Consider the following 57671-nt stretch of genomic DNA (forward strand, 5'->3'; position numbering starts at 1 on the left):
CAAGACCAATCCCCTGTGGGAGCGAGCCTGCTCGCGAAGAGGCCAGCACATCCAACACCTATACCGACTGACCCACCGCCTTCGCGAGCAGGCTCGCTCCCACAATGGACGGTGGTGGGGCCCGGATTGCATAAGCAAGACCAATCCCCTGTGGGAGCGAGCCTGCTCGCGAAGAGGCCAGCACATCCAACACCTATGCCGACTGAGCCACTGCCTTCGCGAGCAGGCTCGCTCCCACAATGGACCGTGGTGGGACCCGGATTGCATGGGCAACGCAAACCCTCTGTGGGAGCGAGCCTGCTCGCGAAGAGGCCAGCCCAACCAACACCTATACCGACTGAGCCACCGCCTTCGCGAGCAGGCTCGCTCCCACAATGGACCGTGGTGGGGCCCGGATTGCATAAGCAAGACCAATCCCCTGTGGGAGCGAGCCTGCTCGCGAAGAGGCCAGCACATCCAACACCTATACCGACTGACCCACCGCCTTCGCGAGCAGGCTCGCTCCTACAATGGACCGTGGTGGGGCCCGGATTGCATAAGCAAGACCAATCCCCTGTGGGAGCGAGCCTGCTCGCGAAGAGGCCAGCACATCCAACACCTATACCGGCTGACCCACTGCCTTCGCGAGCAGGCTCGCTCCCACAATGGACCGTGGTGGGGCCCGGACTGCATAAGCAAGACCAATCCCCTGTGGGAGCGAGCCTGCTCGCGAAGAGGCCAGCACATCCAACACCTATGCCGACTGACCCACCGCCTTCGCGAGCAGGCTTGCTCCCACAATGGACAGTGGTGGGGCCCGGACTGCATAAGCAAGACCAATCCCCTGTGGGAGCGAGCCTGCTCGCGAAGAGGCCAGCACATCCAACACCTATACCGACTGACCCACCGCCTTCGTGAGCAGGCTTGCTCCCACAAAAAAACGGTTTTGTGGAAATGAACAATAATCCTCAATGCCCCTTGTGCAGCGGACCGGCGCCATCGTGTTTGGCGACTGGCAGGATGAGGGTATTGGAACTGGAGAATTCCCATGAAGATCGTGATTGCCCCTGACTCGTTCAAAGACAGCATCAGTGCTCAAGGCGCGGCCGACGCCATCGGGTTGGGTTTGCGGGAAGTCTGGCCGGAGGCGCAACTGATCAAATGCCCGATGGCCGATGGTGGGGAGGGCACTGTCGCGGCGGTGCTGGCGGCGTGTGGCGGGGAGCTTCACAATGCCGAAGTGCGCGGCCCCCTCGGCGATACAGCCTATGCGAAGATGGCCTGGTTGCCGGACAGCCGCACCGCGATCATCGAAATGGCCGAAGCCAGCGGTTTGCAATTGGTGCCGGTCGATCAACGCGATGCCTGCAACAGCAGCACTTTTGGCACTGGGCAATTGATTCGTTTCGCCCTCGACGAAGGTGCACAGCGCATCATTCTGGCCATCGGCGGCAGCGCCACCAACGACGGTGGCGCCGGCGCGATGCAGGCCTTGGGCATGCAGCTGTTCGATGCACAGGGACAGCCGCTCGCACCGGGCGGCCTGGCCCTGGCGCAACTGTTTCGCATCGACCTGAGCGAACTCGATCCGCGCCTGGCGGAAGTGCGCTTTGACATCGCCGCCGATGTCGACAACCCGCTGTGCGGTCCCCACGGTGCATCGGCGGTGTTCGGCCCGCAAAAAGGCGCCACGCCGGAACAGGTTCAACTGCTCGATCATGCCCTTGGGCACTTTGCCGATCACTGTGCGAAAGTCCTGAACAAGGATGTGCGCGATGAACCGGGCAGTGGCGCGGCGGGCGGGTTGGGCTTTGCCGCCAAGGCGTTTCTCGGTGCGCAGTTCTTGCCGGGGGTCGAGGTGGTCGCCGAACTGGTGGGCCTGGTCGAAGCCATCGAAGGTGCCGATCTGGTGATCACGGGCGAAGGGCGTTTTGATGCCCAGACCCTGCGCGGGAAAACGCCGTTTGGTGTGGCGCGAGTTGCCAAACAACATGGCGTACCGGTGATCGTAATCGCCGGGACCTTGGGTGAGGACTATCAGGCACTGTATGAACACGGCATCAATGCCGCGTTCTCCCTGGCGAGTGGGCCGATGACATTGGAGCAAGCCTGCGACGAAGCACCGCGTCTGTTGCGTGAGCGGGCGACAGACATCGCTCGCGTCTGGAGAATAGCTGCACTCATCAGCTGACCGCCATCACTGTGGCGAGGGAGCTTGCCCCCGTCGGGCTGCGAAGCGGCCCCAAAAAATGGGCCTGCTGCGCAGTTCAGCGGGAGCAAGCTCCCTCGCCACAGAGGTTCCTGTAGCCACAAAGGTTTTGCGTAAGGGCGACTACTGCGGTGGATCAATCTGATCCAGCACCCGGTTCGCCGTGATCTCCGCCAGCATCACGCTGTTGGAAATCCCCAGCAGCGCATGGCGGTCGCCACCTTCCAGGTGATCCACCAACTGATGGACCATCACATCCACCGACGCCAGCGTCTCCACCAGATACACCATCAGGGTTTCGGTGGTGAGCTCCGGGTCGACGGTAAACAGCGTGCTGGGTGTGCGCGGCGTGGCCTTGATGTCGGCCGTGGAGGGGAAGTGAAAATCGAGGGCGCGCTCGGCAGCCTCGTTGAGTTTGTTGGAATCGGGTTCGTAGGGGGAGGTCGGATCAGTGTCCGGGGGATTCGGTGTGACCTTGAACATAATTGCTTCCCTTTGAAGTAGGGCTGCAACCATTTCGCGACTAAACGAAAGGGTGGCAGCTGTGCGCAAGTTAGTCGACCGGTAAGGAAAGCGAAAAACCGGCGCGCCCGAAGACGCCATGCGCACAGCTCCCATCAAGCGCAGGCGAATACCTGACTGATGATGCTCGTGCGACCGCTTTACCTTAGCCGGGCGACTAAACCCGATCACTGATGAGCAGTGACGCGAATCAAGTTACCGAGCGGCCCCAAGGCGCACAAGCCGGCGGATTCTGGCGCAAGCGTAGGCAGCGACGCAAGGTCTTGTGGTTTTCAAGAAGTTGTCTTAAACGCGATTAAACAAGTGCTCTGAGGTGACGTCGAGCCACGACTTTGCGCCGTTCATATGTGATGGTTCTTTTGTTCCGCACCACGCCTGTATAGGTAGCCACCTGTCAACTCTGACAGTATCGCGATCTTTAAAACTTCTGCTTAATTCGCTCAAGGCCCAAGCAGCCTCGCAGAGCGAAGGGAAGAGTATTGCCGTGCCCGACTGTATCGATCTGCCAGACAGATATGACGGCCATTGCCTTTGCAATGGTTTGAACGATACGAATGGGAGAGCGACATCATGGCAAGTGACGGCAGAACACAACTACTACCTGCCTGGAGCCAGAGAGCGCCAGGGCGAGCCGATGCGGATCCGTTTCCACCCCCCGATGTGAGCAACGTCACATTGCCGGGCGAACCGAAAGGATTGTTCGCCAGAGCAACACTTGACGCCGATGTGACGTTGAAGATTCAGGCCTGGAGCACGATTCCGACTGATCCAATGGATAGAGAGCAAATCCGCGTACAGCTCGCGCGGCCAGGTACCTCGAACTACGAAACAGTTTACGAAAAGGAATATATCCCTGGTACGACCGAGATTCCGGTGGAGGTAACGATTCCTTCGCCATGGTTGCTGAAGGACGAAAATGAAGGCCCGTTCAAACTACGGTATCAACATGAGAATTATCTCGGCACACCCAGCAATTCCACAGACGTGGACGTGTTCGTCGATAAAATCCCTCCAAACGGTACTGCCGCGCCAGACAAGCTGACCCACAAGTTCGCGCTACCCATTGTCGATGCCACGCTTGCAGGGCCCGACCTGGAGTTCGACGTTCCCGAGTGGACCGGTCCTGCCCAAGGTGACAGAGTCGCCTTCACCGTAGTAGAAGAAAAACTGCCTGACGACCCCAATGACATCGTGCCCATCGCTGTGGTCGAGTTGGGGGATGACCGCAAGATTAAATTTCCGACTTCATTGTTAAAAGGGTTGCCAGACGGCAACTACTGCTTTGGCTATGTCGCTTTGGACAAGGCCGGCAACCGTAGCCGCATCTCCAATTACGACCTGATTCCCTTGGCAAAAGGTGCGTTTCCGCCGAATCCATACCCCCCCCTCAACGTACCTGAAGGAAACGATGGGGTGGTAGATCGGGCAGACGCTTTGCAGGGTGTCCATGTCGAGTTCGAAAAAATCCTGAACGCAAAAGCGACGGACCTGATCGCAATTATTTGGGGCACGAAGGAGCTTCCTTACCGCACACCCGTGGGTGCCTCCCCTCAGAACCCGATGAGTGTGCGGGTTATTTGGGAACATATGAGGGACGAGTACGGCTCGGCTGACGATCCTGTTGATACGCCTGTGGAGTACAAGCTGTACCGTGGTTCGGTGGCGCTTGGCGGTGCGACGGGCAAAGTCATGGTCGATTTTTCCCACACCGGTCCGGAGAACCCTAAACCTGAACCCGGCAACCCGAACCTTCACCCATTAGATGTTTACGGCGAGAGCGGTGAAGCCAGCGACACGCCTAACAAGTTGATCGCCAGCGATGAGAACAAGCCTGTTGTGGCCAGAGTCAAACTGTATGACCCTCTTACCAAGGGCGACGTACTTCAGGTGCGCTGGAACGACAAGCCTATCGGCAGCCCTCACCCAATCGACCCTGACCAAGACAACCCAGGCGACGAAATTGATATCGATATAACGGATTGGGACGTTATCAGGAAGGAAGGCAACAACACGAAAATGCCGGTGACCTATACCCTTACCAATCCTGACTTCACCAACCCTCAGGAACCCGAGACGCCTACTGACGTTGAAATCACCTTCCTTACCGTGACGTTGCCAGAGGCAGAACCACAAGGTCTCTTCAATGGCAGGCTCACTTGCCGTTCATTGCACTTCGAAGACGGAAAGATTGGTTTCCGATACCTGATTCCGCCAAGCGACTACTTGAAAGCAGGGATGACGGTTGCGCTTGAGTGGAAAGCTTCACATACCTACGCCACACCGGTGCCGATTCCCACCGCCGGTCTCAAGGAAACCTACGGGCCGATTTCCGACGACGAGGCGGAAAAGGGATTCTTCTGGTTTATCGAGCCTTATGCGACACGCATTCTGCCGACATGGAACAGCCCCACCAATCAGATCGGCAAGGGTGAAGTCAGCTACACCCTGGACGTCGGTGGCGTCCCGGTGTCCTCTGTTTTCTCGGACACACAGGTTGGGCTGACTCAGGGGGCCGGCACTTGTGACCTGATTCCACCCATACCCTGAAATTTAACAGGACTGCAGCAGGTGCTTTAGGGCACCTGCTGCTGTTGTGTGGTCTGCGACTGACTCTCGCGCTGCTCGCAGGATTAGTCCTACAAGATGTTCAGGAAACTCCTGCATCTGGGTCGGAAGCATCTGGATATTCTGCGCCGCCTTTGTAGTCCGGTTCTTTTCTATTGATCAGGAAAGCGCCGAACTTTTGTAGTTCAGAATCAATGGAGTCGCTCATGTCTGCCAGCCAGTTTTTTTTGTTGAGTCCTTTGTCGCGTACATTGCGACTGTTGCCCGTCGTGCCTTTTTTAATCATTGGCGAACAGGCCCATGCCACCCGTTTTATCGATGGCAGCCTGGAACCCGTTGCGTCAATCGATGGGACAGCGGCACTGGATAACTATGACGTATTCAACGGTGCCACCTTGAATGCCAACGGTGCGCAAACGCGGGATATCAGGATGACAGGATCGACCTTGAACCTCACCGGTACTCAGGTACAAGGCACTTCCGCCAACGGCGTGCATCTGGATAGCAGTCATGCAACGATCATCGGCAGCAGTATCAACAGCGACAGAGTCGGACTGGTGCTCAGTCACAATGCCGCAAACACCATTGGATCAACCGCGCAGGTAAGCGGCAGCACCATCACCGGCGCGCGAAATGGTGCGACCGTCAACGGCTTGAGTACATTGACGCTGGCGAACAGCGCGGTCACCGGCAACAGCCTGGCCGGCATCCGCATGTTCAACGGTACAGTCAATGCCGAGGGCAGCAACATCACAGGGGCCACCAACGGTATTCAGATCAATACCGACCCCGGTGTGGCTTCTCCTAATACTGTCGAACTGAGTGGCAGTCGGGTCGAGGGCTTGAATGGTGCGGCGATTCTGGTCGATACACAAAATGCAGGCGCGACGCAGGCGAATATCGCCGCCCTCAAGAACTCAACGCTGGTCGGCAGCAACGGCGTGCTGATGGAAGTACGCAATGGCGCCGAAGGTAACTTGCGCGTTGGTGGCAGCACGCTGGTCGGCGATATCGTTGCGGACGGCACCAGCACGGCCAATGTGCTACTGGATGACTCCGCCACCCTGACCGGCCGCCTGCAAAACGTGCAGAACCTGGGGGTCAACAGCAATGCCCGCTGGATCATGGTCGATAACGGCACGGTACAAAATCTGGACATGAACGGCGGCGCCATCCAGTTCGGCAACCCTGGCGAATTCTTCAAGTTGAACGTAGGTACGTTGTCGGGTACCGGCGGTACGTTTTTCATGCACACCGACTTTCGGACCGGTCAGGTCGATACCCTGACTGTGACTGGCACGGCGACCGGTAATCACACTGTAGCCATTGATGCCAGCGGCACGGAGCCGGTGGGGGCCGGCGCTATTCCGGTGGTTCACATCGGTGGCGGTGATGCGACGTTCAGCCTGGCTGGCGGTGCCGTGGACCTGGGGGCTTTTTCCTACGACCTGATTCAGCAGGGCAGCAACGACTGGTACCTCAATACCGCGTCTCGCGTAATCAGCCCGGGGACCCAATCGGTTATCGCGCTGTTCAACGCCGCACCGACTGCCTGGTATGGCGAACTCAGCACCCTGCGTACGCGCATGGGCGAAGTGCGCATGGACCACGGCAAGGCCGGCGGCTGGATTCGCGCCTACGGCAACAAGTTCGACGTCGAGGCCAGTTCGGGGGTTGCTTATCAGCAAGTTCAGCAAGGCCTTTCGTTTGGTGCCGATGCGCCGTTGCCGATGGGGGATGGGCAATGGCTGGTGGGGTTGTTGGGGGGTTACAGCAAGTCCGACCTGGATTTGAGCAGTGGCACCAGCGGCACCATCGACAGCTACTACCTGGCTGCCTACACCACGTGGCTGCATGAGCAGAGCGGCTACTACTTCGATGGCGTGCTCAAGTTCAACCGCTTCCAGAACGAATCCGATGTGCACCTGAGCGACGGCAAGAAAACCAAGGGTAATTACGACAGCCATGGTGTTGGCACATCGCTGGAGTTCGGCCGCCATATCAAATTGGCTGACGACTACTTCGTTGAACCCTTTACCCAACTGTCGGGCGTGATCATCCAGGGTAAAAACTACGACCTTGACAACGGCCTGTCCGCAGAAGGCAGTCGTACCCGTTCACTGCTGGCCAAGGCCGGCGCAACCGCAGGGCGCAACTTCCAGTGGGATGACAAGGTCGTGCAGCCTTATGTCCGCGCCGCTTATGTACACGAGTTCGCCAACAACAATGAAGTGAAGGTCAACGACAACACCTTCAACAACGACCTTTCGGGTTCCCGTGGAGAATTGGGTCTTGGTGTGGCGGCATCACTGAGCGACAAGGTCTCGATTCATGCCGACTTCGATTACAGCAATGGCGACAAGATCGAACAGCCGTGGGGCGCCAATTTTGGAGTGCGTTATAGCTGGTAACGCGTTGATTGCGACAGCACGAAGGCTGGTTACTGTCTTGATCGACAGCCACCAGCCTTTGAATGGAAGTTGAGTTTTCATCAAACGGTCGGACATCTGCGGCTGACTTTGTCTCCTGCGTCTGGCACTTAGTGAAGGAGAACATCAATGTCATCAAAAAGCAGCCGTACGATGCCTGCCCCCTGGACAGATCCTGCACCACTACCCGATATAGTGGGGGGAGAGACCAATCTGATGCCTAGATTGGCGTGGATTGATCCGGCTAATCCACTCAAGGTGAAGTTCGCACCTTGGTCACCCTCAAACCCCAGCGTAGGCGATCCCGAGTCAATCCGTATTTATCTGGACGATAGTGAAATCGGCTTCAAGGAGTGGACTGCGACCATAAGGCCCGACGATCACTTTGTTTCCATCAGTGCGGACAAGCTAACCCAAGGTGAGCACCAGCTAACCTATGTCATGACCAACTGGCTTGGAACGCCCGATAAATCACTACCATTCACCATCACTATCGATAAACTGGAGCCACAACTCAGCAACCCGAACAAACTGGTTTTTCCTGCCGAAGTCGCCCCCCCTCCGAAGAAAATCACTGCCGCTTACCTCACTGCGAATCAGGACAAGGTCTTGGCGACCCTGCCTCGATACACCGATCCCAAGCCGGGTGATGTCATCCGCTGGTACTGGGGCACCAGTCAAGGTGACTTGAATGAGGCCGATTTCATAGTGCTCGATCACACCAACTTTCTTCAACCCGTCATCGTTGTAGTCACCGGAAAGCTGATTCGCGACCGTAAAGATGGCAATCGTTATGCCAGTTATCGGGTGTGGGACCGGGCGGGAAACCCGAGTGTGCATTCCGAGGTGGTTGAGCTGGATGTTGAGGCAACCCCGAAACCCCGGATATTGCCACCTTCGAAAGTCAAGGAGGCCAACGGCGGTGCTACGAGCGGTGTGTTGACCCCCAGTACGGCAGTCAATGGTGTCACGGTGCAGATTCCCGCCACGGCGGTGATCAATGATGGGGAGCGGACGGTTGTCATGTGGGCTGAAGGCACTGCAGGCGAGTTCATTACTGAAACGCCAGTGGCCGTGGGCTCGCGGGATTACAAGATTCCCAAGGACAAGATTGCCCAGCATCTGGGCAAGACCATCGTCGTGAAATACAAAGTGTTTGAGCCTGGCGTCGTGGATCCGCATAAGTCTGACAACTACAGTTTGCGCGTCGAGGAGCTGACCGGCCTGCCGACCATTCAGTGCGACAAGGTTTCAGGCGGCAAACTGAGCCTGGCAAGCATCACGGACGGCTTCGCCAATTTTACCCTCGCAAGCTGGACCTTCATGGCTACCGATCAGTACCTCACTGTGACCGTGGAAGGCGTAGACAGTAATACTCAACCGTTGGTGATTCCGGTACTGACGGAGTCACCGGTCCCGGCAGTGGCTCAAAGCATTCCAGCGGGCCGAATTTCAAAGGCGGATTTGCAACGTTTCAAGCTCAATCTTGCGATTCAAGTGGTGGTTAAAGTGAGCTTCGATAACAAGCAAAGCTGGAAAAGTTTTCCCAAGTTGCAACCTCAACTCATTGCTTGAGGAGCGGGGGGACGGGTTTGCCTGCAAAGGCAAACCCTTTTTTATGAAGAAGGTGAACTCAGGGTTACTTGTAGGTCAGGGTGAAACCCAGCGCACCTTTGGCCAGGCCGGGCCGCACGGCGCTACTGTCTTGGGTCTGATAGAAGCGGGCATTGAAGTTCAGGACGGTGGTACCGGGTGAAATCGCGATCAAAGGCACCTCGGTTTCGAGTTCCATCGGGGTGATGCCGTCGGCTTTCAATACCTGAATACCCAGCCCTTTAGCATCCGAATCGGACGTCAGGCTGAAAATACCACTGGTCGTCGGGCCAATGGGGGCTGAACCCTTGACACCTTCGAGCCGGATATTGGCTGTGGCAATGGTGCCGCCCGGATCAGTCTCGCAGGCACTCAACGTGATGCTGAACGGTACGGCCGGAGTGGAGAAGCCCGGACCGGTAAAATCGGCGGTATCCCAGTCGCCGAGTTGGACCGGGTCGGCACTGACCGGATTGGCGCCGACGGTGCACTGGGCCTGAATGATAGTGCCGATCATGCCATAGCCAAACGCTTTGCCCATATCGGTGAAATGGCCGCTGAACAATTCGCTGCCATCCAGGGTGTGGGGGCCTGGGGGCAGAGGTCCGGTTTTGATCAGCGTGACCCGATTGGACAGGCTGTTGAGCGCAATGGGTGTCAGCAGATTTCTTTCGTTGAAGCCGTCGTAGGGTACGGTGGGATCGCCGATGGGGACAAAGGAATTATCAGCCAGGCCATTGAGTGGAAAGCCCAGTTTGACCCGCACGCCAACGCCGGGGATGTTGGTTTGCAAGACCTTGCCGGTGACATCTTCGCCGTTGATCGGCTCCAGCGGTCCCGGAAAAATGGGTGCCGTGGCCCGGGCGTTGAAATCCAGGCGCCGGGTACCGTCGTTATGGCATTCGACGCGCAGACCTGCGTTGTTCGGCGTGGAATGATTGAGGTCCACGGTGCCGATGACGGCACCGACGCGGGCATCTCGCGGGACGTATAGCGTCCCCATGTTGCGCTGGTAATTCATCATGGCCGGTCCGCCGATGTTCCAGCTGCAGGTGTTGGCCATTGCCAGGGGCGCCATGCAACTGGCAGCCAGTGTGGCAGTGCGCAACAGGTGGTGTATCGCAGACTTCATCCTGTGTTTCCCGGAAATAAGCTCGTTGGCGCCTGACGCCTTTCGTGTGATCAGACGCATGTCAGTTCCTGTAATCGATAGCCCTGAGCCTGTTCCATGGCGGCGGGTTCGACGCTGAGTCGACACTGAAGATCATTCTGTTCTCCCCAACGAACGTCGAACGTCTGTGGCTCGGCATCGGTGGATACCATGACCTGGCCGGCTTGACCCACGATCCCCATGACCTCTCCCTGGGCATTACTCAGTTGAGCGCCGAACGGCAAGGGCAGGCCCGAGGCGGTGCGCCCCGTGATGATCAGGCGATTGACCGAGCGCGCGGGAAAGGTGGCCTTGACCACCGCCCCGCGTCTTGGCACGACCTGGGTGGTGCCGTTGTCGATTTCCACTTCGGGCCCCAGTTCATCGGTCTGCAGGACAACCTGATTGATTCGATAGGGGCGCAGATGGGGCATCAGGGCGTAGCCGCGCTCGTTGGTCTTTACGCCCGTAGCGTTCATGACGCCGATCCCGGCGATATCCGGTACCTCGACCAGCGCAGTGGTTTCGCCCAGATAAGGTCCCAACTCGATGCCGTCTGCGTGCATCAATACGGCACCACTGGCATTGATCGAAGCGCTTCGGTAATTCCCACCCTGGGTCAACCCCGCACCGAGACTGCCAAAGGGCGCCTGGTAGCCGGCCGAGAGCGCGGCCGCTTGCTGCTGGTGTTCATCGTTGCTCAGGCTCACACGGTAGTTGAGCCGGTTTTCGTCGAGGCTGCCACCGAGGCTGGCACGCTGGCTGTAGCGGTCGCGGTTACTCTGAACATCGAACGTCGCGGTGCTTGAATGACCCAAATCCAGTGGCAGGGACACGCTCAGGCCGAGTTGCCGATCACTGCCATGGGTTTCACTCAGTGATTGCGAGGCATGCAGGTTGTAGCTCGCGCCGGCGTGCTGGGTATTGAAGTTGAACTGAAACTGCCGCTGTTCGTAACTGGTGTGCCAGTAGTCCTGATGCGACAGCGTGAGGCTCACTGCACTGCGCGAACCGATGTTCTGATAGATCGAGGTTTCCAGGCGACTGCGACGGCTGCCGTGGAAGGTTGTGCTGTGGCTGCGTTGGCGTACCGCTTCATCGAAATCCCGATAGCCCTCGGTGGAATAGCGGTAACCGGCGAAGCGCAGGTTGGTCCGGGTAGCGAAGGATTTACCGTACTTCACAGCGTAACTCATGCCCTGGACGTTCTGTGTGTCATGGCGGTCGACGTCGGCGCTGGAGCGGGTGACGTCCAGCGCCAGGGCGCCGATGGAGCCCAGGTCTTTGGCAATGCCCAGGGTACCCGCTTGATAAAACTCGCTGGCCATCAGGCCGCCATACAGCGTCGAATCCCAAGTCGTCCCCATGGCCAGGGTACCTTGCCAAAGCAGCGGCTCGTCCAGATTGCTGGCAGCGTTGTAACGACCCAGGGCGCCGCTGTAACGCCATACGCCTTCGCGCAGCAGGTTGCCGATCGTAGCGTAAGGCTGGGTAAAACGTCGGACCTGGCCATCGGCTTCGGTCAGGACCACCTCCAGTTCGCCGCTGCCGCCAATGGTGCTCAGATCGTCGATTTCGTAGGGGCCGGGGCTGACGTAGGTGGAGTAAATCGGGTAACCGTTCTGCAGAACCTCGAGTTTGGCGCGGGTCTGGGCGACACCGCGAATGATCGGCGCATAGCCTTGCAAGGCGTCAGGCAACATGCCCATATCCGAGCTGATCAGCGCACCCTTGATCGGGATGCTTCTGAACACATCGCCGCCGGTAAAGGTTTCGCCCAGCGTCAGGTTGGCATGGGTGCCGGGCAAGTCCCGTTGCGCATAGGTATAGGCCCGGGTCCAGACGCGTTTGCCGTCTTCGTCCTGGCGCATGGACTGGTTGCTGCGCAAGCGCCAGGGGCCGAGATTGAGGCCAGTGTTCAGATAAAGGTCATCGCTGTTGTTCTTGCCGCCGTAGCGGCTGGAGCCCTGTTGCGCCGAGGCCTGGTAATTGATGAAGGCGGCGTTGATGCCGTAGTCCCAGTGTTCGGGGTCGATGTGACCACTGACATCACGGCGCATGGCAATCTGCGGAATGGAAATGGCCAGCAGCAACTTGCTGGCGTCGAAGTCGATCTCGGCGCCGGGGATCAGCGTAAACAAGTCCACGCAACGGGCGTGCAGCAGTGTGGGGTCGGCGAGGCTGTCGAGCCGAACACCCAGCTGTTCGAGCAATTCGGGCGCCAGGCAAGGTAGAAGGCGATCATTTTCCGGGCTCAATTCAAAGGCCATTTCGCGCTGGCCGAAGTAACGCAGGTTGATCTGGATGTCGACCCAGTAACGGCCTGGTCCAAGGTCGTGACTGCTTGCCAGGGCGCGCAGGGCTGCAGCACCGGCATCGCCGGCATGGGCCGGGCTTTGACGCATGAAGCCGGATTGGAATTCGATGGGCTGGATCGCCTGCGCCGGTTTGATTTCCAGCAGGATGGCGCCACTGCTGCCGATAAAGAACAGCTGAACGAGGCGCAGGCGCACAGGCACGGCCGCGCACCCGCGGTCGGGTAATGAAATCATGGGTGTGGGTTCCTGGCAGTTAGTGCGGAGGGAACTGCCTCAAGGGGCCAGTTGAATCGGCTGGGTCAATGGCGTGCTATAGCCGCCGTAGTCATTGATCGCCGAGAACACGACTTGCAGGTTGTTGTTGGGTTTGAAACCGTTCAGAGGGTAGCTCTGGTTGCCGAGGGGCTCGACCATCGTGGCATTCTGAACGGCATGGCTCTGGCCATTGCCGGTCACGTCCAGGCGGATGAAGGACACGTGAAAGGGCGTCGGACTATTCACCACAAGATGAGGCTGGCCGCCGACGTTCTTGATCGACCATTGCAGGTCCTTGAGACGGGCGATGGGGTTGTCCTTGAGTTGGCTGGGGCGATAGAAAAGCTTGATGCGTGTGCGCAACGCGATGTTCAGGACATTGCCATCGTTGGCTTCGGCCTGTGGTATTTCCTGCACGTTGAAGTAGAACAGCGACTCGCGATCGGTGGGCAGCTTATTGGGCAGGCCGTTGATCTGGACTTGTTGTTCCTTGCCCGGATTGAGTCGAAACAGGGGCGGGGAAGGGATGAACGGCACCGCGGTGGTGTCATCGTCACTGGCCGTGTTGACCCAGGTTTGCACGGCAAAAGGCCGGTTGCTGGGGTTGGCGACAATCACCGAGGTGCTGCGTTTGTCACTGTCGAATACCACACGCGTGGCGCCGATCGTCAGCGCCGCCTGGGTGACAGGAATATGGGCGGCCAGCATGAGCAGCGTCAGGCAGACGCCTATCACATGTCGGGAAGCGTTGGGCTGTTGAGTCAAACCAAACATGGGGGGATTACCTCAATACGCCCGGGCAGACAAGGCGTACCCGGGCGTATGGAAATGCCACTTGAACACGACGCGATCACGTCGTGTTCAAAGCGGGCGGGGTGGTGATCAGTTGATGGCGACGATGAACTGCACATCCGCCGAAGCGGCACCGGCGGTCACGGTGGCGGCCGTGGAGCGGTAGTAGGCGTTGAAGATCATGTCGGTTTCGCCGGTGTCGTTCAGATCGTAATCGGCGGACGCTGCGCCCGGTGCGATCGGTGTGCCGGTCTTGTCCTTGAGCACGATCACAACGCCCTTGGCGCCGTCGTTGGTGGGCGTGACTGCAAAGTAGTTGCCCGAAGTGTCGGCAGTGCCGTTGAAGGTCACGGCGGCGGTGTTGTCCGCTGGGTTCAGGTTGCAACCGGCACCGCCCTTGACGCGCAGGCCGAAGCTTTTGCCGGAATACTCCTGGCCGATGGCCGTGAAGCGGCTGGCTTCGATGGATCCCATCTTCACCAGGTTACCCACCGAACCGTCGCCAGGGTTGATGACCTCAATGGGGCAGGTGCTGGAGGTGATCTTGCCCTCGAAGTTGATGGTGCCGGTGTTGGCGAAGGCGGAAGTTCCGGACAGTGCTGCGGTTAGTGCGAGGGAAAGTGTGAGTAGATGTTTTTTCATGGTGGATCCTTAGTTAAATAACGTCCGAGGGGAGGGAGGGTGTTGCGTGTGTTTTGTTTAAAAGTGTTAATTGTTGGGGTGTCATGACGGGGCGGGATTCTAGAAGGGTTTGTTTGGATAAAATAGCCAGATACGTTGTTGTTTTGTCGACGTGATCTGTAGGAAAATTCTTTGATATGGAGGCGTAAACAGGAAGTTGCTTGGAGTGGGGGTGGTGTTTCTGGAAGAGGTGCGGTAGTTGATCGCGGTAAGCGAGGGCGACTTTCTATGCAGGCTGGCAACAAAGTATGTTTCTTGTTGCCAGCACTTCTTTAGCCTGTTTACCGACGAGGGCCCATTCCAAGATGGCTGTTTACTATGTCAGATCTATTGGATTTCTGATTTGCATGCGCTGCCGCCTCTTTGATTGTCTTTCCATGGTTTTTCTGTTCGATAATCAGTTTCATTTGATCAGTTTCAGCTCTAATAGGTGGGGCGGTAGGTTTTGGAACTTTGAGTTTACTAATCTGAGTTGATAATTCTTCTTTGTTTATGGGGGGGTGCCCACTTGTCCCATTCACAGCTGTTGTCCCGGGAAGTTTGACGTTAGCGTTTACAGGATTTCTACCGGGTAGGGATGGGTGGAATTTTGGTGTATTAGACGAAGCGGCAAGCCGTGGTCCGGCAGAACTAATAGGTCTCAATCCCAACTTGTGGACTTCGTCTGAGCTGAAGCCCCACATTTTTGTTCCAGATGTGTCAGTATTCTTGGCCAAGTTTATTAATATGTCATCCAATCCATTACCGACAACTCTAGCAATCGAACCAAAGGCTGCCCCGGCAACCCCTGGCACAATCGACGCCAGCCCCAAATACATCCCCCACTGTCCCGCTTCTTCATCGCCATTGGCAGCAGCAACCGCACTGGCCGCTGTTGAGCCCGCGCTAAGCGCCGTCGCTGTCGCCAGTGATGCGGTTTTAGCAACTGCAAAACCAAACGCAGCACCCGTCAGCGGCGCGGCAGCGCCAAAACTGGCGACGGTCGCGGCGCCCGCAGCAACCGTACCCACCGCGCCCAGCACCACGAACACCCATGACAACCAGTCGCCTCCACTGCCCCCGGAAAGCTGCGGCACCTCGTCCTCATACGGGAATCGCAGCCGGCCGCTCCAGCCAATGGCTTCGTGTCCGGAAGGGTCACGCAGGGCGATCGGGTTGCCCAGGCAATAGCAGTAGCCGACCTGGACCATCGGCTGCCCGGAGCCGGGAAAAATACGGTGGTCGGTGACCCGTGGCAAAGGAGTGCGACCGCTGCCCGTAGGGAACTGATGGCCGAGGTCTTGATAGCGGATTTCCTCCCGCGCACCGCTGGGCGTTTCCACCGAGGTAATGCACAAGTGGTCGTTCTTGAGGGTGTAACCGAAGCGCCATGACGCCTGGTTGTCGGTGGGCAAGGTGATCTTGCTCACGTATCGGTCGGAACCTTGCAGCGTCATGACAAAGTTTGCCAGCGGGCCACCGCTCGGGCCGGAAAACGGGTACAGCAGCACCTCGACCGATGCGCTGTCGCGTTTCACCGTCAACAGGGTTTGGCCTGAGTCATCCTTGATCCAGGACAGGATTTGGTCCGAGCCACTGAAGGGGACATAGCCCAGCGTGATCTTGTGCCCCGTAAAAGAACGAATCTCGACAGGCAGGGCGACCCGGTTCTGGGCGCTGCCGAGCACTTCGAGGATCTCGACCAGCCCGGATTTGTGCACCACGCGGTAGCGATTGCTACCCTCCGGGTAGAAATGAAAGCTGTCGATTTTCTGTTCCTTCATTACCAACTGACCGGTCTGACTGTCGGTGCCGGTGACTTTGAAGGTTTCACCGGTACTCAGCGACAGGATCTGAGTGCTGGGGATGTATTGCGACAGCTTCATGTTCCAGCCATGACCCCAACCACTGTCACGAGGGTTGAGGGCGCTGTAGTACAGCCTCAGGTCAAACCCTGGCCCGCGTAAGTCATTGGTCTTGATCTCCGGCAAGTTGATAGAGATTTTGTACAGACCCGTGCGTGAGTCGACGCCGTTTTCCACGGCGCTCACGAAGTTATTTGCGTTGGAACTCACCGAGGAAGTATCAGTCATGGTTATTAATCTCGTATTGGGCCAGGTAAAGAAAAACAGAATGAGGCGTTCGGGCGCGTATCGAAAATAAAAGCGCTCACCAATGTGCCCACAATAAAACGCCAATAAGAAATTGGTCTGAAATCCAGATTTTCACCTGTAGTCCGTGGATGGGTTCAGGTTCCTGGTTAAAACAATAACAGCGAAAGAACGCGGAAGAACCTATCAGTTCTGATAGTGGGCAGATCTTGAATTCCGGCGTAAAACATAGTCATCCATGACTGCCGTGTTGGATGCGGCCTTGACCCAGTACGGGGCCTGGGCCGTATGCGCGCAATAGGAGTTTTAAAGATGACGGCTACACTGCCAGCGCCGAAAGTTCCCGATGTTGGGCCTGATAATGTTATCGATCTTGATAAGTTGGGCAATGCAGATCTGAAAACCTGGGTCGACTATCCGCGTATAGCCGAGGGCGATGGGTTTTGGCCTACCTTGTGGGGCCGCAGTGCGAGTGGTGAGGCTGTCGATGATTTCAACGAGTTGGTCGTCATAGGTCCGGGTGAACTTAAACCGGAAGGTATGCCGGTACTCATCTCCAATGGCAAACTCAAAGCGCTGAAAGGGGGGCAAGTATTCTATTCGTACAAGATGCACGATCCCGATGCGCCGGATGGACGAGGGGAAGAGTCGCTGCGCCGGTTTTTCTATGTTGGCAAACCGTCGTCGGCTTCACTGCAACTGCCTGTCCTGCACTTCAAGGAATCTCACAGCCTTTGCGTGGACCTGGACCAAATTGGAGACGGCGGGGCTACTCTTGTAGCCACGCCTTATCAGGCCATGTCGGTTGGCGATGTTTTTACCTTTGTATTTGATATGTATTTTGAAGAGGACGAACCCTGGCAGAAATTGACTTACGCTAAAGAATTGCTCGAGGCCGATATCGGTAAACCGTTGCAATGGTCGATACCAAAGAACGAGTTACAGATTATCCAGGGCGGCTTTGCGAACATGGGTTATCGCATCGATTATGCCGAACCTACCGTAACGAGCGAGTCAGCCATACAAACGGTGCACGTGATCGCCCCCCCGGATACTTTGCTGCCTGCCCCTAAAGTCAAAGGCCTTGACGGCAATGAACTGGACCCCGATGTACATCCTGACGGCATCATGCTGGCAATCAAACTGTACCCGGGTATCCAGGTCGGTGACTACGTGGTGGTGTACGCCGAGAGCGATACTTCAATCTACGAAGAGCGCGATGACGTTGACGATCCGGCAGGCGGCACTGCGCCCCGTCAAATCTATGCAGCCACCTATGACGAGTGGAATCGTCTGAAGACAGAGACAGAGTTTGACTGGCTGGACAGGCAGGCGCTGGCCCTGACCAGTTCCTTTGAGTATGACGACTGGGGCGCGCAACGCTGCGTGACCGGCCCGGTCGGTGTGAAAACATTCGAAGTAACCGACCCCATCGGTACGTCTGCGTGGAGTGGGCCGATCCAGCGCAGCTGGCGCGAAGGCACCGGTGCCACAGCGCCAGTGGGCAAAGCGTAGGTATCACCCTGCAATACGATGAGTTCGATCGGGAAACCCTGCGCAGGTTCGACCTCAACGGGCTTAGGCAGGAATTGAGTCAGGTTTACAACGATGTCGATGGCTTGAAGCAGCGGACCCTGATGGAGGGCGCCACCCTGTTGCGCGATGAAACCTATGAATACGACCTGCGCGGGCGACTGACCAACTACGGATGCACGGGCACGCAACCGCCAGTAGATCCCTATGGCAAGCCGATCTCCCAGCAGATTTTCAGTTTCGATGCCCTGGATAACATTACGTTGCTGATGACCTATTTCGGCAGCGCCTTCAACCGGGCGAGATATTTCTATGACAACCCGGACAAGACACAACTGAGCAAGGTCACGAACAATCATGCGGACTACCCGCCGCAGATTGATTTGAAATACAACCCCGGTGGCCACCTGATCCTCGATGAGGAACAGCGCACCCTCGACTACGACGCCCTCGGCCGGTTGATCAGCGTCAGCGGCTCGTCAAGTGGGGCGTCGAGAAGCTACGGCTACGATCCGCTGGACAAAGCGGTTGCCATGAACGATGGCACTGGCGCTGAGCAACGCTTTTATCAGGGTGATCTACTGGCTAATCAGATCAAGGGCGCCACCAGCAGCACCTTCATGCGTGGTCATGAGGTTGTGCTCGCCGAGCACCAGGCTGGTGCGAACCCAAAGTCCCTGTTGCTGGCCAGTGATCTCAAGAACAGTGTGATGAGCGAGGTCAGTAAGTCGGGTCGTAAGGATAATGCGTACTCGGTGTATGGCTACCGTGGGGATGACCCGGTGGGGAGTGGGGCTTTGGGGTACAACGGAGAGCTTCGTGAAGTAGTCACGGGATCCTATTTGTTGGGGGATGGGCATCGTTCCTTTAATCCGACGCTGATGAGATTCCATAGCCCGGACCGCGAAAGTCCGTTTGAGGAGGGCGGTGTAAACCCGTATGCGTATTGTGGAAATGATCCGGCTAATTTTGAGGATCCCACGGGGAAATTTCGCTTTTTTGCATGGGTTGCGAAGTTCTTTGGTTCCAAGGCGAGCACTGGAGCAAAAGTAGCCAGCACTGGGGCAAAGACAACCAAGGCAGCAAGTGCTGGGAAGAAGGTGTCCAAGGTAGTTAATTCAGGTACCAATAACGGGCAAAGCACAAGCGTTGGTGGCAAAACAGGGCGATCAGCCCAACCAATTCTCACGAATCCAAAGCGTTCGGGGGCAATAAACGCAATAAAAGGGAAAGGCAAAAGTGGCTTTTGGAACGATCTGAAAGACGGGAAAATCCAGACGGACTACACGAAACCGACCCAGAGTCAGCAATCTCGTGCGCCTGTACAAGGAACTAAGTTTGGAGAATCGCTGGAAAATCCAAAAAGCGGAGCAGAGCGATTGTCGTCCCGTCTCGGTAAATCACTGATGAATGATAATGCCCCAAATATGAAGAATGATTGGAGTCAAGCATCGGAGGTAAGGGACGGCATTCGATCACACTTTAAAAATTAAAGACTTGTCCATGCTCGCCGCAGGTAAGGCGAGCATGGATTTTTTCTTACCGGGCAGACTAAGTTGCTGCTGTTCTTCAATTCTGGGCGAAACCGACGCACACTCAAAGTCAGCCTCAAGGCAACTCAATCAACCCCAGCTCCAACGCCTTGACCACTGCACACCCACGAGAGCTCACGCCGAATTTGCGACGAATATTGGCAAAGTGATAATTCACACCGGCTTCGGTGCAGTTGAAAATCCGCCCGATTTCCCAGGATGATTTGCCAATGGCGCTCCAGCGCAGTACTTCTTTTTCACGCGCGGTCAGGGTAACGGCGGCGGGACGCTCCGTTTCGGGATGCTTGAGGTGGGCCGGGGATGAAGAAGATGTGACTGTGGCTGAGTCGGCACGGAACATGTCGGGAATCTCCCTTAAATCATCAATGATTGCGGGGGCCGCAGGATCGTCCTGCTCCACGATGGCGAGGTACGCGCGGCCATCCTTCGGATGCCATGACAGGCAACGCAAGGTTCGATTTCCTTATATCCCGAATAGAAAATCATGGAACCTGTCACAAATTACAGGCAGCAGTCTTCGATAATCGTAACTTGCTGAATAAATGTGCTTTTGTAGTTTAAAAATTCTTCCCTTCCCGACCAGTAGCTCTTCATCGGCAGGGTTACGCTGGAAAGCTGTTCGCCATGCTGGCGAGTTGCGTGATTTGAGATAGGGTAGAGGCTGGATCCCGCGCGATATGGAGAACGACATGCGCTATTCAGCCTTGACTCAACGAATTGCCGGTGACGGCGCAGCAGCCTGGCAGATTCATGATCGAGCGCTGCAATTGCGCGAGCAGGGCATCGATGTGCTGCTGTTGTCCATCGGCGATCCGGATTTCGATACGCCGCCACCGATTGTGGAAGCAGCCGTTGCCAGCTTGCTGGCCGGAGACACTCACTATCCAGCGATACGCGGCAGCCAGGGCTTGCGCGACAGCATTGCCCGGCGGCACCAGCAACGCAGTGGGCAGGTGGTGGACGCCGACCACGTGATCGTGATGCCCGGCGCGCAATGCGCGGTGTATTCGGTTGCGCAATGCCTGCTCGATCCGGGCGACGAAGTGATCGTCGCCGAACCGATGTACGTCACCTATGAAGGCGTCATTGGCGGCTGTGGGGCTAAAGTGGTGGCCGTGCCTGTGCGGCCGGATAACGGCTTTCGGGTCGACCCCGCAGACGTCGCCGTACGTATCACTGAGAAAACAAGGGCGATTCTGCTCAACAGTCCGAATAATCCATCGGGCGCGAATTTATCGCTGGCAATCTGGCGTGAACTGGCAGCGTTGTGCGTGCGCCACGACCTGTGGCTGATCAGCGACGAGGTCTACAGCGAACTGCTGTACGAAGGTGAACACATCAGCCCGGCCAGCCTGCCGGGCATGGCCGAGCGCACTGCGACCATCAACAGCCTGTCCAAATCCCACGCCATGAGCGGCTGGCGAGTGGGGTGGGTGATCGGGCCCAAATCCATGGCCGAGCATCTGGTGAATTTGTCGATGTGCATGTTGTTCGGCATTCCCGAATTCATTCAGAACGCGGCACAGCTTGCGCTGGATGAGGATTTGCCTGAAGTGGCAATGATGCGCGAGGAGTACCGCCAGCGTCGCGATCTGGTGTGTGCAAGCCTGAACCAATGTCCGGGCCTGCGGGCGATTCGGCCGGATGGCGGGATGTTCGTGATGGTCGATGTGCGCCAGACCGGATTGTCTGCCCAACACTTTGCAGAACGATTGCTGGAGGGGTATGGCGTGTCGGTACTGGCCGGGGAGGCATTCGGGCCGAGCGCGGCAGGGCACATTCGCCTGGGGTTGGTCGTGGATCAATTGAAACTGGCGGATGCCTGCCGGCGAATTGCGTTGTGTGCGATGGACCTTTTGGAAGCGCGCCGGGCCTGATGGTTTTGTCTTGTCTGTACCGGCCCCTTCGCGAGCAGGCTCGCTCCCACGGTGAACCTGTGTTGAACACAGATTTTGTGTCCACTGAAGATCCTTTGTGGGAGCGAGCCTGCTCGCGAAGACTGACTGACAAACGCCGAATGTCTTAATCCTTCCACGCCCGCACATTCACCAGATTCTTCGGCAGCTCGCCCGCCAGCGCCGCCAGCAGGTTGTTCACCGCACACCCGGCCATGGCCTCCCGCGTCTCATGGGTCGCCGAGCCGATATGCGGAGTCGCCACCACGTTATCCAACTGCAACAACGGCGAATCCGGATCGAGCGGCTCGCGCTCAAACACATCCAGCCCCGCGGCGCGAATCTGCTCCGCCCGCAACGCCTCGATCAGCGCCTTTTCGTCGACCACCTTACCCCGTGAAATATTGATGAAGATCGTCTCGGGGCGCATTTGTGCGAACTGCTGCGCACCGATCAACCCTTCAGTTTCAGCCGTCAACGGCAAGGTCAGACAAACAAAATCCGCCTGTTGCAACAGCTCCGGCAAGCTGCGGTACTGCGCATTGAATCGCTGCTCCACCGCCGGTTTCGGCGAGTGGCTGTGATAGATCACCGGCATGCCGAAACCGAAATGCCCGCGTTGGGCCAATGCCTCGCCAATGCGCCCCATGCCGATGATTCCGAGGGTCTTGCCGTGCACATCGCTGCCGAATTGCGCCGGGCCGATGTTGCGTTGCCATTGACCGGCGCGAACCATGTTCGCCAGCTCCACCACGCGCCGGGCGGTGGCAAGGATCAGGGCGAAGCCGGTGTCGGCGGTGGTTTCGGTGAGCACGTCCGGGGTATTGGTGAGCAGGATGCGGCGTTCGGTGAGGTAGTCGATGTCGTAGTTGTCGACGCCCACCGAGACGCTGGCGATGGCCTCCAGATTCGGTGCCAGATCAAGCAACTGAGCATCCAGTTTCAGACTGGCACCGAGTAAACCGTGGGCATGGGGCAGGGCGGCGCGCAATCGGGCCAGGCCTTCGGCATCGAGGCTGTCGATCAGGGTGACTTCAGCGTGTTCCTGAAGCCTGGCCATCAGCGCCGGCGAGAGTTTCTTGTACAGCACAACCTGCTTTTTCATCGCGTGTCTCTCAACTTCTTCTATTCAGGAATGGGCGGGACGGGTCACGGCAACCGGGGGCCACGCCCGGTCACTGGCGCCGGGCTTGAGGAAAATCGTCAGCACCACCGAGAACATCAAGGCACCGCTCATCAACAGGTACGAGGCGCCGGGCGAACCGGTTGAGCTGTTCAGGTAACCGACCAGATAGGAGCCGCCAAACGAACCAAGGGCACCCATGCTGTTGATCAGGGCCATGGCACCTCCGGCGACGTTGGCCGGGAGGATTTCCGGGATGATGGCGAAGAATGGTCCGTAAGGTGCGTACATGCAGGCACCGGCAATCACCAGCAGGGTGTAGGACCACCAGAAATGTTCAGCGCCGAGGGCGTAGGAGCCGTAGAAGGCAATCGAGGCGATCAGCAGCGGCGGCCAGACGAAGCGTTTGCGTTTCTGCAATTTGTCCGAGCCCCAGGACACCAGCAGCATGCCGATGACCGCCGCCAGGTACGGTAGCGCCGAGAGCCAGCCGGCCTGGACCATGTCCATCTGCGCGCCGGCCTTGAGGATCGACGGCAGCCATAGCACGAAGCCATAGACCCCGATGCTCCAGCAGAAAAACTGCAAGGCCAGCAGGATCACTTTTGGCGAGCGGAAGGCTTCAGCATAGTTTTTCACCGCCTTGATGCCGACCTGTTCGGCGGCGAGGGCGCTTTCCAGATCCTGTTTCTCCTGACCACTGAGCCACTTGGCCTGTGCGGGACGATCATCGGCCAGCTTCCACCAGATAAATGCCCAGAGCACCGCCGGCAAGCCTTCGATGATGAACATCCAGCGCCAGCTGTAGTGCTGCACCAGATAGCCCGAGACCACCGACATCCAGAGCATGGTCACCGGGTTGCCGAGGATCAGGAAGGTGTTGGCCCGGGAACGTTCGGCACGGGTGAACCAGTGGCACAGGTAGATCAGCATCGCCGGCATCACGGCGGCTTCGACCACGCCGAGCATGAAGCGGATGACGATCAGCCAGTAGGCGTTGGAGACGATCCCGGTCAGGGTCGCCAGGCTGCCCCACAGGATCAGGCTGACGAAAATCAGCTTCTTCACGCTGTGCTTTTGCGCGTAGATCGCGCCGGGTACCTGGAAGAAAAAGTAGCCGAGGAAGAACAGCGCGCCGAGCATCGACGACAGGCCCGGGGTGATCATCAGGTCGGCGGCCATGCCCGAGGCGGCGGCGAAACCGTAGTTGGCACGGTCCAGGTACGCCAGGCTGTAGGTGATGAACACGATGGGCATGATGTACCACCAGCGGCGGGCGGCGAGGGTTGCGGTTTTCATCAGTGGTGCTCCTGAGCTTGTTGTTTTTGTCGCAGCAGGTAACGGTTTTTGGATCTTTAGTGACAGTTCCGGCCTCATCGCGGGCAAGCCCGCTCCCACAGGGATTTGTTGTGGATATCAAATTGTTGTTCACCACAAAAACCTGTGGGAGCGGGCTTGCCCGCGATGGCGGCCTCAAATTCGCCATACATCTCAAGTCGGGTCGGCAACCCCTCCATATCCCCCCGACTCTGCACGGCACGGCTGCCAATCCAGTTGGCCCGCTTCACGGCGTCGACAATGCTGTGGTTTTCCAGCAGCGCGCTGATCAAGCCGACTGCAAACCCGTCGCCGGCGCCCACGGTGTCGACCACCGTTTCCACCGGCACACCGGCAACGAATCCCTCATCCAGCTGCGTGCGGTAATAAGCACCATGTGGGCCGAGCTTGATTGCCACCGCTTCAACGCCCTGGTTGAGGTAGAACGCCGCAATGTCAGCCGGGTCTTCGAAACCGGTCAGCAAGCGACCTTCACTCAAGCCAGGCAGCACCCAATGGGCGAGGGCGGCAAGGCGATTGATTTCGGTGATCATCTCTTGCTGGCTCGCCCACAGGCTCGGGCGCAGGTTCGGGTCGAAAGAGACGCTGCGCCCTGCATCACGCATGCGGGTCATCAGTTCAAAGGACATTTCCCGCGCAGTGGCGGAGAGCGCCGGAGGAATGCCGGTGGCGTGCAGGTGCCGAGCCTTGAGCAATTGGGGAACGATGGATTGCGGTGACAAATGACTCGCCGCCGAGCCGCGCCGGAAGTATTCCACCACCGGATCGTCGCCATCATCGGTACGGGATTTGAGTTGAAAACCGGTCGGATGCGCGGGGTCGACAACCACGTTGCTGCAATCGAGCCCTTCTTTTTTCAGCGTATCGACCACGAAACGCCCCAGCGAGTCATCGCCCACCCGGCTCAGCCATGCCACCTTGAAACCCAGGCGCGACAGACCGATGGCAACGTTGCTGTCTGCTCCGGCAATGCGCTTGTGAAAGTGGTCGACCTTGGCCAGGTCGCCGTTCTGGTCAGCGACGAACATCGCCATGGTTTCGCCGAACGAGAGGATATCGATCTCAGACATGGGCGTTCTCCAGCCGGGATTCACCCAGTCGGGCGAGGGTGGCGACATGTTCGCGGGTGAGCTGTACCAGGTCGTCGCCTTGCAGCGGGTATTCCACGGCGCGCATGACGCCTTGGGCCATGTGCCGAAGCAGTTGTTCCCACTGGTGCAAGTCGCTGGCGGCCGGCGGTATGGCGACCAGTTTGCCATCGGCCCGGCGTGATACCGCCTTGCAATGCACATAGCCAACATGACGACCGAGGAGACGCGCGGCGCTGGCGGCGGATTGATCCTGCCAATGCCAGTTGCCGATATCGAAGGTCATCTTGATCGGCAGTTTGTGCTGTTCGACTTCATTGAAAAAGCGTTGGAAGGGTTCGATGCGGCCGCCGTGCAGGGTCTGGTCGTTTTCCACCAGTAGTTGCACCGGGCTTTGCGCGAGTGTGTTGGCCAGGGCTTGCAGGTCGTTGTTGTCGGTGAAATAGCCCAGGGAAACCTTGAGCCATTTGGCGCCGAACGCCCGGGCGCGTTGCAGGGCGCTCATCAACTCGAGGTTAGGTTTCGACTGGCCGGCCAGCCACAGTTCCATGGGCGAGGAGTACACGCTTTGCAGCCCTTTGGTCTGTGTTGCGTTGGCCAGTTGTACAGGCGCTTCACCGGTCAGCAATTCTTCACGCCACTCAATGTGCGTGGCCCCCGCGGCGGCCAGCACGTCGATGAAACTGCCCTGGCCCCGTTGGCGCACCAGATCGGCGCCGTAGCTGGAGAGGCTGATGGAAACGGCGGGTGTGTTCATTATTTTTCTACCTCTGAAACCGGTTTCATTTTTGTTCAAAAAAATAGGCGGTGATCTTGTGGGCCTCTTCGCGAGCAGGCTCGCTCCCACAGTGGATTTATTTACGCAGATCCATTGTGGGAGCGAGCCTGCTCGCGAAGGGGCCAGAACAATCATCGAGAAATCCCACGGGTAGACCCCCGGACAATCAACCGCGCCGAAAAATCCAGGGTCCGCAGCGGCCCGTCATCACCCCGCAATCGCTTGAGCAAGCATTCAAACGCGCTCGCGCCGATTTCAGCAGTCGGTTGGGCGAGTGCAGTGATGCCGCTGCCCACCAGCGGATACCAATCCAGGTCATCGAGGGCAATCAGGCCCACGTCCTCGAACAAATTGCACTGGAGCTCCCGCAAGGCATGGGTACTGGCCAACGCCGCAATCCCGTTGGCGCAAAACAGCGCTTTCGGGCCGGTGCCTGGGGTGTCGAGAAATGTTTTCAAATGTGCGATCAGTTCGCTGCCGGTTTCGATGATCGTGCCGCTCAGCGCCGACCGTTGTGCGATCTGCTCTTTGAAACGGTTCACGCGTTCGATCCGCGAACTGGTGCCATCAAACGGCTCAGTCACCATCAGCACGTCCCGGTAGCCACGTTCTTCAAGATGATCGAGGGCCAGGTCGACGGCTTGCGGATTGTCCAGCCCGACCATATCGCTCTCGAGGTGCGCGACCTTGCGGTCCACCAGCACCAGGGGCATTTCCCGGTGCAGTTCATGCAACTCGTCGCGGTGGTGGCCGAGCGTATTCACAATCAAGCCTTCGATGTTGTAAGAACGCAGCAAGGCCAGGTGCTGGCGCTCCTGCTCATCGTCGCGGTCGGTGTTGCACACCACCAGGCTGTAGCCGTGCTGACGGCAGGCGGTTTCCACCCCGTGCATCACGGCAATCGAATAAGGGTTACGGATGTCGGCCACCAGCATGCCGATCAAGCGCGTACGCCCGCGCTTCAGGCCGCGAGCCATCTGGTTCGGGCGGTAGCCCAACTCGGCAATTGCCTGTTCAATGCGCAGGGCGATGGCATCGGAGAGCAGGGCGCGGTCTTCGCCGATGAACCGCGAGACGCTGGCCTTGGAGACCTTGGCGTGTTCGGCCACGTCGAGCATGGTTACGCGGCTGCGTTGGGCGGCGGAGAAATCGTTCACGGGCTGAAACCTTGTTATTGGATTTATAGGGTTTGAGTGCGTCGCGGGGTTGCACTGAAACCGGTTTCAGAAGACACCAAAAGCGGATTCGCCGTCAAGCCCCGTGTTGGCAATTGTCCGACAAATGGGCTTACGCCAAAACGCTCAACCACGCAGAGCCCAGCAACAACAGGGCCATGCAGCGATTGAAACATTGCATGGCCCGGGGCGAACGCAACCAGCGACTGGAGCCAGCACCGAGCAACGCCCAGACACCGAGACAGGGCAGCGATATCAGAAAAAAAGCTATGGACAGGCACAACACATGCATCAGCCGATCCTCACCGGCACCAGCGAAAACGCTGACCACGGCTAGCGCCATCATCCAGGTTTTCGGATTGATCCATTGCAAGCTGGCGGCGCCCAAGGCGCCAAGACGGGCACCGGTTACTTGCGCGGTGATCGCGACGGCCGGGGTGCGGAAAATCTGCCACGCCAGATAACTCAACCACGCTATGCCGGCCCATTGCATGACCGTCTGTAACAGGGGCCATTGAGTGAGCGAAGAGCCGGCGCCCATGCCCACCAGCAGTACAAGGAGCGCTGCGCTGACACAGGCGCCCAGGATGATCGGCACGGCGGCTAACAGGCCGAATCGCGCACTGTTGCTCAGCACCAGAATATTGGTTGGCCCCGGGGTGATCGCGGCCACAAAGGCAAACATCAAGAAGGGAAGAAACGTCGGGAAAGAGGACAGCATCGCAGGCAAACTCCGGTGAAGATCAGTGAATTGATCTTCTTCTCGGTCGGGTTACCTGTCTGGAAGATTTGAGCAACGCTTGCGGTACAGCGCGGGTGTCAGGCCGTAGGCGCGCACGAACCAGCGACCCAGATGGCTCTGATCGGCGAAACCCAGCGTCATCGCTACAGTCGTTGGCTGTTCGCCTTGGGACAACATTCGCCGGGCGGTGGCCAGTCGTAACTGCACCAGATAAGCATGGGGCGCCATGCCATAAGCCGCCTTGAAGGCGCGTGTCAGGCGGAAGCGATCGACGCCGGTGACGGCGGCCAGCTGGTCGAGGCCGATGTCGTATTGCGCATTGGCGTGCAGATACTCCCGCGCCTTCTGCGCCACCAACGGCAGGCGCGGGTCCTGGTCATAGCGGGTGCGCCAGTGCAGGTGGCGGGTCAGGCCCTCGAGCAAGGCATCGAGCGCCGTTTGGCGGACGATTTTCAGCTCACCCCTATGCAGGGTTTCAAAGGCCAATGCAGTGGCATGGGCCAGTGGCAGGTCGGTGGTGAGTGTGTTGGCAAAACTCAATTCGCTGTTGTCTGGAGCCTTGTCGAACACCGCGCCGAGTTCTCGCGTCAGCCACTGCGGATCGATATACAGCATGCGATACGTGAAGCCGTCGTCGGTCGGCGCTTCACCATCGTGAATGTCACCCGGCTCCAGCAAAAACACCTTGCCCGGTGTGCTCTGGTGTTTCGCCCGCCGACAATTGAACTGCTGCACGCCTTGCTCGGTGACCCCCACCAGATAACTGTCATGCCAGTGCGGATCGTAGGCATGGCCCTGGAAATGCGCGCGCAGGGTCTCGATGCCGGTGTCGGCGTCCTGGGACAGGTCGATCCAGTTATGAGTGTTCATGCAGCACCTGCGGGAGGATTGCCGATCTATTTAACGCCCGCGCAGGGGTGATGACTAGAACGTTTGTGCACGGCTCAATTGAACAGCCCGGCGGCGATGTTGATCGAGAATCCGAGTATCGCTGTATTGAACAGAAATCCAATCAGCGACTGCGCCAGCACAATCTTGCGCAATTCCCGTGTCGCCACGCCAACGTCCGAGGTTTGCACCGCCACGCTGAGGGTGAACGAGAAGTACAAAAAGTCCCAGTAATTGGGTGTGGTCAAGCCCTCGGCAAATCGTAGCGCCGGGTCTTTGCCTTCCCAGGTGTAAAACAAGCGCGCGTAGTGCACGCTGAATATCACGCCAATCAGCAACCATGAGCCAAACACCGTCAACGCAGTAAAACCGTAATGCAGCAGCTTGCGGGTGGTTTCCAGGTCCTTGCTGCCCGCCAGTTCGAAGGTGATGGTGGCCAGGCTGGCAAGCGCCGCAATGCACACCACCAATAGCACCAGCCCGGCGTTTTCGTCCTCGATCTCGGCAATGCGCTTCACGTCCGGAGCCTTGGAGCGCACGGTGAGCCAGAGCATCAGCACCAGATAGGTCCAGACCCCGGTGTTCCAGCCGATGAGGATTTTGTTGATGATCGAATCGGCGGGAATCAGGATGCCCGCGGCGATGCCCAGTGTCGTGGCGGCGGACAGGCGAGGGTGGGTGTGGGTGAGGTAGGGCATGGGGGCTCGATGGGTCTGGGTATTGCAAACACCTTAGCCCAGATCCTGAGGCCGAACATCGTCCCTTGTAGGAGCGAGGCTTGCCCGCGAAGAGGCCGTGACATCCAACATTGATGTTGGATGACACTCCCTCTTCGCGGGCAAGCCTCGCTCCTACAGGGACGGTGGTGTGGGTTATGGATTCTTGTGGCGTTTGTGAACGAGCTTCATCACCACCACAAAAAACACTGGCACAAATATCACCGCCAGTGTCGCCGTGATCATGCCGCCAATCACCCCGGTGCCGATGGCTTGCTGGCTCGCCGAGCTGGCGCCGGTGGCGATGGCCAGCGGTACCACGCCGAGGATGAACGCCAGGGACGTCATCACGATCGGCCGCAAACGCAGGCGCGCGGCTTGCAGGGTGGCGTCGATCAGGTCGTGGCCTTCGTCGACCAGGCTCTTGGCGAACTCGATGATCAGGATCGCGTTCTTCGCCGACAGACCGATGATGGTGATCAAACCGACCTTGAAGAACACGTCGTTGGGCATGCCTCGGACGGTCACCGCCAACACCGCGCCGAGCACACCCAGCGGCACTACCAGCAGCACTGAGGTCGGGATCGACCAGCTCTCGTACAACGCCGCCAGGCACAGGAACACGATCAGCAGCGACAAGCCGAGAAGGATCGGTGCCTGACTACCGGACAAGCGTTCCTGCAACGACAGGCCGGTCCATTCCTGACCCAATCCGGCCGGCCCTTGTGCCACCAGCCGCTCGATTTCAGCCATGGCTTCGCCAGTGCTGTGGCCCGGTTTCGGCTCGCCCGAGATGCTGATCGCCGGATAGCCGTTGTAGCGGGTCAACTGCGCCGGGCCTTGGGTCCATTTGGCCTGGACGAAGGACGACAGCGGCACCATGTTCCCGGCATTGTTGCGCACGTGGATTTTCAACAGGTCGTCGACCTGACTGCGCTGATCGCCTTCAGCCTGGACCACGACCCGCTGCATCCGCCCCTGATTGGGGAAGTCGTTGATGTAGCTCGAACCGACGGCGGTGGACAGCACGCTGCCGATGTCGGCAAAAGAAACACCCAAGGCATTGGCCTGCTTGCGGTCGACGATCAATTGCACTTGCGGGGCTTCAGCCAGGGCGCTTTCACGCACGTTCATCAGGATCGGGCTCTTTTCGGCGGCGGCCAGCAACTCGGTGCGTGCGCGCATCAATGTGTCATGGCCCAGGCCGCCACGGTCCTGCAAGCGGAATTCGAAGCCACTGGAGGTGCCGAGGCCGTCCACCGGGGGCGGCAAGACCGCGAAGGCCATGGCGTCCTTGATCTGGCCGAGGGCGATGTTGGCGCGGTCGGCAATCGAACTCGCCGAGTCATCGCCACCACGCTCGGACCAGTCCTTGAGCGTGGTAAACGCCAGTGCCGCATTCTGGCCGCTGCCGGAGAAGCTGAAGCCGAGAATCACGGTGCTGTCACCGACGCCGGGCTCGGTGGCGTTGTGCGCTTCGATCTGCTCGACCACCTGCACCGTGCGGTTTTTGCTCGCGCCCGGTGGCAGTTGAATGTCGGTGATGGTGTAGCCCTGATCCTCCACCGGCAGGAACGAGGAGGGCAGACGACTGAAGCACAGCCCCAGGCCGACCAGCAGCACCCCATAGATCAGCAGGTAACGACCGCTGCGTTTTAGCGCGTAGGCGACCCACCCTTGATAACGTGCAGTGAGTTGCTCGAAGCGACGGTTGAACCAGCCGAAAAACCCGGTTTTTTCGTGATGCTCACCCTTGGCAATCGGCTTGAGCAGTGTCGCGCACAGTGCCGGGGTCAAGGTCAGGGCGAGGAAGGCCGAGAACAGAATCGAAGTGGCCATCGACAACGAGAACTGTTGGTAGATCACCCCGACCGAACCCTGCATGAACGCCATCGGAATGAACACCGCCACCAGCACCAGGGTGATGCCGATGATCGCGCCGGTGATCTGTTTCATGGCCTTGCGGGTCGCGTCCTTGGGTGAAAGACCTTCAGTGGCCATGATCCGCTCGACGTTCTCCACCACCACAATCGCGTCGTCCACCAGAATGCCGATGGCCAATACCATACCGAACATGGTCAACACGTTGATCGAGAAACCCAGCGCCAACATGGTCGCGAAGGTGCCCATCAGCGCCACCGGCACCACCAGCGTGGGGATCAGCGTGTAGCGAATGTTCTGCAGGAACAGGAACATCACCGCGAACACCAGCACCATCGCCTCGAGCAAGGTGAAAACCACTTTGGTGATCGAGACCTTGACGAAAGGCGAGGTGTCGTACGGAATCTTGTACTCGACGTTGGCCGGGAAGTAGCGCGACAGCTCATCCATCTTCGCCCGCACCAGGGTCGCGGTACTCAGGGCATTGGCCCCCGGCGACAGTTGCACGCCGACGGCGGTCGAGGGTTTGCCGTTCAGGCGCGTGGAAAACTGGTATTCCTGGCTGCCGATCTCGACCCGGGCCACATCCGCGATGCGCACAGTGGAACCGTCCGGATTGGCCTTGAGCACGATGTCGGCGAACTCTTCCTGGGTTGACAACTGGCCTTTGACCAGAATGGTCGCGGTGATCTCCTGAGTGGTGCGGCTCGGCAAGTCACCGATGCTGCCCGCCGACACCTGGGCGTTCTGCGCGACGATGGCGGCATTGACGTCAGCGGGGGTGAGGTTGAAACCGATCAGTTTCTGCGGGTCGATCCAGATGCGCATGGCCCGTTCGGCACCATACAACTGGGCCTTGCCGACGCCGTCCAGACGCTTGATCTCGTTCATCACGTTGCGTGCCAGGTAGTCGCTGAGCGCTACGTCGTCGAGCTTGCCGTCGCTGGAGGTCAGGGTGATCAGCAACAGGAAACCGGCGGAGACTTTCTCTACCTGCAAGCCCTGTTGATTGACCGCTTGCGGCAGGCGCGACTCCACGACTTTCAGGCGGTTCTGCACATCCACCTGGGCCATTTCCGGATCGGTGCCGGGCTGGAACGTCGCCTTGATCGTGGCGCTGCCGAGGCTGCTTTGCGATTCGAAATACAACAGATGGTCGGCACCGTTGAGCTCTTCCTCGATCAGGCTGACCACGCTCTCGTCCACGGTCTGCGCTGACGCGCCGGGGTACACGGCATAAATTTCAATCTGTGGCGGCGCGACGTCGGGGTACTGCGCCACCGGCAACTGCGGGATGGACAGCGCACCGGCGAGCAGGATGAACAGGGTGACCACCCAGGCGAACACCGGGCGGTCGATAAAGAACTGCGGCATAAACAAGCGTCCTGCTTACTGGCCAGAAACCTGGGCAAGTGGAAGAGGGGAGTCGTCGATCTGCACCTTTTCGCCGGGGCGCGCATGTTGCAGGCCTTCGATGACGATGCGGTCGCCGGCTTTGAGCCCGCCGGTGACGATCCAGCGATCGTTCTGCACCGGGCCCAGTTCCACCGGTTGCCGGGCGACCCGTTGCTGCGCGTCGAGTAGCAGCACTTGAGCAATGCCGGCGCTGTCACGCTGGATCGCCCGTTGCGGCACGCTGATGCCTTGCTGGTCCACCGCTTGCTCCAGGCGCACCCGCACGAAGCTGCCGGGCAGCAGGTCGAGGTTCGGGTTGGGGAATTCGCTGCGCAGGATGATCTGACCAGTGCCCGGGTCGACCGTGATGTCGGAGAACAGCAGCTTGCCCGGTAGCGGGTAGAGGCTGCCGTCGTCCTGAATCAGCGTCGCCTTGGCCTGGCCTTGGCCCACTTCCTTGAGTTGACCGGAACGGAAGGCGCGGCGCAGGTCGTTGAGTTCGCGGGTCGATTGGGTGAGGTCGGCGTGGATTGGGTTCAGCTGTTGAATCAGCGCCAGTGGCGTGGTTTCGTTCTGCCCGACCAGTGCGCCTTCGGTGACCAGCGCGCGACCGATGCGCCCGGAAATCGGCGCGGTGACGGTGGCGTAGCCAAGGTTCAACCGGGCACGCTCGACCGCGGCTTTACTGGCGGCCACGTCGGCGGCGGTTTGCCGCGCATTGGCGCGGGCATTGTCGTAGTCCTGGCCGCTGATGGCCTTGTCGTCGATCAACTGGGCGTAGCGCTGTTCTTGCAGCCGGGCCTGGAACGCGTTGGCCTCGGCCTTGCGCAGTGCTGCTTCGGCGCTGTCGAGGTCGGCCTTGAACGGCGCCGGGTCGATGCGGAACAGCACGTCGCCCTGTTTCACGTCGCTGCCTTCACGGAAGGTGCGTTGCAGGACCACGCCAGCGACACGGGCGCGCACTTCGGCGATGCGCGGCGCGGCGATGCGCCCGCTCAGCTCGCTGCTGATGGTCAGCGGTCGGGCTGAGAGGGTTTCGATGCGCACGGTGGCCAGTGGTGCCTGTTCTTCGGCGGTCGAGGCCTTGTCGCACGCGCTCAGCGTCAACGCCAGGGCCAGAAGGCTGAGCCTGGCAAGCAGATTGTTTGACATGAATTACCCCAATAATGACCCCCAGCATCCTACTGGGCGACGGCGAGGGTAGCGGTGAAGCTTTGTTGGCGCTGTGTGAAATTGTGTAAGGGTTTTACTCAGGTGTGTGCGGGGGCGTATATCCTTGAATCCTTGAATTCCATTGCGTCTGTCAGATCGTCTTCGCGAGCAGGCTCGCTCCCACAGTTGAAATGCGTCCCCCTGTGGGAGCGAGCCTGCTCGCGAAAGCGGTCTATCCGGCGCCACTGCACTTTCTGGAAACACCCATGCCCAACATCCTCCTGGTCGAAGACGACACCGCCCTCGCCGAACTGATCGCCAGCTACCTGGAACGCAACGGCTACTGCGTCAGCGTGATCAGCCGTGGCGATCAGGTGCGCGAGCGCGCGCGGGTCACGCCGCCCGATCTGGTGATCCTCGACCTGATGCTGCCCGGTCTTGATGGCCTGCAAGTCTGCCGTTTGCTACGGGCCGATTCCGCAACCCTGCCGATCCTGATGCTCACCGCCCGCGACGACAGTCACGATCAGGTGCTGGGCCTGGAAATGGGCGCCGATGACTATGTCACCAAACCCTGTGAGCCTCGGGTATTGCTGGCGCGGGTACGTACCTTGTTGCGGCGCAGCAGTCTCAGCGAACCACAGACCGTCAACGACCGCATTGTGATGGGCAATCTGTGCATCGACCTGTCCGAACGCACCGTGACCTGGCGCGAACAACCGGTGGAGCTGTCCAGCGGCGAATACAACCTGCTGGTGGTGCTGGCCCGGCATGCCGGCGAAGTGCTGAGCCGCGACCAGATTCTGCAACGCCTGCGCGGCATCGAATTCAACGGCACGGACCGTTCGGTGGACGTGGCGATTTCCAAGTTGCGGCGCAAGTTCGATGACCATGCCGGCGAGGCGCGCAAGATCAAGACCGTGTGGGGCAAGGGTTACCTGTTCAGCCGTTCCGAATGGGAATGCTGAGACGATGTTCAGAATCCTTTTTCGCCTGTACCTGGTCACCATTGTTTCATTCAGTGCAGCGATCTACCTGGTGCCGGACCTGGTGATCAAGGTCTTCCACGAGCGCTTCCTGACCTACAACCTTGATTATTCCCGTGGCCTGCAAACCCTTATGGTCAAGCAGTTCAAGGCGGTGCCAACCGAGCAGTGGCCATCCCTGGCGGCGGAGATGGACAAGGAGTTTCATCCGCTGCACATCGTGCTCAGCGGCAACGACGATCCTGGTTTTTCCCTTGATGAGCAGCAGCGTTTGCAGCGTGGCGAAAACGTCGTGCGCATCGGCGACTGGGGCTGGCGTACCCTGGCGGTGGCGCCGCTGGATGAGCACACCGTGGTGCAAATGGTGGTGCCACCGGACCCGACGGACGTCAGCTTGCTGTACTGGAGCATCAACGTGCTGATCGGCGCGACCATGCTCGCCTGCCTGTTGCTGTGGCTGCGCCCGCACTGGCGCGATCTGGAACGGCTCAAGGGCACGGCCGAGCGCTTCGGCAAAGGTCATTTGAGCGAGCGCACGCAGATTGCCCCCAGTTCCAACATCGGCAGCCTGGCCAATGTCTTCGACACCATGGCCGGTGATATCGAAAACCTGCTGAACCAGCAGCGCGATCTGCTCAACGCCGTCTCCCACGAATTGCGCACGCCGCTGACCCGCCTGGATTTCGGCCTGGCCCTGGCCCTGTCCGACGATCTGCCAGCCACCAGCCGTGAGCGCCTGCAAGGGTTGGTGGATCACATTCGCGAACTCGATGAACTGGTGCTGGAACTGCTGTCCTACAGTCGCCTGCAAAACCCGGCGCGGGTGCCGGAACAGGTTGAGGTGTCGCTGGATGAATTCATCGATAGCATTCTGGGCAGTGTCGATGAAGAGCAATCGCCGGACATCGTCATCGACGTGCTGCTGCACGGCCAGCTCGAACGCTTCACCCTTGACCCGCGCCTGACCGCTCGCGCCCTGCAGAACCTGCTGCGCAATGCCATGCGTTACTGCGAAAGGCGCATTCAGATCGGCGTGCAGGTCTGCCACAAGGGTTGCGAGATCTGGGTGGACGATGATGGCATCGGCATTCCGGATGATGAGCGTGAGCGGATTTTCGAGCCTTTCTACCGGCTCGACCGCAGCCGCGATCGCGCCACGGGTGGGTTTGGCCTGGGGCTGGCGATCAGTCGCCGGGCGCTGGAGGCGCAGGGAGGTACTTTGACTGTGGAAGCGTCTCCGCTGGGCGGGGCGCGGTTTCGGTTGTGGCTGCCGACGCCGGTTTGACTCACGAGGACACCTGATACATAGCTATATAGCGCTACGCGATAAACAGTGTTCAGGTAGAAACTTGTTAGTCTGTTATTTACTAAAAAACTAGTAATTCTGACAGTGGGCATGGGTTTCTTATTTGCTGATAATTTGCCGGGCAAGCAAATAAACAGCGGTTAATTAACTTTGTGCAAGGGGTTCTAATATGATATCTGTTACTGAAGTGGAAAAAATTTTAAATAAAGCCAGGGATGGTGTAAATGATACTGGCACGTTTACCGCGACACTTCCGGAGACCATTCCAGCCGAACCGAAAAACTTTGCCGCCAATGCGGTGAATATTGATTTCACGGGTACTACTGGCATGGTTTCGGGGGTCAGTAACCAACACCCTTCAGGGAATAATGCGTTCATATTTACGGTGCCTCACGGTCTGCAGACCGGAACGCACCGTATTGTAAATGACCTGAACCCTAAAACCGTGGGTGCCAGTTTTACGCGTTTTTTTAGCGGGGACGATTACCAGATATATGTGGGAGTGGAAGGCACCCTCGTAGTGACCCAGATTTCTCCGTCGCATATGGTCGCTACTTTTGACTTCAAGACAGTTGCCGGTAAAGAATTCTCTGGTGCGTTCAATATTAGAGAAGGCTGATTAATGTCGAGGGGGGCTGATACGGGGCGGTGGGGGCTTGTGACCTCATCGCCACATTCAAAAGATGTCGCCTGCTATTGATGCTGATGACAAATCGTGGTGTTTGTCATGAATTTGAGTAGCAATCTATCAAACCTGACAGTCGCCACCTTCACCATTAAAACGTTTCATTATTCCTACGCAGTCAGGCTGTCGCGCCACGCACTGACGACTGGAGGGTGGAGATGGAAGCGCCAACAACAAGAATGGGTAAGGGGACGATCAACGCGATCAGGGTCGTCTGGGTCGATTCAATGTGGACGAAGTTCGCCATGGTCGTGCCGGATGATGGCTGTTCCAGGCTGGCAGTCAGGATCGGCCCTAATCGCACGCCTGAGGGGCAGGATCATTTCCTCGTGGGCGACAAGGTGAAATACACAGTGGTGCTGGACTCCTTGGGGGAATTTCCGAGGGCGCAGGATCTTGTGAAGGCTGGCAGCAGAACCGCCTGATCGACCTGTGGCAACTGTTCCGGCCTCTTCGCGGGCAAGCCACGCTCCTACAGGGTGCCCGGTGCTCTTGTAGGAGCGAGGCTTGCCCGCGAAGACGGCCAGAAGGTCACCATTGAAATCAAAACCTGCTCCCACATCACGCGCTCAACCGTCCGCGCAACACCGTGGCCATACCCTCCAGGTCCGCCATCGGGTTATGCCCGATCAGCATCCACGCATGCTCCATGTCAGCCCAATAGACAATGTTCATCCCGCGCCGACGTTCCTGGGCGAAATGCCGGCTACCGCTGTTGGAGCGGGTGACGCACAGCGCCATCGGACCATGGACCGGGTCGAGGTAGCTGATCTGGGCGATGGGCACGCCGTCGTATTCAAGGATTTGCGCGCGCTTGAATTCGGCGCGGGGCAAGGTCAGCTGCGCGGGCGTGAGGACCAGGCCCAGGCGTGCATCGAGGGTGCGCAATTGCGCGCGTTGGGCGGCTTCGTCGCCGGGCAAGTGGTCGAGGGTTTGCGGCACATAAAGCGCCATGTAGTCGGCCACCAATTGGCGCCAGTTGTCCTGCTGCTGTGTGGCTTGCCAGCCAAGGAACAAACGATCCGCCAGTACGCCGCTGACCACCAGCCCGGCTGCCGCCGCGAGGAACCAGCGGCGATTGAGTGTCGGACGGGCTGGCGAGGGCAGGGTGTCGAGCATGGCTTGCAGGCGATCCACCGGCGCCTGGCGTCCCAGTTCGTCGTAGGCCGCCTTGAATGGCAGGCTGCTGCGGTTCAGCCATTGCAGGCGCAGGCCGAGCATCGGGTCTTGCGCCACGGCCGCATCGATACGCTGACGCTGTTCGGTGTCGAGTTGGTCGTCCAGATAAGCCACCAGTTGCTCATCCGGGATTCGCGCGTTCATCGACGTTCTCCGCTGGAAGGGTTTGGCACGGACTGCAAGGGCGGGTATTCGGCGAGTTTGCCCCGGGCAGCCGCCAGGCGACTCATGACGGTGCCGATGGGCACTTGCAGTACCTCGGCGACTTCGCGGTAGGACAGGCCTTCGACATAGGCCAGGAACACCGTTTCGCGCTGGGCTTCGGGCAATGCATCGACGCGGCGGATGACTTGCGCCGCCATGACATGGGTTTGCGCCGCGTGTTCACCGTCGAACGACAACACCTCTTCGCCCTCCATCGTGCCTTGACCATGTCGCACCCGACGGGCTCGCACTTCATTGAGCCAGATCGAATGCAGAATGCTCATCAGCCAGCGATCCATGCGCGTGCCCGGTTCGAATTGACCGGCCCGTTCCAGCGCCCGCACACAGGTGGCTTGCACCAGGTCTTCGGCGACATGCCGTTGCCTGGACAACAGCAAGCCGTAGCGCCACAAACGCGCCAGATGCTGGCCCAGTTCTGCCCGTATTGCCTGATCGCTGGCGATGACGACCTCCGTCCATTCGGTGTGTCAGGTTTTCGATGAGTCGTTGATGGCTTCGGCCAGGTCCCGGTATTCCTCGCAGCTGGTGTTGCCGCAAATCGATTTGATCTGCCGCAACTGTTCCTGGGCAAGATCCAGCTGACCCTTGATCACATAGGCTTCGCCGAGGTACTCGCGAACCTTCGCGTACTGCGGGTCGAGCTTGACCGACTGCAGGTAATAACCGATGCCTTCGTCGGTGCGGCCCAGTTTACGCGTAACGTAGCCGCGATAGTTCAGCGCCTTGGCGGTATTGGGGTCTTTGAGCGTGTCGAGCAGCGCCAGGGCCTCTTCGTAGCGCCCGGCCTTAGCTAGCTGATAAGCATAATCGGTACGGTCGGCGTCCGGCACCAGATTGCTGGTTTGCTTGACGCATTTCTGCGACTTCTTGTCGAGGACCTGGCCTCTGGGGCACTGGGGAGCGGCGGGAGCGTCATCGTCGCCGTGGGCCCATGCCTGTGACCCGGACAGCACAACAGCGAGTATCAAGGGGGCGGTGAATATCGAGTAGCGGCTATTCATGGGGAATGCTCCACGCGTATCAGGGTTGGGACAGCGAACGGGCCGAAAAGGTTGGGTGTCGGTGACCACCTGATATTGAACACCGCTGCGTGACCAATTATTCATTTTTTTCTTTTGGTTTGCCCAAGGGGCTTCAGGTCAGCGGCGCGGCCATTCGCGAGCAGGCTCGCTCCCACAGGGGAACGCATTTCAAATGTAGGAGCGAACCTGCTCGCGAAGAGGCCGGCAACGGCACCGCATCACTCAACCGGTCCCGTTTTTGGCCGAACCACTGCCTTACTGCCCACCTCCAGGCCTTGGTATAGTCGGGCCTCTTTTTTGCCTGCTAAAAGGATCACCGGCATGTCTCAATACACCGCGTTCACCGTCGAACTGGTTGATAAAATCGCCCATGTGCAAATCAATCGCCCGGAAAAGATCAATTCGATGAACGCTGCGTTCTGGAGCGAAATCGTCGAGATTTTCCAGTGGATCGACGACACCGACGAAGTGCGTGTGGTGGTCCTCAGTGGTGCCGGCAAGCACTTTTCCTCCGGCATCGACCTGATGATGCTGGCCGGCGTCGCCAATGAGCTGGGCAAGGACGTCGGGCGCAATGCACGTCTGCTGCGACGCAAGATCCTCACCCTGCAAGCGTCCTTCAACGCCGTCGATAACTGCCGCAAACCGGTGCTCGCGGCCATCCAGGGCTATTGCCTGGGGGGCGCCATTGATCTGATCGCTGCATGCGACATGCGTTACGCCGCCGAAGACGCGCAGTTCTCGATCAAGGAAATCGACATCGGCATGGCCGCCGACGTTGGCACACTGCAACGCTTGCCGCGGATCATCGGTGACGGCATGCTGCGTGAACTGGCTTACACTGGTCGCACTTTCGGCGCCGAGGAAGCGCGTGGCATGGGACTGGTCAATCGCGTCTACAGCGACACCGCCAGCCTGCTCGACGGCGTCATGGGCATTGCCCGAGAGATTGCGGGCAAGTCGCCGATTGCTGTCACCGGCACCAAGGAGATGATCAGCTACATGCGCGATCATCGCATCGATGACGGCCTTGAATACGTCGCTACATGGAACGCCGCCATGCTGCAATCCACCGATTTACGCGTGGCCATGGCCGCCCACATGAGCAAACAGAAACCCGAATTTCTGGATTGATTGAAAAATGACTCCACGCTGGACCACTGCAGTTCTGGACACCGATCAACCTGGCGGCTGGGCCGTGGCGCGTAGCCCGGAAGGCTTTCTGTTCGATGACAATGGCGCGTTGTTTCCCCGTGAATGGCTCAAGCGCCAGGAGCTGCCCATTCTGGCCGAACACGGTATTGGTCACCTCGACGGCGAACCGGTGTACCTGCTGGAGTTGCGCAACCACAGCGAAGTGTCGGGTTGCAACTGGAAAGGCCTGCGGGCGTTCATGCTCGAAGGCGATCACACGCTCTACAAAGTGCTCGGTTACGCCGCGCAGATCGGCACCTGGGCCCGTGAACATCGCTTTTGCGGCAACTGCGGCCAGGCCATGACCCAGGTGCCAAGGGAGCGGGCCATGTATTGCCAGCCCTGCGACATACGCAGCTATCCGCGGATTTCGCCGAGCATGATCGTGCTGGTGACCCGTGGCGACGAGATTTTGCTGGGGCGTTCGCCACGCTTTGTGCCAGGGGTCTACAGCACGCTGGCGGGGTTTGCCGAACCGGGCGAATCGGCCGAGGATTGCCTGATTCGCGAGGTGCGTGAAGAAGTGCGGATCGAGGTGAAGAACATCCAGTACATGGGCAGCCAGTGCTGGCCGTTCCCGCACTCGATGATGCTCGGCTTCCATGCCGAATACGCCGGTGGCGAGATCGTCTGTCAGGAGGACGAAATCGAAGACGCCCAGTGGTTCAACGTGCATGCGCTGCCGCCATTGCCGGCGTCGCGCTCGATTGCCCGTTACCTGATCGACGTCTACGTGGCGCGGCGTTTAGGCCACGCTGAACCAGTGTTGCCAGGCTAGTCGCACGGTCAGCCCCAGCACCACGGTGATGAACACCGGACGAATGAACTTCGCGCCGCCGCTGATGGCGGTGCGAGCACCGAAGAACGCCCCGACCATCACCGACAGGCCCATGCACAGGCCGATGATCCAGTCCACCTGCCCGGAAAACACGAACACCGACAGCGCCGCAATGTTGCTGACGAAGTTCATGCTGCGCGCCACGCCGCTGGCCTTGACCAGATCGATCGGGTACAGCAGCAGGCTGCTGACGGTCCAGAATGCGCCGGTGCCGGGACCGGCCACGCCATCGTAGAAACCCAGGCTGAAGCCCTGGGTCGATTGCCACTTCTTCTTGATCGGTGCGTCGCTGTCCAGCGGCGCTTTTGGCGTGCCGCCAAACAGCAGGTAAAGGCCGCAGGCGAAGACGATGACGGGCAGCATCTTGTTCAGCCATTCCGCTGGCAGGTAATGCGCGACGATGGCACCGGTCAGCGCACCGACCAGGGTGCCGACGATGGCGTGCATCCACTGTTTGGGGTGGAACAGCTTGCGGCGGTAGAAAGTGAAGCTGGCGGTGGCCGAGCCGAAGGTCGAACTGAGCTTGTTGGTACCCAGCACCAGGTGTGGCGGCAAACCGGCGGTGAGCAGGGCCGGGGTGGTCAACAGGCCGCCACCGCCAGCGATGGCATCGATGAAACCGGCAATGAAAGCGACAAGGGCCAGAATGGCCAGGGTGGTAAGGTCAACGCTGAGTTCGAAAGGCATGGAATCGGCTTAATCGGCAGGGTGCAGCGAAGGGGCTGCGGGGAAGGGCCGGTATCTTACCGTTATCCGACATCTGCCGCGACCCGCCAGACCAACACAAAACCTGTGGGAGCGAGCCTGCTCGCGAAGAGGCTATCAGATCCAACATGATGGTTGGCTGACACACCGCTTTCGCGAGCAGGCTCGCTCCCACAGTTTTAACAGTGGTTACAGGCCGAGATCCGACAGACCCGGATGATCATCCGGCCGGCGACCCAGCGGCCAGTGGAACTTGCGGTCGCTTTCCTTGATCGGCAGGTCGTTGATGCAGGCAAACCGGTTGGCCATCAGGCCATTCTCGTCGAACTCCCAGTTTTCGTTGCCATAGGAGCGGAACCAGTTGCCCGAATCGTCGTGCCATTCATAGGCATAACGCACGGCGATACGGTTACCGGTAAAGGCCCAGAGTTCCTTGATCAGCCGATAGTCCAGCTCCTTGGCCCATTTACGGGTCAGGAAGCCCTTGGCTTCTTCGCGGTTGTAGGCGAACTCGGCGCGGTTACGCCATTTGGTGTCCAGGGTGTAGGCCAGCGACACCCGTTCCGGGTCGCGGGAGTTCCAGCCGTCTTCGGCCAGGCGGACTTTTTCGATGGCCGATTCACGGGTGAAGGGCGGCAATGGCGGACGAACTTCGGCATTAGACATTTCACGTCTCCGTATAAAGTTAAAGTTCCAGCACGTTTCGGGCTTGATTAAGTTATTACAGGTCCAATAACTTTCGCGCCATGCATTGCGCATTATCGGCGGCACTGTGATCACCCATTACAAGCGCCACGGTTATGGCACCGTCAATCAGGATCAGCAGCTGTTTGGCCAGCAACTGCGGATCTTCGGCGCCATGTTCGGTACACAGCTCGCAAACGTAGTCGAGCAGCTTCTGTTTGTGGTCTTTGGCGACCAGGCGGACCGGGTCCTGCGGATCGCCGGTTTCGCCACTGGTGTTGATGAAGGCGCAGCCGCGAAAGCCTTCCGAGACAAACCAGGACTTGAGCACGGTAAACAGGTTGAGCAGGCGGTCGGCCGGGGTTTCGGCCTGGCCGACTTCGCTTCTGTACCAGTGCATCCAGCGTTGGTCCCGGCGTTGCAGGGCTGCGACGGTGAGCTCCTCCTTGTTGGCGAAGTAGCGGTAGATGCTTTTTCTGGAGACGCCGGCGGTTTTCACCAGAAGATCCATGCCGGTGGCGGCAATGCCACTTTTGTAGATCAACTTTTCGGCGACATCCAGAATGATATCGCGTGTGTCGTTGCTGTTTGATTCGTTCATATGGCTTACAGTAGAACGATCGTTCTCCTTGGTCAAGCAGCTATTTTTATGTTTGTAAAATCACCTTTGCGAGCAGGCTCGCTCCCACAGGGGAATGCATTTCAAATGGGGGAGCGAGCCTGCTCGCGAAGAGGCCCTCACAGACGATGACAAGACCCAGGCCAATCCATGGTGTAAGCTCTCAAACTCTCTGGATTCGACCCGATTGCGAGCCCTATGCCGTTGCTTTTCAAACGTTCCCTGCTGCCCAAACTGCGCAGTTTTCCGTTGACCGCCGATGCCGTCACCATCCTCTCTGGCGCTGCCGAGTTCCGTCGTTGCTTGCTGGAAAAAATTGCCGGCGCCACGCAGCGCATTTATATCGTCGCGCTGTACCTGCAACAGGATGAGGCAGGCCAGGAAATTCTCGATGCCTTGCACGCAGCCAAGCTGGCGCGTCCGCATCTGGACGTGGTGGTCGTCGTCGACTGGCTGCGCGCCCAGCGCGGTCTGATCGGTGCCGGCAAGCAACCGGGCAACTCGGCCTGGTATCAGGAGATGACCCGTACCCACGAAAGCGAAGTACCGGTGTATGGCGTGCCGGTGCAGACCCGCGAGCTGTTCGGCGTATTGCATCTGAAGGGCTTCATCATCGACGACTGCGTGATCTACAGCGGTGCGAGCCTGAACAACGTCTACCTGCACAAGTTCGAAAAATACCGCTACGACCGTTATCACCTGCTGCACAACCGTGCCCTGGCCGACTCGATGCAGCATCTGGTTCAACATGGCCTGGTGGCTTCCAAGGCGGTGCATCGCCTCGACCTGCCGAACCTGCCGACCACCCGCAGCCTGCGCAACGATATCGGCGACCTGCGCAGCCGCCTCAAGCACGCGGCGTACGACACGACCGAGGGCACTACGGATAAAGGCGGCCTGTCGGTGAGCCCGTTGCTGGGTGTGGGCAAGAACAACCCGCTGAACCGGGTGATCTGTGAACTCATTGCCAGCGCCCAGCAGCAACTGACCATTTGCACGCCGTACTTCAATTTGCCGCTGGCGATCATTCGCGAGATCAACCGGGCATTGGCCCGCGGCGTGAAGATCGACATCGTGGTGGGCGACAAAACCGCGAACGACTTCTACATTCCACCGAGCGAGCCGTTCAAGGTGATCGCGGCGCTGCCGTATCTTTACGAAATCAGCCTGCGCCGCTTCGCCAAGCGCCATCAGCGCAACATCGACAGCGGCCAGTTGAACCTGCACCTGTGGAAGGATGGCGATCACACCTACCACCTCAAGGGCATGTGGATCGATCAGCGCTACACCTTGCTGACCGGCAACAACCTCAACCCGCGGGCGTTCCGCCTCGACCTGGAAAACGCCTTGCTGATCGATGATCCGAAAGGCGAATTGCTCGAACCGCGTGCCAAGGAATTGAAAGAAATTTTCCAGCACACGACGCGCATCGAGCGTTATCAGGATCTGGAAACATTGCCTGAATACCCGGCGGGGGTGGCGAAGTTTCTCAAGCGTGTGAGCCGGGTCAGGATTGAGCGGTTGCTGTACCGGATTCTGTAAAAAAGCATTCGCGAGCAGGCTCGCTCCCACAGTGGATTTGTGTTCGACACATAACCCTTGTGGGAGCGAGCCTGCTCGCGAAGAGGCCCGCTCAGACGCTACGAAACTCAGTTCAAACCAAGCTTGCCCCGCAACGTCGACAAATCCTCAGCCAATGTATTGACCGGCCCCACCAGCGCCTTGCGGTCGCTTTCCTTCACTTTGTCATAGGTCTCGAAACCGCCATCCCTGGTTTTGTACTTGGCCAGTGTCTTGTTCACCGTGGCAAAGTTCTTGTCGACCTTGGCGATGAACGCCGCGTCCTGTTTCTCGATTTGCGGACGGAACAGGTCGACGATTTTCTTCGCGCCGTCGATGTTGCCCTGGAAGTCATAAAGGTCGGTGTGGCTGTAGCGATCTTCCTCGCCGGCGATCTTGGTGGCCGCCACTTCTTCCAGCAGCGCAGCGGCACCGCCGACAACTTTTTCCGGCGGGAAGGTCAGGCCGGCGACACGGCTTTGCAGGTCTTTGACGTTCTTGTCCAGGCCATCCGCCAACTCGCCCAGACCCTGGGTGCTGTTTTCCGAGAACAGCGAATATTCGATGCGGTGGAAACCGGTGAAGTCTTCAGCCTTCACACCCTTTTCATGGTCATCGACCCGGGAGTCGATAGAGGCATCGAGGTCACTGAACAGCTCGGCGATCGGCTCGATCGATTCGTAGTAAACCCGGGTTGGCGCATAGAGCTTTTTCGCGGTGGCCAGGTCACCTTTTTTCACCGCGTCAGTGAACTGCTGGGTGTGGCTGGCCAGTTCATCCAGTTGCTCTGTAACGTAGATCTTGTAGTCGGAAATGGGTTGCACCAGCTCCAGCGGCGCCGTTGCGGCGAAAGCCGAAAGCGGAGTGTTGAGCAAGCCCAGGGTCAGCAGTATCGCGAGTGGCGACTTTTTCATGAAGTGGCTCCGTGAGGTCAAGCAGGGTTTTTTATGTGTGTTGCATTCAGCAGCGAGCGACCGATGAAGTCCTGATCGCCCGTAACACCGGGCAAGGTAAAGAAATACCCGCCGCCCACCGGCTTCAGGTATTCCTCCAGCGGCTCGCCGTTGAGCCTCGTTTGCACGGTGATAAAGCCTTTTTCCAGATCGGCCTGGTAGCAGATGAACAACAGGCCCATTTCGAGCTGACCGTTCTTGTTCACGCCGTTGGAGTAGTTGAACGGCCGACGCAGGATCAGGTTGGCCTGGGTCGCGGCGGTGCGCGGGTTGGCCAGGCGGATGTGCGCATCGAGTCTGGTCAGCTTGCCGTCGGGGTCTTTGGCGTAGTCGGGCACTTCGGTTTCACGGCTGCCACCCATGGGCGCGCCGCTGCTTTTGACCCGGCCAAGAATGCTTTCCTGTTCCTGCAAGGGCGTGCGGTCCCAGCGTTCGACGAAGTTGCGGATGATTCGCACCGCCTGGTAGCTGCCATTGACGGCCCAGGCCGGTTCGTCGCTGCCCGGTTGCACCCAGACAATGCTGTCCATGGCCTTGGCATCGTTGGAGTCGGGGTTGGCCGAACCATCGCGAAAACCCAGGAAGTTGCGCGCGCTCTGCGCAGGTTTTCCGGGTTTAGCCGGGGCCTGGGGTGGCACGCTGCCTTCCTGCTTCCAGCGCACCAGCAGCAGGTCCGGGAGGTTTTTCACGATGTCGCGCAGGGCGTGGATGTTGGTGTCGGTGGTGTTGGCACAGAACTGCAGGCTCAGGTCGCCGTGGCAGCAATCGGCTTCCAGCGCATCGTTGGGGAAGCCGACCATGCGCATCAGGCGCTTGGGCTTGACGTTCGCCAAGCCGAAACGCTCATCGAACAATGAGGCGCCCACCGACACGGTGATGGTCAGGTTGTCCGGCGTGACGGTCGGGCCAAGAATCCCCGAATCCACCGGCGGCAGTTTCGGATCGACTTGTGCCACCGGGCCACCCTTCATCAGGAATGCGATTCGTTCGTTGAGGGTGCGGAACAGCCGCTCCAGGTCGTCGCGGTCGCTGGCCAGCACATCGAACGACACCAGCATGCCGGACGCCGGTCGCGGGGTGACGATGCCGCTCTGGTGCTTGCCATGGAATGCATGACGGTCTTCGGTGCGGTCACTGCTGGGGGCTTCGGTGACTTGCGCGGGGCTCGCAGCCATGGCCGGGCAGCTCAGCGCTACACCTGTGAGGGCGACACCGGCGGCGCCCATGCCCATCAATACCCGGCGACGTTGAAGGTTGAATGGCTCTGAATCGTTCATCTGGAAGTCGTCTTCTGCTTAAAGGCCGGAAAGGCCAAGGGCGGGATCGATGTCGTCGAGTGCGGTGGCTAATGCCTTGGCCTTGTCGGCGATCTGCTGGCGCTGTGCGGCGCTGACGCTGTCGTAACTGGCGTAGCTGTCATTGAGCTTGAAACCATTGAGCTGGGCATCGAAGGCAGCCAGCGCGCTGTCGATTTTCGGTAACAGGTCGGCGGCAGACTTGGCCAGCAGCGGACGCAGCAGTTCGACAACCTTTCGCGCAGCGTCGAGGTTGCCGGCAAAGCCGTTCAGGTCGCTGTGGCTGTAACGTTCTTCTTCGCCGCTGCCGGCACGGACTTCGCTCATGTTGTTGAGGTTGCGCACCACGATGCTCACCAGTTGTTCCGGTAGCAGCGACTGGGCCAGCAGCTGTTGTTTGAGGCGGGTGACATCGGTCAGCAGGCGCTGGGCGACCGGTGCCAGACCGTCGAGGTCGCGTTGCTGGAACAGCGCGTATTCGAGGCGATGGAAGCCCGTGAAAGCAGGGTCCTGTTCGCGTTTTTCGAAGTAATCGGCACGGGCGTTGATCCCGTTGTCCAGCTCGGCCATGCGCTGGGCAGCAGGGGCCAGCCGTTGATAAGCGGCGCGAGCGGGAATGTACAAGGCTTGAGCCTGGCTCAAGTCTCCGGCTTCGATGGCTTGATCGAGCGCGGAGACGGTCTGGATCAGCGCAGTACCCTGGCTGTTCAGGTACACGCGAAATTCCGACAACGGTCCCACGAAGGCGACCATCGACGGTCTGGCTTTGGCCGCCGCATCCGAAGCCGCCGTCGGCGTTACGTGCAAGGTGCCGCGCGGGTTGCTCAGCAAGCCGCAGGTGATGGCGTAATCGCCGGGCAACAGGTTGGCGTTGATCACCTGGCTCAAGCCTGGCGCGATGTTTTCCCGCTCTTCGATCACCAATACACCGTCGAGGATTTCCCATTCAACGGCACGGTCGGACCGGTTGACGATCCGGAAACTGGCGTGGCCGGCTGGAACGGTCAGCGCATTGGGTTCGCAGCTGTGCGGATCAATGGTCACCAATACTTCGTCGCGGTTGGCCTGGCGTTTGGCGGCGGCCATTTTCGAGGCGTAGTAGAACAGGCCACCGGCAGCGATCATCACGATCACCGAACCGACCACGGCCCAGCGCAAGGCGCGGGGAGGTGAGGCCTGGGGAGAGGCTGAATTTGGCATGATTGTCCTTACTGGCTGGTAAAAACGGGTTGCTAACCCCTGTGGGAGCGAGCCTGCTCGCGAAAAATCCAAAGGCATCGCTGGGGCATCTGGTTTAGCGCGTTATCGTTGACGACCATCGCGAGCAGGCTCGCTCCCACAAGGGCCTGTGTTGGGTGTCGGAGCCGGGAGGAAGAACATCACCAGGGCCACCAGCAGATAGATCAGATACGCGCCCAGGGTGCTGACGGTCGGTGCATCCTGATAACCGAACATCCCGGCCAACACCGAGCCCAACGGGCCGTCCATCGGCAGCGTTGAGCTGATGTCGAAGAGCACGGTTTGCAGGTGATTCCAGACGCCGGCTTCGTGCAGCGCTTGCACGGAATTGGCGAGGATCCCGGCGGCTACCACGAGGATGAACAGGCCGGTCCAGCGAAAGAACGCGCCAAGGTTCAGGCGCATGCTGCCGGTGTAGATCAGGACACCGATGACGATCGCCAGGATCAGGCCGAGCAGGGCACCGACCGGTGCGGCCGGGCCTTCGCTTTGCTGGAACACCGCGAGCAGGAAAAAAACCGTTTCAAGGCCTTCCCGGGCCACGGCGAAAAACACCATGGCAATCAGCGCCGTCACTTGATGTCTGGAGCCGGTCAGTGCCTGATCGAGGGACGCCTGCAACGAATGCTTGATCGAACGCGCCACCTTGCGCATCCAGAACACCATGGAGCTCAAAATGCCGACGGCCAGCAGGCCGACCACGCCTTCAAACAGTTCCTGTTGCTTTTGCGGAAACTCGGCGCTGACCAGTTCCAGGCCGCCGCCGACCAGCAGGGCCAGGGCGGCGGCGAGGAATACGCCGATCCACACAGCGGGCATCCATTGGCCGCGGCCGGTCTGTTTCAAGTAGCTGGCGATGATGCCAACGATCAACGCGGCCTCGATGCCTTCGCGCAGCATGATCAGGAAAGGAACGAGCATTCAGCACCGTGTCGGAAATAGATAGGGTGCTAATTTGTAACATAATGACACTCATTCCCAAATGGGAGTCATTGACATTTACCTGAACCTAAGCTGAACAACCCTGAATATCACAGCGCCCCCCCTATGGGAGCAAGCCTGCTCGCGAAAGCGGAGCGTCAGACACATTTGTATTGAATGCGAAGCCGCCTTCGCGAGCAGGCTCGCTCCCACAAGGGATCTGCGCAGCGCGGGCGGCTGCGCTAATATGCCCACCACTCAAACAAGCACAGGGCTCGCCTCGCGCAATGTCGGAAAAAGACACCATTTCCATTCAGCTGGTGCGTGAAGCGCTGTTGCAAAGTTGCACCCCCGGCATTACCACCATCGAGGCGTTGAACAAGGTCGGCATCGATCCGTCTCTATTGCTCAGCAATGCTGCGCGGGTGCCGGCCACCGCCTATGCGCGGCTATGGCGCCTGCTGGCGCGGCGTGGGGACGATGAGTTTTTCGGCATGGACCCGCGCAAGCTCAAATCCGGTAGCCTGGCGTTTCTCTGTCGCTGCGCCATGGTCCAGCCGAGCCTGGCGGCGGGGCTCACCAGTGGCCTGGGTTTCCTGTCCTTGATGCTCGAGCGCATGCCTGCCGAACTGGTGCGTCAGCAGAGCCTGGCGGAAATCGTGCTGTTGGAAGATGACCACGAGCCGCGCCGCGCCTTCACCTACTTCACCTACTGGATGATCGTGCACGGTGTCGCGTGCTGGCTGGCCGGGCGGCGCATTCCGATACTGGCCATCGAACTGCGTTGTCCGCAGCCGGATTTCTGCGATGACTATCAGGTGATGTTTTCCGAGAACCTGCGGTTTGACCGGCCACGCACGCGGATGATTTTCTCCGCCGATTGCCTGGATCTGCCAATCAAGCGCACGGAGCAAGAGCTCCAGCGCTTCCTGGCTCAGGCGCCGGCGAACATTCTGGTGAAATATCGCGACCCCCAGAGCCTGGCCAGTCGGATCAAGCATGATCTGCGACAACTGCCTGCCGAACAGTGGCCGGAAACCGAGGCGCTGGCGCAACGCCTGTGCATGTCGGCCTCGACCCTGCGCCGACGACTGGCCGAGGAGGGCCAGACCTACCAGGGGCTCAAGGACAGTGTGCGCAAGGAACTGGCCATTGTCTGGCTGGCAGAGCCGAGTATCAGCTTCGCGGAGATCGCCACGCGACTGGGGTTTGCCGATGCGAGTTCGTTCTACAAAGCGTTTCGCAAGTGGTCGGGGTCCAATCCGGGGCATTACCGCAGTTTGATCCTCAACGAAGCCACCTGATCAGACATTTTGCGTTGACCGGACAGGCCTCATCGCTGGCAAGCCAGCTCCCACAGGATTTGTGTGTTTTCAAAATTGACACATGACCTGTGGGAGCTGGCTTGCCAGCGAAGGGGCCCTCACAGGCACCACATCTCTCAGAACCTTGGCCAAACCAGTCAAGCAACTTGATAACTTTGACCATTGCCCCGCACCCCGCGCAGAGCGAGTATTTCCCTGTTGGTCACGGTTCCCCCAACCCAATAAAAATACAAAGGGATTCTGGCAATGCGCGATTACTTGTCTGCCACAGAACAGTTCAATTATCAGCACACCGTCGACGCCGCGCTCGCCGGCGATTTGACGGCTCTCAATGCCTGCATCGAGTGTTGTGACCGGCATGCATTGCCGGGGCGTATCGCGCTGTTCTGGGAAGGCCGCGATGGCGCCAGCGCGACCTATACCTTCAGCGACCTGCAGGACAAGGCCGCGCGATTCGCCAATTTCCTGCTGGCGCAAGGGGTTAAAAAGGGCGACAAGGTCGCCGGCCTGCTGCCGCGTAACATCGAATTGCTCATCACCGTGTTCGCCACCTGGCGCATCGGCGCGGTCTACCAGCCGCTGTTCACCGCCTTCGGCCCGAAAGCCATCGAACACCGCCTCAATTCCTCGGGCGCCAAAGTGGTGGTCACCGACGCGGTCAACCGGCCGAAACTCGCTGAAGTCGCCGATTGCCCGACCATCGTCACCGTCACCGGCCCCAAGGGGCAGGGCATTGTCCGGGGCGATTACAGTTTCTGGGCCGAACTGGCCAACCATTCTCCCGAATGCGAACCGGTGCTGCTGACCGGTGAAGACCCGTTCCTGCTGATGTTCACCTCGGGCACCACCGGTCCGTCGAAAGCGCTGTCGGTGCCGCTCAAGGCCATCGTCGCCTTCCAGAGCTACACCCGGGATGCCGTGGATCTGCGCCCGGAGGACGCGTTCTGGAACGTCGCCGATCCGGGTTGGGCCTATGGCATCTATTTCGGCGTGACCGGCCCGATGTCGATGGGGCACCCGATCACCTTCTACGATGGCCCGTTCACCCTCGAAAGCACCTGCCGGGTCATCAACAAATACGGGATCACCAACCTCACCGGCTCGCCCACGGCGTACCGCCTGTTGATTGCCGGCGGCGACGAATTCGCCCGATCGATCAAAGGCAAGTTGCGCATCGTCAGCAGCGCCGGGGAGCCGCTGAACCCGGAAGTGATCCGCTGGTTCGCCGATAACCTTGGGGTGGTCATCCATGACCACTACGGCCAGACCGAACTGGGCATGGTCCTGTGCAACCACCACGGCCTGGAGCACCCGATCCACCTGGGCGCCGCCGGTTTTGCCTCGCCCGGCCATCGCATCGTGGTGCTGGACGATGAGTACCAGGAACTGGGCGTCGGCCAGCCGGGCATTCTGGCCATCGACCGCAGCCAATCGCCGATGTGCTGGTTCGCCGGCTACGAAGGTGCACCGACCAAGGCGTTCGTCGGTCACTACTACTTGAGCGGCGACACCGTCGAGTGGAACCCGGACGGCAGCATCAGTTTCGTGGGCCGCAGCGACGATGTGATCACCACGTCCGGCTACCGCGTCGGCCCGTTCGACGTGGAAAGCGCCTTGATCGAACACCCGGCGGTAGTGGAAGCGGCGGTGGTCGGCAAGCCCGATCCGGAGCGCACCGAACTGGTCAAGGCCTTCGTGGTGCTCAGCCCGCAATACTGCGCGGCGCCGGAACTGGCCGAAGAGCTGCGCCAGCACGTGCGCAAACGCCTGGCGGCGCACTCGTACCCCCGTGAAATCGAATTTGTCAGCGAGTTGCCGAAAACCCCAAGCGGCAAATTGCAGCGCTTTATCTTGCGCAACCAGGAAATCGCCAAGGCTCAAGAGGCCGCGGCGAAGAACGTTTCAGCTTGAATCGAAGGAAACAATGATGCAGATCGAAAACAAGGTTTTTCTCGTTACCGGCGGGGCTTCCGGCCTGGGTGCGGCCACCGCTGAAATGCTGGTGGCCGCCGGTGCCAAGGTGATGCTGGTGGACATGAACGCCGAAGCGGTCGCAGCGCAGGCCCAGCGCCTGGGCGCGCAAAGCGTGGTGGCGGACATCAGCGACGAAGCGGCGGCGCAAGCGGCGGTGCAGGCCACGGTCAAGGCCTTTGGCGGCCTCAATGGCCTGGTCAACTGCGCCGGCATCGTGCGCGGCGAGAAGATCCTCGGCAAGAACGGTCCGCATGCGCTGGCAAGCTTCAGCCAAGTGATCAACGTCAACCTGATCGGCAGCTTCAACATGCTGCGCCTGGCTTCGGCGGCGATTGCCGAAACCGAAGCGGACGCCGGTGGCGAACGCGGCGTGATCATCAACACCGCGTCGGCGGCGGCCTATGACGGGCAGATCGGCCAGGCGGCCTACGCGGCCTCCAAAGGTGCCATCGTCAGCCTGACCTTGCCCGCCGCCCGTGAACTGGCGCGTTTCGGCATCCGCGTGATGACCATCGCCCCGGGCATTTTCGAAACGCCGATGATGGCCGGCATGACCCAGGAAGTGCGCGACTCCCTGGCCGCTGGCGTGCCGTTCCCGCCGCGCCTGGGCAAACCAGCCGAGTACGCTTCGCTGGTAAGGCATATCATTGAAAACAGCATGCTCAATGGCGAGGTGATCCGTCTCGACGGTGCCTTGCGCATGGCGGCTAAATAAGGAGGATTTGTCATGACCATTGCCAATGATCCAATCGTTATCGTCAGCGCTGTCCGCACCCCCATGGGCGGTTTCCAGGGCGACTTGAAAAGCCTGACCGCGCCACAACTCGGTGCCGCCGCGATCAAGGCCGCCGTCGAGCGTGCCGGTGTTGCACCGGACGCCGTCGATGAAGTGCTGTTCGGTTGTGTATTGCCCGCCGGCCTCGGCCAGGCGCCGGCCCGTCAAGCCGCGCTGGGTGCCGGGCTGGACAAGTCGACCCGCTGCACCACGGTGAACAAGATGTGCGGCTCCGGCATGGAAACCACCATGCTGGCCCATGACATGCTGCTGGCCGGCAGCGCCGATGTGGTCATTGCCGGTGGCATGGAAAGCATGTCCAACGCACCCTACCTGCTGGACCGCGCCCGCAGCGGTTACCGCATGGGGCATGGCAAGGTGCTCGATTCAATGTTCCTCGACGGCCTGGAAGATGCCTACGACAAGGGCCGCCTGATGGGCACTTTCGCCGAAGACTGTGCCGAAACCAACGACTTCAGCCGCGAAGCCCAGGACGCCTTTGCCATCGCCTCGACCACTCGCGCCCAACAGGCGATCAAGGACGGCAGTTTCAAGGACGAAATCGTCCCGCTGACTGTCACTGTCGGCAAGGAACAGGTGGTGATCAGCAACGACGAACAGCCGCCGAAAGCCAAGCTGGACAAGATCGCCTCGCTCAAACCGGCGTTCCGCGATGGTGGCACCGTGACCGCAGCCAACTCCAGTTCGATCTCCGACGGCGCGGCGGCCCTGGTGTTGATGCGCCGTTCCGAAGCCGACAAGCGCGGCCTCAAACCGCTGGCGGTGATTCATGGCCACGCGGCATTTGCCGATACACCGGGCCTGTTCCCGGTGGCACCGGTTGGCGCGATCAAGAAACTGATGAAGAAAACCGGCTGGTCGCTGGATCAGGTCGATCTGGTGGAAGTCAACGAAGCCTTCGCCGTGGTTGGCATGGCCGCGATGACCCACCTGGAAATCCCCCATGAGAAGCTCAACGTGCACGGCGGCGCTTGCGCCCTGGGCCACCCGATCGGTGCCTCCGGCGCGCGGATTCTGGTGACCTTGCTCTCGGCCTTGCGCCAAAAAGGCCTCAAGCGCGGCGTGGCGGCGATCTGCATCGGCGGTGGGGAAGCGACGGCGATGGCCGTGGAATGCCTGTATTAAGGCGAACGCCAATCCCTGTGGGAGCGAGCCTGCTCGCGAAGGCGCCGTGTCAGTCGACAATTTTGTTGAATGGCACACCGCATTCGCGAGCAGGCTCGCTCCTACAGGGTTAATGCTTTAACCCAATTAAGGACTGGTCATGATCCCCAATGACGAACAACTTCAGATCAGCGACGCCGCCCGGCAGTTTGCCCAGGAACGGCTGAAACCCTTCGCCGCCGAATGGGACCGTGAGCACCGCTTCCCCAAGGAAGCCATCGGCGAAATGGCCGAACTGGGCTTTTTCGGCATGTTGGTGCCGGAGCAATGGGGCGGTTGCGACACCGGTTACCTGGCCTATGCCATGGCCCTGGAAGAAATCGCCGCCGGCGACGGCGCCTGCTCGACCATCATGAGCGTGCACAACTCGGTGGGTTGCGTGCCGATCCTCAACTACGGCACCGACGATCAGAAAGAACGCTTCCTCAAGCCCCTGGCCAGCGGCGCGATGCTCGGCGCTTTCGCCTTGACCGAACCCCAGGCCGGTTCCGACGCCAGCGGCCTGAAAACCCGCGCCCGCCTGGAAGGCGATCACTACGTGCTCAACGGTTGCAAACAATTCATCACCTCCGGGCAGAACGCCGGGGTGGTGATTGTGTTCGCCGTCACAGACTCGAGCGCCGGCAAGCGTGGCATCACGGCGCTGATCGTGCCGACCGATTCACCGGGCTACAAAGTCGCCCGGGTCGAGGACAAGCTCGGCCAGCACGCCTCCGACACTTGCCAGATCCTCTTCGAGGACGTCAAAGTCCCGGTGGCCAACCGCCTGGGCGAAGAGGGCGAAGGCTACAGGATCGCCCTGGCCAACCTCGAAGGCGGCCGCGTCGGCATTGCCTCGCAATCGGTGGGCATGGCCCGTGCGGCGTTCGAGGCCGCTCGCGACTACGCCCGTGAACGCGAGAGCTTCGGCAAGCCGATCATCGAACATCAGGCAGTCGCATTCCGCCTGGCGGACATGGCCACCCAGATCGCCGTGGCCCGGCAGATGGTGCATTACGCCGCCGCCCTGCGTGACAGCGGCAAGCCGGCTTTGGTCGAAGCATCGATGGCCAAGCTGTTCGCCTCGGAAATGGCCGAAAAGGTCTGCTCCTCGGCATTGCAAACCCTCGGCGGCTACGGTTACCTGAACGACTTCCCGCTGGAGCGGATCTACCGCGACGTGCGGGTTTGCCAGATCTACGAAGGCACCAGCGATATTCAGCGCATGGTCATTTCGCGCAATCTTTGAATAGGAGTGAATGTGTGAACTACGAAACGATTCTGTTGGAAACCCACGGCCGCGTAGGCCTGATCACCCTCAACCGTCCGCAGGCACTCAACGCGTTGAACGCGCAGATCGTCAGCGAACTGAACCACGCCCTCGATGGCCTGGAGAAGGACTCGAACATCGGCTGCATCGTGCTGACCGGCTCGAAAAAAGCCTTCGCCGCCGGTGCCGACATCAAGGAAATGGCCGAGCTGACCTACCCGCAGATCTACCTCGACGACCTGTTCAGCGATAGCGATCGCGTGGCCAATCGCCGCAAGCCGATCATTGCCGCGGTCAACGGTTTCGCCCTGGGTGGCGGCTGTGAGCTGGCGCTGATGTGCGATTTCATTCTGGCTGGCGACAACGCCAAATTCGGCCAGCCGGAAATCAACCTCGGCGTGCTGCCGGGCATGGGCGGCACCCAGCGCCTGACCCGCGCCGTGGGCAAGGCCAAGGCCATGGAAATGTGCCTGAGCGGGCGCCTGATCGATGCGGTGGAAGCGGAGCGTTGCGGGATCGTCGCGCGCATCGTGCCGAGTGATGAGCTGCTGGATGAAGCGCTGAAAGTCGCGGCGTTGATCGCCAAAAAGTCCTTGCCGATTGCAATGATGGTCAAGGAAAGCGTCAACCGTGCCTTTGAAGTGAGCCTGTCCGAAGGCGTGCGCTTCGAGCGTCGGGTGTTCCATGCGGCGTTTGCGACCCAGGATCAGAAAGAAGGGATGGCGGCGTTCGTTGCCAAGCGTGAGGCGGAGTTCCAAGGCAAGTGATATAGCGTCTTCACGGACGTCTTCGCGAGCAGGCTCGCTCCCACAGTAGATCTGAGTGCTAATGAGATCCTCTGTGGGAGCGAGCCTGCTCGCGAAGCTTTTAGGACCTGCAAACTCAGCTATTCTTGACGACTTTCGTGAACCAAATCACCGGAGGTCGACATGCGCATCGGATTCATCGGGCTGGGTTCCATGGGTAAAGGCATGGCAGCCAATCTACTCAAGGCTGGTCATCAGGTGCTGGTATGGAACCGCAGTCAAGGCGCGGTCGAGACGCTGGTGAAACAGGGCGCCGTCGCTCTCAAACACCCGGGCGAGGCATTCGATGCCGAAGTCGTGATCAGCATGCTCGCCGATGACGCCGTGACCCGCAGCATCCTGATCGACAGCGGTGCCCTGGCTTCGAGCAAGCCGGGTCTGATTCACTTGAGCATGGCCACACTGTCGGTGGCGTTCATTCGGGAGATGGTCGAGGCGCACGCCAGCGCCGGGGTCCAGTTGATTGCCGCGCCAGTGTTCGGGCGCAATGATCTGGCCGAATCCGGCTTGCTCAATATCGCCGTCGCCGGTCCTCAAGCGGCCATTGCCAAGGTTCAGCCATTGCTGGACGTACTCGGGCAGAAAACCTGGCCCATGGGTGAAGACCCACTCAATGCCGGCATTCTCAAAATCGCCACCAACATGATGCTGATCAGTGCCATCGAAGCCACCGGTGAAGCGATGGCGTTGACGCAAAGTTATGGCGTGGCCAATACCGATTTTGTCGATTTCATTACCAGCACATTGTTCGCGGCACCGGCCTACAAGGTCTATGGGCCGAAGATCGCCCGGCGTGAAACCGAGGGGGCGGGGTTCACGTTACGTCTGGGTCTGAAGGATGTGGGGTTGGCGTTGAAAGCCGGGGAGCCGAATCACGTGCCGCTGCCGTTTGCCAGTGTGTTGCGCGATAACCTGCTGGATGCGGTGGCGCTGGGCGAGGGGGAGAGCGATCTGGCGGCGCTGGGGGTGAGGGCGATCAAGCGTTCCGGGCAGGGTTAAGTGATGAGGGGTATTCGATGACGCCTTCGCGAGCAGGCTCGCTCCCACATGAGATCTCATGCACATTGAAGATCCTTTGTGGGAGCGAGCCTGCTCGCGAAGCCTTT

Annotated in this window: 49 protein-coding genes; 21 read left to right on the top strand and 28 right to left on the bottom strand. The window is 59.5% G+C overall.

Annotated features, from left to right (window positions below; translation table 11 throughout):
• The first annotated feature begins 1027 nt into the window (after positions 1 to 1027).
• The gene (locus tag BJ917_RS00005; protein ID WP_121100782.1) at positions 1028 to 2170 is read left to right on the top strand and encodes a glycerate kinase; all 1143 of its coding nucleotides are present in this window, start codon (positions 1028 to 1030) and stop codon (positions 2168 to 2170) included.
• A 141-nt stretch (positions 2171 to 2311) separates the two neighbouring features.
• Here the strand turns inward: BJ917_RS00005 and BJ917_RS00015 are convergent, their stop codons facing one another.
• Positions 2312 to 2671 (bottom strand): DUF6124 family protein, encoded by a 360-nt coding sequence (locus BJ917_RS00015; protein ID WP_121100784.1) that lies wholly within the window; start codon positions 2669 to 2671, stop codon positions 2312 to 2314.
• A gap of 609 nt (positions 2672 to 3280) precedes the next feature.
• Here BJ917_RS00015 and BJ917_RS00020 point away from each other — a divergent pair.
• The gene (locus tag BJ917_RS00020; RefSeq protein ID WP_147432527.1) at positions 3281 to 5257 is read left to right on the top strand and encodes a hypothetical protein; all 1977 of its coding nucleotides are present in this window, start codon (positions 3281 to 3283) and stop codon (positions 5255 to 5257) included.
• A 100-nt stretch (positions 5258 to 5357) separates the two neighbouring features.
• On the opposite strand, the gene BJ917_RS32085 is transcribed toward BJ917_RS00020, so the two are convergent.
• Positions 5358 to 5483: a hypothetical protein gene (locus BJ917_RS32085; protein ID WP_256658473.1), complete on the bottom strand. Its 126-nt coding sequence runs from the start codon at positions 5481 to 5483 to the stop codon at positions 5358 to 5360.
• On the opposite strand from BJ917_RS32085, the gene BJ917_RS00025 reads away from it, so the two are divergent.
• Both BJ917_RS00025 and BJ917_RS00030 read left to right on the top strand, forming a co-directional pair.
• Entirely contained in the window at positions 5482 to 7686 is a 2205-nt protein-coding gene (locus tag BJ917_RS00025; RefSeq protein ID WP_121100790.1) for an autotransporter outer membrane beta-barrel domain-containing protein, read from the top strand. The two genes, BJ917_RS32085 and BJ917_RS00025, sit on opposite strands and share 2 nt — an antisense overlap.
• 147 nt (positions 7687 to 7833) lie before the next feature.
• Positions 7834 to 9279: a hypothetical protein gene (locus BJ917_RS00030; RefSeq protein WP_147432528.1), complete on the top strand. Its 1446-nt coding sequence runs from the start codon at positions 7834 to 7836 to the stop codon at positions 9277 to 9279.
• Between the two features lie 64 nt (positions 9280 to 9343).
• On the opposite strand, the gene BJ917_RS00035 is transcribed toward BJ917_RS00030, so the two are convergent.
• The 5 genes from BJ917_RS00035 to BJ917_RS00055 all read right to left on the bottom strand — a co-directional run bounded on the left by BJ917_RS00035 (position 9344) and on the right by BJ917_RS00055 (position 16565).
• Positions 9344 to 10375 (bottom strand): fimbrial protein, encoded by a 1032-nt coding sequence (locus BJ917_RS00035; protein ID WP_256658525.1) that lies wholly within the window; start codon positions 10373 to 10375, stop codon positions 9344 to 9346.
• 104 nt (positions 10376 to 10479) lie between these two features.
• Positions 10480 to 12999 carry a fimbria/pilus outer membrane usher protein gene (locus BJ917_RS00040; RefSeq protein WP_121100799.1) on the bottom strand — a complete coding sequence of 840 codons (2520 nt, stop codon included), beginning with the start codon at positions 12997 to 12999 and terminating at the stop codon, positions 10480 to 10482.
• 39 nt (positions 13000 to 13038) lie between these two features.
• A complete protein-coding gene (locus BJ917_RS00045) occupies positions 13039 to 13794 on the bottom strand; it encodes a molecular chaperone (RefSeq protein ID WP_121100802.1) in 756 nt (251 codons plus the stop codon).
• A gap of 108 nt (positions 13795 to 13902) precedes the next feature.
• Positions 13903 to 14454, bottom strand: coding sequence for a fimbrial protein (locus BJ917_RS00050; RefSeq protein ID WP_096511731.1), 552 nt, complete (start codon positions 14452 to 14454; stop codon positions 13903 to 13905).
• A 320-nt stretch (positions 14455 to 14774) separates the two neighbouring features.
• Complete coding sequence (locus BJ917_RS00055; RefSeq protein ID WP_121100805.1) at positions 14775 to 16565, bottom strand: hypothetical protein; 1791 nt, start codon at positions 16563 to 16565, stop codon at positions 14775 to 14777.
• 330 nt (positions 16566 to 16895) lie between these two features.
• Here BJ917_RS00055 and BJ917_RS32090 point away from each other — a divergent pair, with 330 nt between their 5' ends.
• Positions 16896 to 18098, top strand: a complete 1203-nt coding sequence (locus BJ917_RS32090) for a hypothetical protein (RefSeq protein ID WP_256658474.1) — start codon at positions 16896 to 16898, stop codon at positions 18096 to 18098.
• Positions 18029 to 19609, top strand: a complete 1581-nt coding sequence (locus BJ917_RS32095) for an RHS repeat-associated core domain-containing protein (RefSeq protein ID WP_256658475.1) — start codon at positions 18029 to 18031, stop codon at positions 19607 to 19609. Before BJ917_RS32090 ends, BJ917_RS32095 begins: the two co-directional genes overlap by 70 nt.
• A gap of 115 nt (positions 19610 to 19724) precedes the next feature.
• Here BJ917_RS32095 and BJ917_RS00065 read toward each other — a convergent pair whose 3' ends face one another.
• On the bottom strand, positions 19725 to 20120 hold the full coding sequence (locus tag BJ917_RS00065; RefSeq protein WP_305955468.1) for a LuxR family transcriptional regulator: 396 nt from the start codon (positions 20118 to 20120) through the stop codon (positions 19725 to 19727).
• 238 nt (positions 20121 to 20358) lie between these two features.
• On the opposite strand from BJ917_RS00065, the gene BJ917_RS00070 reads away from it, so the two are divergent.
• The gene (locus BJ917_RS00070) at positions 20359 to 21546 is read left to right on the top strand and encodes a pyridoxal phosphate-dependent aminotransferase (protein WP_121100808.1); all 1188 of its coding nucleotides are present in this window, start codon (positions 20359 to 20361) and stop codon (positions 21544 to 21546) included.
• 145 nt (positions 21547 to 21691) lie between these two features.
• On the opposite strand, the gene BJ917_RS00075 is transcribed toward BJ917_RS00070, so the two are convergent.
• From BJ917_RS00075 to BJ917_RS00120, 10 genes are all read right to left on the bottom strand, one after another.
• Complete coding sequence (locus BJ917_RS00075; RefSeq protein ID WP_096511723.1) at positions 21692 to 22669, bottom strand: D-glycerate dehydrogenase; 978 nt, start codon at positions 22667 to 22669, stop codon at positions 21692 to 21694.
• 24 nt (positions 22670 to 22693) lie between these two features.
• Positions 22694 to 23986, bottom strand: coding sequence for an MFS transporter (locus BJ917_RS00080; protein WP_121100811.1), 1293 nt, complete (start codon positions 23984 to 23986; stop codon positions 22694 to 22696).
• A 74-nt stretch (positions 23987 to 24060) separates the two neighbouring features.
• On the bottom strand, positions 24061 to 25095 hold the full coding sequence (locus tag BJ917_RS00085) for a sugar kinase (protein ID WP_254007530.1): 1035 nt from the start codon (positions 25093 to 25095) through the stop codon (positions 24061 to 24063).
• Positions 25088 to 25870: a sugar phosphate isomerase/epimerase gene (locus BJ917_RS00090; RefSeq protein ID WP_121100814.1), complete on the bottom strand. Its 783-nt coding sequence runs from the start codon at positions 25868 to 25870 to the stop codon at positions 25088 to 25090. Before BJ917_RS00090 ends, BJ917_RS00085 begins: the two co-directional genes overlap by 8 nt.
• 152 nt (positions 25871 to 26022) lie before the next feature.
• Positions 26023 to 27048 carry a LacI family DNA-binding transcriptional regulator gene (locus tag BJ917_RS00095; protein WP_121100817.1) on the bottom strand — a complete coding sequence of 342 codons (1026 nt, stop codon included), beginning with the start codon at positions 27046 to 27048 and terminating at the stop codon, positions 26023 to 26025.
• 130 nt (positions 27049 to 27178) lie between these two features.
• A complete protein-coding gene (locus BJ917_RS00100) occupies positions 27179 to 27787 on the bottom strand; it encodes a LysE family translocator (RefSeq protein ID WP_121100820.1) in 609 nt (202 codons plus the stop codon).
• A 51-nt stretch (positions 27788 to 27838) separates the two neighbouring features.
• Positions 27839 to 28678 carry an AraC family transcriptional regulator gene (locus BJ917_RS00105; RefSeq protein WP_121100823.1) on the bottom strand — a complete coding sequence of 280 codons (840 nt, stop codon included), beginning with the start codon at positions 28676 to 28678 and terminating at the stop codon, positions 27839 to 27841.
• 74 nt (positions 28679 to 28752) lie between these two features.
• The gene (locus BJ917_RS00110) at positions 28753 to 29394 is read right to left on the bottom strand and encodes a DUF1345 domain-containing protein (protein WP_096511717.1); all 642 of its coding nucleotides are present in this window, start codon (positions 29392 to 29394) and stop codon (positions 28753 to 28755) included.
• A 174-nt stretch (positions 29395 to 29568) separates the two neighbouring features.
• Positions 29569 to 32667: an efflux RND transporter permease subunit gene (locus BJ917_RS00115; RefSeq protein WP_121100825.1), complete on the bottom strand. Its 3099-nt coding sequence runs from the start codon at positions 32665 to 32667 to the stop codon at positions 29569 to 29571.
• 15 nt (positions 32668 to 32682) lie between these two features.
• Positions 32683 to 33840, bottom strand: a complete 1158-nt coding sequence (locus BJ917_RS00120; RefSeq protein ID WP_121100829.1) for an efflux RND transporter periplasmic adaptor subunit — start codon at positions 33838 to 33840, stop codon at positions 32683 to 32685.
• Positions 33841 to 34106: 266 nt separating this feature from the next.
• On the opposite strand from BJ917_RS00120, the gene BJ917_RS00125 reads away from it, so the two are divergent.
• The 4 genes from BJ917_RS00125 (at position 34107) to BJ917_RS00140 (ending at position 37242) form a co-directional block, all read left to right on the top strand.
• Entirely contained in the window at positions 34107 to 34808 is a 702-nt protein-coding gene (locus BJ917_RS00125) for a response regulator transcription factor (protein WP_121100831.1), read from the top strand.
• Positions 34809 to 34812: 4 nt separating this feature from the next.
• Positions 34813 to 36111: an ATP-binding protein gene (locus BJ917_RS00130; protein WP_121100834.1), complete on the top strand. Its 1299-nt coding sequence runs from the start codon at positions 34813 to 34815 to the stop codon at positions 36109 to 36111.
• 190 nt (positions 36112 to 36301) lie between these two features.
• On the top strand, positions 36302 to 36751 hold the full coding sequence (locus tag BJ917_RS00135; protein WP_121100837.1) for a hypothetical protein: 450 nt from the start codon (positions 36302 to 36304) through the stop codon (positions 36749 to 36751).
• Positions 36752 to 36975: 224 nt separating this feature from the next.
• Entirely contained in the window at positions 36976 to 37242 is a 267-nt protein-coding gene (locus tag BJ917_RS00140) for a hypothetical protein (protein ID WP_121100840.1), read from the top strand.
• A 136-nt stretch (positions 37243 to 37378) separates the two neighbouring features.
• Here the strand turns inward: BJ917_RS00140 and BJ917_RS00145 are convergent, their stop codons facing one another.
• From BJ917_RS00145 to BJ917_RS00155, 3 genes are read right to left on the bottom strand one after another with little or no spacing between them, the layout of a single operon-like run.
• Positions 37379 to 38140 carry an anti-sigma factor gene (locus BJ917_RS00145; protein WP_121100843.1) on the bottom strand — a complete coding sequence of 254 codons (762 nt, stop codon included), beginning with the start codon at positions 38138 to 38140 and terminating at the stop codon, positions 37379 to 37381.
• A complete protein-coding gene (locus BJ917_RS00150) occupies positions 38137 to 38634 on the bottom strand; it encodes an RNA polymerase sigma factor (protein ID WP_172901675.1) in 498 nt (165 codons plus the stop codon). Before BJ917_RS00150 ends, BJ917_RS00145 begins: the two co-directional genes overlap by 4 nt.
• 54 nt (positions 38635 to 38688) lie before the next feature.
• The gene (locus tag BJ917_RS00155; RefSeq protein WP_096511708.1) at positions 38689 to 39222 is read right to left on the bottom strand and encodes a tetratricopeptide repeat protein; all 534 of its coding nucleotides are present in this window, start codon (positions 39220 to 39222) and stop codon (positions 38689 to 38691) included.
• Positions 39223 to 39564: 342 nt separating this feature from the next.
• Here BJ917_RS00155 and BJ917_RS00160 point away from each other — a divergent pair, with 342 nt between their 5' ends.
• Together BJ917_RS00160 and nudC are read left to right on the top strand one after the other, a co-directional pair.
• Complete coding sequence (locus BJ917_RS00160; protein ID WP_096511707.1) at positions 39565 to 40377, top strand: crotonase/enoyl-CoA hydratase family protein; 813 nt, start codon at positions 39565 to 39567, stop codon at positions 40375 to 40377.
• 7 nt (positions 40378 to 40384) lie between these two features.
• Positions 40385 to 41215, top strand: a complete 831-nt coding sequence (nudC, locus tag BJ917_RS00165; protein ID WP_096511706.1) for an NAD(+) diphosphatase — start codon at positions 40385 to 40387, stop codon at positions 41213 to 41215.
• Here nudC and BJ917_RS00170 read toward each other — a convergent pair.
• The 3 genes from BJ917_RS00170 to BJ917_RS00180 all read right to left on the bottom strand — a co-directional run bounded on the left by BJ917_RS00170 (position 41183) and on the right by BJ917_RS00180 (position 43265).
• Positions 41183 to 41962: a TSUP family transporter gene (locus tag BJ917_RS00170; RefSeq protein ID WP_096511705.1), complete on the bottom strand. Its 780-nt coding sequence runs from the start codon at positions 41960 to 41962 to the stop codon at positions 41183 to 41185. The two genes, nudC and BJ917_RS00170, sit on opposite strands and share 33 nt — an antisense overlap.
• 207 nt (positions 41963 to 42169) lie before the next feature.
• Entirely contained in the window at positions 42170 to 42646 is a 477-nt protein-coding gene (locus BJ917_RS00175) for a nuclear transport factor 2 family protein (RefSeq protein ID WP_096511704.1), read from the bottom strand.
• A 55-nt stretch (positions 42647 to 42701) separates the two neighbouring features.
• Entirely contained in the window at positions 42702 to 43265 is a 564-nt protein-coding gene (locus BJ917_RS00180) for a TetR/AcrR family transcriptional regulator (RefSeq protein ID WP_121100846.1), read from the bottom strand.
• Between the two features lie 216 nt (positions 43266 to 43481).
• Here BJ917_RS00180 and pssA point away from each other — a divergent pair, with 216 nt between their 5' ends.
• Positions 43482 to 44825: a CDP-diacylglycerol--serine O-phosphatidyltransferase gene (pssA, locus tag BJ917_RS00185; RefSeq protein WP_121100849.1), complete on the top strand. Its 1344-nt coding sequence runs from the start codon at positions 43482 to 43484 to the stop codon at positions 44823 to 44825.
• Between the two features lie 107 nt (positions 44826 to 44932).
• Here the strand turns inward: pssA and efeO (BJ917_RS00190) are convergent, their stop codons facing one another.
• The 4 genes from efeO (BJ917_RS00190) to efeU all read right to left on the bottom strand — a co-directional run bounded on the left by efeO (BJ917_RS00190) (position 44933) and on the right by efeU (position 49251).
• Positions 44933 to 45757, bottom strand: a complete 825-nt coding sequence (gene efeO / locus BJ917_RS00190; protein WP_121100852.1) for an iron uptake system protein EfeO — start codon at positions 45755 to 45757, stop codon at positions 44933 to 44935.
• A gap of 17 nt (positions 45758 to 45774) precedes the next feature.
• A complete protein-coding gene (gene efeB, locus BJ917_RS00195; RefSeq protein ID WP_121100855.1) occupies positions 45775 to 47073 on the bottom strand; it encodes an iron uptake transporter deferrochelatase/peroxidase subunit in 1299 nt (432 codons plus the stop codon).
• 18 nt (positions 47074 to 47091) lie between these two features.
• A complete protein-coding gene (gene efeO / locus BJ917_RS00200; protein ID WP_121100858.1) occupies positions 47092 to 48291 on the bottom strand; it encodes an iron uptake system protein EfeO in 1200 nt (399 codons plus the stop codon).
• A gap of 102 nt (positions 48292 to 48393) precedes the next feature.
• Complete coding sequence (efeU, locus tag BJ917_RS00205; RefSeq protein ID WP_096511698.1) at positions 48394 to 49251, bottom strand: iron uptake transporter permease EfeU; 858 nt, start codon at positions 49249 to 49251, stop codon at positions 48394 to 48396.
• A 287-nt stretch (positions 49252 to 49538) separates the two neighbouring features.
• On the opposite strand from efeU, the gene BJ917_RS00210 reads away from it, so the two are divergent.
• From BJ917_RS00210 to BJ917_RS00245, 7 genes are all read left to right on the top strand, one after another.
• The gene (locus BJ917_RS00210; RefSeq protein ID WP_121100861.1) at positions 49539 to 50555 is read left to right on the top strand and encodes an AraC family transcriptional regulator; all 1017 of its coding nucleotides are present in this window, start codon (positions 49539 to 49541) and stop codon (positions 50553 to 50555) included.
• Positions 50556 to 50822: 267 nt separating this feature from the next.
• Positions 50823 to 52487, top strand: coding sequence for an AMP-binding protein (locus BJ917_RS00215; RefSeq protein WP_121100864.1), 1665 nt, complete (start codon positions 50823 to 50825; stop codon positions 52485 to 52487).
• Positions 52488 to 52503: 16 nt separating this feature from the next.
• Entirely contained in the window at positions 52504 to 53265 is a 762-nt protein-coding gene (locus BJ917_RS00220) for an SDR family NAD(P)-dependent oxidoreductase (RefSeq protein WP_096511695.1), read from the top strand.
• 12 nt (positions 53266 to 53277) lie between these two features.
• On the top strand, positions 53278 to 54471 hold the full coding sequence (locus BJ917_RS00225; RefSeq protein ID WP_121100867.1) for an acetyl-CoA C-acyltransferase: 1194 nt from the start codon (positions 53278 to 53280) through the stop codon (positions 54469 to 54471).
• Positions 54472 to 54610: 139 nt separating this feature from the next.
• The gene (locus BJ917_RS00235; protein ID WP_121100870.1) at positions 54611 to 55738 is read left to right on the top strand and encodes an acyl-CoA dehydrogenase; all 1128 of its coding nucleotides are present in this window, start codon (positions 54611 to 54613) and stop codon (positions 55736 to 55738) included.
• A 14-nt stretch (positions 55739 to 55752) separates the two neighbouring features.
• Entirely contained in the window at positions 55753 to 56526 is a 774-nt protein-coding gene (locus tag BJ917_RS00240) for an enoyl-CoA hydratase (protein WP_096511692.1), read from the top strand.
• 162 nt (positions 56527 to 56688) lie between these two features.
• Entirely contained in the window at positions 56689 to 57564 is an 876-nt protein-coding gene (locus tag BJ917_RS00245; RefSeq protein ID WP_121100872.1) for an NAD(P)-dependent oxidoreductase, read from the top strand.
• The last annotated feature ends 107 nt before the right edge of the window (positions 57565 to 57671 follow it).

This window comes from Pseudomonas sp. WPR_5_2 (assembly GCF_003634475.1).
Lineage (GTDB): Bacteria > Pseudomonadota > Gammaproteobacteria > Pseudomonadales > Pseudomonadaceae > Aquipseudomonas > Aquipseudomonas izuensis.

Bases quoted from the DNA above. Each gene is read 5' to 3' on its own strand.
- BJ917_RS00050 (WP_096511731.1), bottom strand. From the start codon at position 14,454: ATGAAAAAACATCTACTCACACTTTCCCTCGCACTAACCGCAGCACTG.
- BJ917_RS00030 (WP_147432528.1), top strand. From the start codon at position 7,834: ATGTCATCAAAAAGCAGCCGTACGATGCCTGCCCCCTGGACAGATCCT.
- BJ917_RS00015 (WP_121100784.1), bottom strand. From the start codon at position 2,671: ATGTTCAAGGTCACACCGAATCCCCCGGACACTGATCCGACCTCCCCC.
- BJ917_RS00075 (WP_096511723.1), bottom strand. From the start codon at position 22,669: ATGAAAAAGCAGGTTGTGCTGTACAAGAAACTCTCGCCGGCGCTGATG.
- BJ917_RS00005 (WP_121100782.1), top strand. From the start codon at position 1,028: ATGAAGATCGTGATTGCCCCTGACTCGTTCAAAGACAGCATCAGTGCT.
- BJ917_RS00090 (WP_121100814.1), bottom strand. From the start codon at position 25,870: ATGAACACACCCGCCGTTTCCATCAGCCTCTCCAGCTACGGCGCCGAT.
- BJ917_RS00040 (WP_121100799.1), bottom strand. From the start codon at position 12,999: ATGATTTCATTACCCGACCGCGGGTGCGCGGCCGTGCCTGTGCGCCTG.
- BJ917_RS00035 (WP_256658525.1), bottom strand. From the start codon at position 10,375: ATGGCGCCCCTGGCAATGGCCAACACCTGCAGCTGGAACATCGGCGGA.
- BJ917_RS00210 (WP_121100861.1), top strand. From the start codon at position 49,539: ATGTCGGAAAAAGACACCATTTCCATTCAGCTGGTGCGTGAAGCGCTG.
- BJ917_RS00020 (WP_147432527.1), top strand. From the start codon at position 3,281: ATGGCAAGTGACGGCAGAACACAACTACTACCTGCCTGGAGCCAGAGA.
- BJ917_RS00145 (WP_121100843.1), bottom strand. From the start codon at position 38,140: ATGAACGCGCGAATCCCGGATGAGCAACTGGTGGCTTATCTGGACGAC.
- BJ917_RS00155 (WP_096511708.1), bottom strand. From the start codon at position 39,222: ATGAATAGCCGCTACTCGATATTCACCGCCCCCTTGATACTCGCTGTT.
- BJ917_RS32090 (WP_256658474.1), top strand. From the start codon at position 16,896: ATGACGGCTACACTGCCAGCGCCGAAAGTTCCCGATGTTGGGCCTGAT.
- BJ917_RS00045 (WP_121100802.1), bottom strand. From the start codon at position 13,794: ATGTTTGGTTTGACTCAACAGCCCAACGCTTCCCGACATGTGATAGGC.
- BJ917_RS00025 (WP_121100790.1), top strand. From the start codon at position 5,482: ATGTCTGCCAGCCAGTTTTTTTTGTTGAGTCCTTTGTCGCGTACATTG.
- efeO (WP_121100858.1), bottom strand. From the start codon at position 48,291: ATGCCAAATTCAGCCTCTCCCCAGGCCTCACCTCCCCGCGCCTTGCGC.
- BJ917_RS00085 (WP_254007530.1), bottom strand. From the start codon at position 25,095: ATGTCTGAGATCGATATCCTCTCGTTCGGCGAAACCATGGCGATGTTC.
- BJ917_RS00115 (WP_121100825.1), bottom strand. From the start codon at position 32,667: ATGCCGCAGTTCTTTATCGACCGCCCGGTGTTCGCCTGGGTGGTCACC.
- BJ917_RS00125 (WP_121100831.1), top strand. From the start codon at position 34,107: ATGCCCAACATCCTCCTGGTCGAAGACGACACCGCCCTCGCCGAACTG.
- BJ917_RS00170 (WP_096511705.1), bottom strand. From the start codon at position 41,962: ATGCCTTTCGAACTCAGCGTTGACCTTACCACCCTGGCCATTCTGGCC.
- BJ917_RS00100 (WP_121100820.1), bottom strand. From the start codon at position 27,787: ATGCTGTCCTCTTTCCCGACGTTTCTTCCCTTCTTGATGTTTGCCTTT.
- BJ917_RS00180 (WP_121100846.1), bottom strand. From the start codon at position 43,265: ATGAACGAATCAAACAGCAACGACACACGCGATATCATTCTGGATGTC.
- efeB (WP_121100855.1), bottom strand. From the start codon at position 47,073: ATGAACGATTCAGAGCCATTCAACCTTCAACGTCGCCGGGTATTGATG.
- BJ917_RS00120 (WP_121100829.1), bottom strand. From the start codon at position 33,840: ATGTCAAACAATCTGCTTGCCAGGCTCAGCCTTCTGGCCCTGGCGTTG.
- efeO (WP_121100852.1), bottom strand. From the start codon at position 45,757: ATGAAAAAGTCGCCACTCGCGATACTGCTGACCCTGGGCTTGCTCAAC.
- BJ917_RS00105 (WP_121100823.1), bottom strand. From the start codon at position 28,678: ATGAACACTCATAACTGGATCGACCTGTCCCAGGACGCCGACACCGGC.
- BJ917_RS00220 (WP_096511695.1), top strand. From the start codon at position 52,504: ATGCAGATCGAAAACAAGGTTTTTCTCGTTACCGGCGGGGCTTCCGGC.
- nudC (WP_096511706.1), top strand. From the start codon at position 40,385: ATGACTCCACGCTGGACCACTGCAGTTCTGGACACCGATCAACCTGGC.
- BJ917_RS00110 (WP_096511717.1), bottom strand. From the start codon at position 29,394: ATGCCCTACCTCACCCACACCCACCCTCGCCTGTCCGCCGCCACGACA.
- BJ917_RS00215 (WP_121100864.1), top strand. From the start codon at position 50,823: ATGCGCGATTACTTGTCTGCCACAGAACAGTTCAATTATCAGCACACC.
- BJ917_RS00055 (WP_121100805.1), bottom strand. From the start codon at position 16,565: ATGACTGATACTTCCTCGGTGAGTTCCAACGCAAATAACTTCGTGAGC.
- BJ917_RS00175 (WP_096511704.1), bottom strand. From the start codon at position 42,646: ATGTCTAATGCCGAAGTTCGTCCGCCATTGCCGCCCTTCACCCGTGAA.
- BJ917_RS00140 (WP_121100840.1), top strand. From the start codon at position 36,976: ATGGAAGCGCCAACAACAAGAATGGGTAAGGGGACGATCAACGCGATC.
- BJ917_RS00235 (WP_121100870.1), top strand. From the start codon at position 54,611: ATGATCCCCAATGACGAACAACTTCAGATCAGCGACGCCGCCCGGCAG.
- pssA (WP_121100849.1), top strand. From the start codon at position 43,482: ATGCCGTTGCTTTTCAAACGTTCCCTGCTGCCCAAACTGCGCAGTTTT.
- BJ917_RS32085 (WP_256658473.1), bottom strand. From the start codon at position 5,483: ATGAGCGACTCCATTGATTCTGAACTACAAAAGTTCGGCGCTTTCCTG.
- BJ917_RS00070 (WP_121100808.1), top strand. From the start codon at position 20,359: ATGCGCTATTCAGCCTTGACTCAACGAATTGCCGGTGACGGCGCAGCA.
- BJ917_RS00130 (WP_121100834.1), top strand. From the start codon at position 34,813: ATGTTCAGAATCCTTTTTCGCCTGTACCTGGTCACCATTGTTTCATTC.
- BJ917_RS00245 (WP_121100872.1), top strand. From the start codon at position 56,689: ATGCGCATCGGATTCATCGGGCTGGGTTCCATGGGTAAAGGCATGGCA.
- BJ917_RS00135 (WP_121100837.1), top strand. From the start codon at position 36,302: ATGATATCTGTTACTGAAGTGGAAAAAATTTTAAATAAAGCCAGGGAT.
- BJ917_RS00160 (WP_096511707.1), top strand. From the start codon at position 39,565: ATGTCTCAATACACCGCGTTCACCGTCGAACTGGTTGATAAAATCGCC.
- BJ917_RS00080 (WP_121100811.1), bottom strand. From the start codon at position 23,986: ATGAAAACCGCAACCCTCGCCGCCCGCCGCTGGTGGTACATCATGCCC.
- BJ917_RS00225 (WP_121100867.1), top strand. From the start codon at position 53,278: ATGACCATTGCCAATGATCCAATCGTTATCGTCAGCGCTGTCCGCACC.
- efeU (WP_096511698.1), bottom strand. From the start codon at position 49,251: ATGCTCGTTCCTTTCCTGATCATGCTGCGCGAAGGCATCGAGGCCGCG.